This is a genomic window from Caenispirillum bisanense (assembly GCF_039523075.1).
Classification (GTDB): domain Bacteria; phylum Pseudomonadota; class Alphaproteobacteria; order Rhodospirillales; family Rhodospirillaceae; genus Caenispirillum; species Caenispirillum bisanense.
Map to the genome: position 1 here is coordinate 1 of NZ_BAAAEP010000028.1, position 55883 is coordinate 55883.

A 55883-nucleotide genomic window follows, 5' to 3' on the forward strand; every position below is an offset into this window, starting at 1 on the left:
CGCCTCCAGCGCCCGCAGCAGGCTCAGCAGCGCCCACCGGCCGGTGGCGGCGAAGCGGGCCGCCAGACCGTCCACCCGGTCGGCGATGGCGCCCAGGTCGCGCAGCGGCACCACCGGGCCATCCTTGGCCCAGCGTAGTTCGATGGCGGCGGCCTCGCCCGGATACCACGACACTTCCTGCCCGGCGAGGCTGGAGAACCGGCGCTCGCCCATGGTGAAGGTCCAGTCGATGATGTCGCGGCCGCCGATCTCGCGGTCGCGGGCGGCGCGCACCTGCGGCGTCACCACCAGACGGGTCTTCGGCTGCGGCTCGGCGACGTACATCAGCAGCGGCCGGGCGGCGGCCATGGCGGCCAGGAAGTCGGACGGCGTGCGCCACTCCGGCCGGGTGCGGGCGGCTTCCGGGATGGCGGCGGTGACGGCATCGCCGTGGCGGTCGAAGGCGGCGTAGAAGGCGCGCACGTCCTGCGTCGTCGCCGCCTGCTCCGCCCCCGGCGCGAACGGCACCCGGCCGGCCAGGGTCTGCTCGAACAGGCCGCGCAGCTCGGCATAGGCGGCGATCAGGCGCTCGTCCTTCATCTCGATGCAGCGGGTGCGGATGTCCTGCTTCAGGCCGTTCAGGCGGTCGGTGAAGAAGTCGCCCGGCAGCCCCGCTTCGGTGAGCGGGCCGAGGCAGGTTTCCTCGGTCACCCCGGCCAGGTCTTCCAGCACGTACTTTTCCAGCTGCACCAGCGAGCTGTTGGGCCGCGAGCCGTCGTAGGCATCCAGCGCCGCGATGATGTGCAGCCACTTGCTGGCCAGGGCCATGGAGCGCGGCGTCTGCAGCAGCGGGCGCGACAGCACCTCCAGCATGGGGCTGGCGGTCTCGCGGGCGAGCGTCGCCACCTCCATGCGCCACTGGGTCAGGCGCAGGCGCAGGCCGGGCATGTCGCGCTGGTCGAACAGGGCCGCCGGCTGGATGGCGCCGCCGGTCCAGCTGGCGAGGTAGAGGCCGCTGGCGCGATAGACGTCGTCCTCGTCCACCATGCGGTCGATGCGCTCGACGATGGCGGCGGCCAGGTCGGCGACCCGCAGGCGCAGGTCGTCGGCGGCGCTCTGCATGCCGATCTGCATGTAGGTCTGCACGGCGCGCTCGATCACCGGCACCGCCATGCGCAACGACCGCGCCCAGTCCCGCAGCTGCGCCAGCGAAGTGCTGGCCGCCGCCGCGCGGGCGTCGATGCCGGTGGAGGCGCGGTCGAACACCCGCGTCACCGTGGTGGTCAGCGAGGCCTGGGCGGCGGAGCGGGCGGCCCCGCGCAGGGCCGGCGGCAGCAGCGCCTGGTCCTTGGCCTCGAACAGCAGGTAGTCCTCGAACAGCGGCGGCACACTTTCCAGCACCGCCGCATCCCAGCCGTAGCCGGTGGCCGGGGCGGCGGCGAGGAACTGGTCGGCCGGCGCCATGAAGCGGCGGCGCAGCCACTGGTCCAGCACCTGGCGCAGCTGTTCGGCGGGGGCGGTCAGGGCAGCGGTGCCGTCGTCGTGGCGCATCACCAACGGCCCGATGACCGAGTCGATGGCGGCCAGCCGGTCGCGCACCTGCTCATAGCGCTGGCGCGCCAGGGCGGCGGCATCGCGGGCCGCGCGCTCGCCCAGGATCTGCGACGCCACCGAGGCATCCATCAGCAGCTGGACGTTGGGCGGCACCACCGGACCGTCGGCGCCCAGCCACGACGGCTGGCCGGAGGCCAGCAGGCCGACCGCTTCCTCCAGCCCGGCGGAGACTTCCAGGAAGCCGGCGGTGGCATCGGTGCCGGCCCGCGCCCCGACCGCCAGCAGCGACAGTTCCTCGGCCACCAGCTGCAGCCGCAGCCCGGCCTGACCGCCTGCGGCCAGCATGCGGAAGTAGGCATCGGCCAGCTGCAGGTAGGTGCCGCGGGCGGCATCCTGGTAGGCGCTCAGGTCGATGCGCAGGCGCGGGTCGTCGATGGGCTCGGCGCCGCCGCCGATGGCGTTCCAGTCTTCCAGGGTGTCGATGGTGCGGCGGGGCACGTCGATGTCGAGGGCGTAGTTCAGCATCTCGCGCACCATGGGCGAGTTGCCGGTGCGGCCGATCTGGTTGAACGACAGGGCGAAGGCCTCGGCCTCGGCGACGCGGGTCATGAAGCGCACGAAGGCGACGTCGGGCGGCAGGTCGGTATCGCCGGACTGGCTGAGGTCGGACAGCCGCCGCTCGATCTGCGCCTTGACGCCGGCCAGCGCCACATGGCGCCAGCCCGCCCGCATAGCCCCGGCGACGCCGTAGGGGTCGTCCTGGAACCAGGTGGAGGGCATGAACACCAGCGGTTCGGATTCCGACAGCATGGTGGCGTTGCGCAGGTAGCGCACGGCGGCATCGGCGGCCGCCCCGGCATCGCCCTCGCCCGGACGCACGCCGGCCGAGGCGGTGACGTCGGCGGCGGTGGAGCGCAGCACCGGCACCACCAGCCGCTCGTAATCGGCCACCCGCGCCACCGACGCCCACACCGACAGTCCGGCCGCCAGCACCACGGCGGCGGCCTCCGCCGGCCACGCGAAGCGGCGCATGATGCGGGAGCGGGCAACGCCCTTCAGCGGCGTCGACAGGCCGTTCTCGGCGAAGATCTTGCGGTCGAGCAGGTCGCGGGCAAAGGACGCCGGCGCCTCGGGGTCCGGCCGGGTGATGAAGAACAGGCCGCGGAAGTAGTTGGATTCCTGGAAGGCGGTGCGGCGGAAGGCGGTCGCCAGCAGGGCCCGCAGCGGCTCCTCCAGGTCGGCGAGGTCGCTGCGCACCCGCAGCATCTCCGCCCCCGTCTCGCCGTCGAGCACGCTGCCGTAGGCTTCCAGCGCCACCGCCAGCAGGCTGGTCTCGACGCTCTGCAGCGCCTCGGTCACGTAATCGGGCGTGAAGGCGGTTTCCATCGGGTAGGGGAAGGCCCAGCCGACCATGCCGTCGTGGTAGACGGTCGGCAGCAGTTCCTCCAGCGCCTGGAAACCGGGCAGTTCCTCGGTGCCCGAGACCACCACATAGACCGGGATGGAGAAGCCGAGCATCCGCTGCGCCCGCCACAGAAGGCCATAGGCTTCCGCCCCCAGCGCCGTCGCCCGCTTGGGGTCGCGCAGGGCCTGCACCGGCACCGTCAGCACCAGCCCGTCCACCGGCAGCGCCGGCCGCACCCGCGAGGCAAAGCCGAGCACCGCCGGCCAGGCATCGGCATCGCCGACGTCGATGACCACGCCGCGCTCGTAATAGTGCCACGACAGCGCATCGCGGCCGGGCTCGCCCACCGGCGGGCGGATCTGGTCCACCGCCTCCAGCAGGCCGCCGGCACTACTGCCGCCGACGCCGATGCGCAGCACCCAGGGCATCAGGTAGGGGTTGCGGGCGAAGGCCTCGCGGCAGGCCGCCAGACCGTCGCGCAGCAGCCGGCGCAGGCCCTTGGCCGCTTCCTGCTTCTGCGCCGCCACGTCGGCGGCGGTGACGGCCACCACCTGCACCTCGGTCGCCGGTTCCGGCGGCGGTTCCTCGGCGGCCATGCGGGCGGCGCGGTTGGCGCGCAGCAGGATGAACACCATGCCGACGATCAGCAGCACGATGAGCACGGCGATGACCGTCAGGGCCAGCGCCTGATTGCGCGCGGCGTAAAGGAAAAGCCCGTCCATCATGGCCGCTCTCCCGCCGCCCGCAGCACCGTCTGCGCCGCATCGGCGGTCGGCGCGGCGGTCAGCATCCAGATCCCCTGCCCGACCAGCAGCCAGCCCGCCACCACGGCGGCGATGATCACCGGCCAGCGCGGGTGGACGCGGCGGCGGCGCGACACATCGCCGGTCACCGTGTGGGCATAGGCCGCCGGCACCAGCGGCCGGGTGGTGGTGACGAAATCGCCCAGCAGTTCGGGCTCGCGCCCGGCCAGCATCTCGAACAGCCGCTGGGCATAGCCGCGCACCGCCGCCTCGCCGCCGGGACCGCGATGGCGGCCGCGGAAGCCCAGCGACAGCAGGCACAGGTACACCGCCGCCAGCTGCAGCAGCCGGCGGTCGCCGGAGGCCAGCAGGCGCTCGATGCGTTCGAAGATGCGGTCGCCGGCCAGCCGCGACTGGAAGATGCGCTGCTCCAGCAGGGAGTCGCGCCAGATCTCGCGGCCGGGCCAGTCGATCTCGTGCAGGAAGACGTCGTCGGCGAGCGCCACCATGGCGTATTGCGCCTCGCGGTACTGGGCCAGCATGAAGTCGGTGGCCTTGCGGGCGAAGGCGCGCGCATCGGCCTCAAGGAACTGCTGCAGGCGATCGAGGATGAGGTCGGGGTCGACCGGCTGCATCGGCGCCAGCCCGCCGCCGCCGGTATCGCGCGCCGCCACGTCGGTGATGCCGACCGGGGCGTCGAGCAGGAAGTCGGGCAGCGCCTCCAGCGCCGCCCCCCCGTCCGCCGCCCCGTCGCCGCGCCCGGCGGCAGCGGCCCGCGCCGCCCGATGGTGGCCGGCGACGGCGACGCGGTGGACCGTCAGCTCCGCCGCGAAGGCGAGGAAGCTGTCGAGGATGTCACGACGGGCGAGCAGGGCGGCGTCTGTCATGAGATCACGTAGAGGACGATGTCGGCCGGCCGCGTGCGGCTGCCGAGGTTGTCGGGATTCCAGATCTCCAGCCGCTCGCCGGCGATGACCAGCTCTTCGGTCGGATGGATGCGGAACAGCACGGTGCCGCGCGGCACCACGAGGCCCAGCTCGCTGTCGGCTTCCACCGGCTCGCGGTCCAGCCCCTTCACGCGCAGGGCCGCCAGATGGTCCAGCTTGCTGCGCGAGGCGATGACGGCGTTTTCAATCCACGCCACGATTTCCGAAGTGGCCATGGCGGCCGGGCCGCGCACGCCGATGAGCAGGCGGGCGGCGCGCCAGTCTTCCTGCATGTCGACGCCGAACATGCCGCTGTCGAAGGTGAAGCGGATGGGCTCCGCCACCGACCGCACGCGGTCGACCATGCGCACCACGTAGTCGCGGATTTCCTCGAAGCTGCGCAGCGGGTCGGTGTGGTCGTAGCGCGACAGCTTGGGCGGCACCCGGCCCGACGACAGCTGCGCCACGTGGCCGAGCACGGCGCACATGGACAGATAGACCGAGAACGGATGCACCACTTCCACCGCCAGCTGCGCTTCCAGCGGCGGCAGGCCGGCGACCAGGCTGCTCACCTCGTCGGCAAGGCGGCCGCTGTCGGGGGCACCGTCGGCCGCCTGTTCGGCGATCATCATGGCCTTTTCGCGCAGCCGGCGGGCGACGTCGGCGCACAGCCGGCCGATGGCCGAGTTGGCCGGCACGGTCAGCGACGGCGGCGCGAAATCCACCAGCGCGAAGGCATCGTTGGCGAAGGCGACGCGGGCCAGCGGCATGGAGACGAAGCGTTGCGGCGGCCGTTCGCCGCTCACCGTCGTCGCCACCAGCGACAGGCGCGGGCGCAGGCGCGGGATGGACAGTTCCTCGCCGCTGTTCTCGTCGGCCACCGGGCGGCCTTCGACCGAGCGCCAGCGCTGCATGCCGCCCCAGCTGCCGGCCCGCGCCGCTGGCACCGTCAGGTGGATGACGATGGGCGCCTGGGCCAGCGGGTCGCCCAGTTGCGAGATGTCCAGCTCCAGCGGGTCGGGGCAGGTGCTGTCGTGCCAGACCGTCAGCCCGTCGGGCATCACCGCTTCCAGCTCCAGCACCCGCACGATGCCGGAGACCAGCGCCACGCGATCCAGCAGCAGGTGGGTGACGCCCCAGGGGAACGGCACCGACTGCGTCATCCGCACCGCCAGCGCCGCCTGGGCGCGCAGCGATTCCTGCTGGAAGTGCTGCGGCGCCAGCAGCATTCCTTCGTGCCAGTGGATCGGATCAGGTATGTCCCGGACTGTGCTCACGGGGGTCTCCGGTGGTCGGTCGTGCGGCGGGCGCGGCGGGCGGTCGGGCGGGTGACGGGGTCGGGTCGGGCGGCGGGATCAGGGCAGCAGGACGGCGGACGTCTCCTCCAGCCGCAGGCGGACCGGGTCGGTGATGGCGCCGGGCGCCAGCCGCAGGCGATGGGCGCCGGGGGTGTGGTAGCTGGTGAAGATGATGGCCGCCCAGGCGGCGCGTTCGCCGGTGATCTCGTCCACCAGCAGCTGATCGGGCACCACTTCCCAGCTGTAGAGGGTCAGGCCTTCCGGGTGGTCGCGGCGCAACTGCTCGCGCTTGCCGAACCAGTCGGCGGCGGTGAGGGCCAGCACCTGATCGACCAGCGCCTGTTCGTGCACCAGCACCAGATCGACGGCGACCGGCGAATCATCGTTGGCGCGCGGCGCCGCCGACACCTGCAGGCGGTCGATCAGCAGGCTCGGCTTCTCGGCGCAGGCGGCGGTCGCCAGCACGGCGGCGGCGATGACAAGGGAGCCGCCGAAGCGGCCGACGGCACGGCGGAACCGGGTCACGATGCCCCTCCCCAGGTCGAGTCACTGATGACGGAGCCGCCGTAGCCGCGCTCGGTCAGCTTGCGCAGGGCGCCTTCGGCGGTGCCGCGGCTGGCGAAGCGGCCATGCTGGACCACCGACCACAGGCGGCCGCCTTCCTCCACCATCTCCACCCGCACGGCGATGCCGCGGCGGGCGAGATCGCCGGCGAACTGCTCGGCCTTGCCGACGGTGGCGAAGCGGCCCATGCGGATGGACCAGGCGGCGGGCGGCGGCACCATGGCATAGCCGCCCGGCGATCCGCCCATGACGGCGGCGGAGCCCATGGCGGCCGGGGTCACACCGGCGGCGGCAGGCGATCCGCCAGCCCCGGCCACGGCCACCGCAGCGGCAGGCTGACCGCCGGCACCAGCGCCCGCACCAGCTCCGGCGGGCGCGGCATCGGCGGCGGCGCCGCCCGCTGCGGGGGCATCCTCGCCGGCCGGGCGGGCGCCGCCCAGGAAGCCGGGCTTGGCGCCCATGGCGGCCTCGCCGATCTCGTCCTCGACCACGTTGCCGAGGGATTCCTTGCTGTTGTTGACCGCCACGTACTTGGCGTAATTGCTCAGCCACGGCACATGGCCCTGCAGGAACGGCGGCAGGGCATTGTCGATGGCGGCGACGGAGGATTCAAAACCGGGCGTCAGCGCGTTGTCGAGCGGGTCCAGCGCCTCGTCGGCGAAGTCGTCGCCGATCTTGGTCTTGTAGATGTAGACCTTGCTGTCGAATTCGTGGCCGACCTTGTTGCGGACGCTGCCGATGACGCTGTCGTCAGGCTCCGCCGCGGCGGCGGGGGCGCCTGCCGTCTGGGACGGGCGAGCACCCGGTGCCGCGGCCTGTCCCGCGGCCACGGCCTGTCCCCCTTCCCCGTCCGTCTCCGACGGCGCCGTCATGATGGCGATGGCGGCATACCCGAGAACCCCGATAAGGATCCCGCTTGCAACCAAACCTATCGCCTGCCCGGCGCCCAAGGAAAATCGCCCCAACGCTTCCCCCTGGCTCAAGTGATCAGATCACTCGGCAGACACCGGCCTGACTTCCGTAACCACTACTCCGTACAGGCCGGCTTTGATTTCGACGTCCCGCAGGCGAGCTGCCGCCTGCCGGGGATCATCGAACCTCCCCATTCTTACGTGGTACCACGAGTTGCCCGACACATCTACTATTTCCACCACCTCTGTCGCCAAGTCCCGACTTTGCATCGCTTCCTGATACTCGCGTGCGTTGTCCAGACTGCGGAAGGTTCCCAACTCGATGGAAAAGGTCGGCCAATTGGCCGGCTTGAGGGCATCCTCCACCCGCCGCGGCGGCGCCGGCTCGGTCACCGCCTCCACCCCGGCGGCGGCGGCAGCGGCGGCCGGGGTCTGTTCGCCGGCGGTGGCGGGGGCGGAGGCTTCGGCCGGCGCCGCCTCGCCGCCACCGCCGCCGGCGGTGCGGCCGAGGAACCACGCCCCCGCCGCCACGCCGCCCAGCACCGCCAGACCGCCGAACACGATCAGCACCCACTTCATCGCCGCCCGCCCTCAGCCACAGCACAACCCGATGCAGGGGATCGACAGGCTCGGCAGGTTGGCCGACAGCGCCAGGCTGGGCGCGTTGAGCGACAGCGCCGGGGCCGCCAGCGACAGCGACGGCAGCGACAGGCTGGGCGACGGCAACGCGAGGCTCGGCGCCGCCAGGCTCACCTGCGGCAGGTTCATGGACATGCTCAGCGCCGCGTTGACCGACAGGCTGGGCAGCGAGGCGTTCAGCCCCGGCAGCGCCAGACTGGCCGACGGCAGGCTGAGCGCCGGGGCGCTGAAAGCGAAGCTGAGGCCCGGGCACATGGCGGCGGCCGGCGCTGCCCCGGCGGCGGCCAGCACGGCGGCCAGGGCCAGCAGCAGCCCGCCCTTGCGGGCGCCGGTCCTGAACGTGGTGGCGGTCATCATCCTTCGCCCTCCTCTGCTGCCGCCGTCCGCGCCAGGGCGGCGTGGGCGGCGCACTGCCGGCGCATGGCCGGCGTCACCGGCTGATAGCCGAGCGCCGCCCGCTGGCTCAGCACCCGGCACAAATAGTCTGCCTGCGCCGCCCGGTTGGAGGCGTGATAATGGCGCACGGCAGCCTCCCACGAGTCATGGTCACGGCGCAGCGCCACCAGATAGGCGGCGGCGTAGCGGACGTTGTTGGCCGGCTCCAGCATGGCGCGCAGGTCCATGAAGTTGTCGCCGTGCCAGCGCAGGTAGACCTGCATGCAGCCGACCGCCACGGCGTTGCCGAAATGGCGCATGGCGGCCTCGGCCACCACCACCGCGTCGTCGTGGGTGCGCAGGTAGAAGGGGCGGCCGTTGGCGTTGATGGTCCACGCCCAGGCCCGCCCGGCCATGCCCGATTCCACCAGCGCTATGGCCTGCAGGATGCCGGGCGGCACGCCGAACTCGGCCTCCGCCTGCGCCGCCAGCGGCCGGCAGTCGGCCGCCTGCGCCGCCCGCGGCGCCCGCCGCCGGAGGGCGGGCGGCCCCCCGCCCTCCCCCCCCCCCCCCCCCCCCGGCGCCCGCCTGCCGCCGCCGCCAGCAGCGGCAGGCCGGTCGCCAGCAGGAGCGCCGCCAGCAGCGGCCTCAGGCGAGGAAGCGCGCGACCACGCATGCCCTGTCCCTCAGGTTGGCCCCGGCCGCCGTTTCCAGCAGCCCTTCCGCCCGCAGCGCCGCCAGCAGCCCGGCCGGCGACGGATCATCCGCCGCCCGCAGCGCCGCATCGACGCGGGCATGGGCGGCCGTGCCCTGCACCGGCACCATGCCGGACGACAGGAACACCACCGCCGCGCCGCGGCTCAGATCGAAGTTCGCCTCGCCGTCATCGCTCTCCGCCGCCTCGTCGCCGCCCGACCGCCGCAGGTCCACCGCATCGCCCAGCCGGCGCACCGCCATGGGGGCGGCGAAGCCGTGGCCGGCCCAGGTGATGGACGCCGCCGCCGGATCGAGCACCGCCGCCAGCACGGCATAGGCGTCGCCGTCCTGTTCGCCGCGCAGCAGCAGGCGGGTGCGGTCCAGACACTGGCCGGGCGCCATGCCGGCGCTCAGCAGCGCCCGCAGCGAGGCGCGCGCCGTCGCCGACAGGAAGCCGCCGGCCAGACCGCCGGCCGCCTGCTGGCCGAGCGTCACCGCCAGCCGGCCGTCGGGCAGCCAGAAGTAGTCGTAGAAGGCGCCGTCGAACTCCGCCGCCGGCACCAGCGTGCCGCCCACGTCCATGGTCGGGCGCGGCAGCAGGCCGCGCGGCAGCATGGATTGCTGCATCCGGCGGGCGACCTCCACCTGCTGCTGCAGCTGGAACAGCTCGGTCTTGGTTTCCAGCGCCGCCCGCAGCTCGGTCACCAGGCCTTCCAGCCGCCGGTGCTGGTCGCCGACGCGCTCCGCCATCACCTCCACCGCCGCCGCCAGGGCGCGGTCGCCGCCGTGGCCGGGACGGCCGCCGTCGCCGCCGGCCATGCGCTCGATGCGGGCGAGGTCGGCGAGCAGCGACTCCCGCCCCTCCGGCGACAGGGTATTGGCCATCTGCTGCAGCTGGGCGCGGATGAAGTCCTGCTGCCGGGTCCATTGCCGCAGGCGCTGTTCCTCGCCGTCGCGCAGGCGCCGCACGCGGTCGCGGAAGACCTTGATGGAGCGGGCCATCTCGCCCATCTCGTCGGCCCGTTCGTCGCCCGGCACCTCGACGCTGGTGCTGCCGCGCGACAGCTGCGACAGCGCCGCCACCGCCGGCGCCAGCGGGCCGAGCGTCCTCACCACGAACCAGCGGATCACCACCACCAGGGTGACGCAGACCGCCAGGATGAGGGTCAGCGACAGGCCGTCCATGACGTCCAGCCAGCGCACCATCAGGGTGCGGTCGCGCAGCACCACCACATGGGCCAGCGGCTGCCCGCCCGGCTGGCGCAGCGGCACGGTGACGCCCTGCACCGCCTGCTGGGCGTGGACGACCTCGAAGATGGCGCCGGCGCGGGCATCGTAGCCGGCCGCCACCTCGGCCCAGTCGACGCCGCCCTCGCTCAGCAGCGGCCGGCCGGCGGGGTCGACGATGAAGCCGGCGACGCCCCAGCTGCGCACCACCTGAGCCAGCACCGAGGTGAGCGGCAGCACGGCGACGAAGCCGGGGGCCGCCGAATCCTCCGCCCCCGCCCCTGCCACCATCAGGCCGAGCCCGGCCGGCGTGGCGGCGATGGCGTGGAAGCCGTGGCGGCCGGAAATCAGCTGGCTGACGCGGCGCTGGTCGATGCGGGTGGGCGGCGCGCCGGGCGGCCACACCAGCGCCAGCTCGCCGAAGGTGTCGTAGACCGTCACCTCGCGCAGGCCGAGGTCGGCAAGACCGTCGAGCGCCGCCATGGCGTCGACCATCTCGCTGCCGGCCAGGGCGGCGCGGATGCGGTTGCGGGTGACGTCGGCGGTTTCGGTCACCGCCGCTTCCCACACCCGCTGCAGGGCGAGGCGCTCCCCGTCCTCCTGCAGCGAGGATTCGACGCCGCGCCGCACCGCCGTGACGGCGGCGGCAACGCAGGCCAGCAGGGTGATGGCGATGGCGCACAGCAGGACGACGCGGCGGGCGATGGTCATGGCGCCGTCCTCCCGCCCAGCCGGCCGGCGGCGGTCAGCTCCACCACGGCGGCGCCGGCGGTGCCCGCCAGCCCGCCGAGCACGGCGCCCAGGGTGACGGCGGTGGCGGTCCACGGCATGCCGCGCAGGCCGCCGTGCAGGGCCTGCAGGCCGGCGGCGGCCGGCGCCCCGATGCCGACGGCGAAGCCGCCCAGCATGAGGGCGGCGACGCTCTCGCCCAGGGGCAGCGCCACCACGGCGCCGAACAGCGCCACCGGCAGCGCCACATCGGCCACCAGCCGCGCCCGCCAGCGGTAGAGCACCGTCAGCATGAGGCTGCTGCCGACGGCGACGGCGATGGTGGCGGCCCAGGCCTCGTAGGTGCCGACGGCGCCCGATCCGGCGGCCAGCCACAGGGCGGCGCCGGCCCAGAACAGGATCGGCAGCAGCGGCAGCGACAGCCGGCCGGCGGCGGCATCGGGCCGCGGCGGCGGTCCGGCGGTGGCGGCATGGCGGGTGCCGAGCACCGCCAGCGCGAACAGCGCCAGCACGGCGGTGCCGGTGGTCACCCAGGTGCTGCCGGAGACATGTTCCAGATGAATGAGCCCGGCCCCGGCGGCGAGGCCGAAGGCGGCATGCAGCGCCGCCCCGGCGCGGACGGCGGGATGGCTGCAGACGATGGTGGCGACGGTGGCGAAGGCGTGCGCCGAGGCCAGCGCCAGCAAGGGCAGGCCGAGCCACGGCTCCGGGAAGGCCGGCAGCACCACCAGGGCCGCCGCCGCCAGTCCGGCCAGGAACAGCGGCCGCGGCATGCGCGGCACCAGCCGGGCGAGGCCACCCACCGCCGCCACCAGCAGCGCCGCCGCCACCGACAGCGCCACCGGCAGGCCGCCGCGGGCCGCCAGCCAGATGCCGAGCGCGATCACCAGCGCGGCGCGGAACAGGGCCGGCCCCAGCACCAGGGCGGCGTGATCCAGGCGCAGCACCACCATGCCGTCGGGCGCGAAGGTGCCGCTGCGGCCCAGGCGCTCGTCCAGGGTGCCGGCCGCCGCCGCCGCGTCGCGGTTGAAGCTGAAGTCGCGCAGTTCCTGCACATAGGCACGGGCCCGCGCCACCCGGTCGTTGACGGCCACCAGCACCCGCGTCACCGCCTCCGCCACCGGAGCCACCGGACCATCGGCGACCGCCCCGGCGGAGGCATCGAACTGCCGCAGCGCCACCCGCTGCTGCACCGCCAGCACCGCCTGCTGCGGCCGTTCCACCAGCTCGCGGAAGGCGGTGAGGATGAGGTGGCTGCCGAACAGCAGCGCCGTCACCAGCGCCACGAAGAAGTGCGGCATGGCGCCGTCCAGCCCGGCCGGCAGGGCCGCTTCCTCCATGGCGAGGACGACACGGCCGACGGTCATGCCCTCCACCAGCACCGGAAAGGCCGCCGCCGTCAGGCCGCTGCGCTCCAGCCGGGCGAGGTCGAGGGTGGTGGCGGTCAGGTCGTCGCGGTCGGGACGGATGAAGCGGCCGATGGGGCGGCCGTCGGGGGTTTCCACCAGCGCGGCGGCGACGGCCGGATCGCCGGACAGTTCCTCGCGCAGGTATTCCGATACGCCCACCGCCTCGCTCAGGCCGATGCCGGCGCCGGCGTATTCGGCGATGTCGCGGGTGATGCCGCCGGCCACCAGTTCCAGGCGCACGCTGACCGCATCGCGGCCGAGGCCGGCGGTGGAGACCACCACCGCCATGGCGGTGGCAACCCAGGTGATCAGCGTCGCCACGGCGGCGACCATCAGCAGCAGGGCGAACAGGCGGCTGTTGCTGCTCATGCCGCCCTCCCCGCCGGGCGGGACGAGCGGGCGGCGGAAGCCGAAGCGGAAGCGGCAGATGCAGCGGAGGCAGAGGCGGCGGCATCGCGCAGCGGCCGGTCGAGGCGGCGGGCTTCCTCCTCCACCGCCGCCACCCGGGCCAGCACGTCGCCGACGCCCGGCAGGGCGGCCAGATCCTCGGCATCGGGGGCCTTGCCGGCGGAGACGGCGGCGGCCAGCCGGTCGAGCGCCTCCGCCCCGGCCTCGTAGCGGCGGGCGGCGGCGCGGGCGGCAAGGGCGGTGCCGGCCACCGCCAGCACGCCGGCCAGACCCAGCGACAGGCCGGCGACGATGGCCGGCGTGCGCATGGCGGAGATCACGTCGACGATGACGTCGCGGCGCAGGGCGCGGGCCACGATGGTGCCGCTGCGCTCGCCGAAGGCATTGACCACGCGGGCGCCGAACACGTTTTCCATGGCCGTCGCCGCCACCCAGCCGTCGCTGCTGTCGGTGCCCTGCAGCCAGGCCCCCGGCACCGGCTCGCCGATGCGCTCATGCTCGCTGGCGAAGACCACCACGCCCTGGGCATCGGTGATGTAGATGTCGGCGGAGCGCTTGACCGCCAGGCTGAGGGACTCCACCAGCGCCTGCAGGTCGGCCTGGTATTCCAGCGGATAGCCGAGGGCGGCACGGGCGGCGGCAGGGCCTTCCACCCGATTGACCAGCGTGCGCAGCTGCTCGACCGCCAACCTCGTCTTGACGTTCTCCAGCGTAGCGAAGAACGTGGCGAGGGCCAGCACCTGCACGATGGCGGCGCACAGCCACACGGTCAACGCAAGGCGCCCCAGACCTCGCATGAATTCCCCCAAAGGTGATGACATCCCCCCTTCAGGATGGCGCACTCTCCCTTGGTTTACAACTCTGCTCGGCCATGTTCCACCTGAGGGCGATCCGCCGTCCGCCGCCCCGCACACCAGAGACTGACGCCACCGCATGTCGCTCGACCGAAGATTGCACGCCATCCTGGCCCGGCTGAACACTCCGGGCGGTGAAGCCGTCGCCGCCCTGCACGCCCTTGAGCGCCTGCTGCCGCCCCATGCGTCGCTGGCGGACGTGTTGTTCGTCGGCCTGCACCACCTGCGGCAGGACATCGACGACCCCTCGCTGGTGGCCGAAACCCGCCGCCTGACCGCCCAGGCAGAAGCCGCCGAGCGCCGCGCCGAGACGGCGGAGCGGCGGGCGGCGGCCATGGCGGCGGCCCTGCGGGAGGCCCTGGACGAGATCCAGTCGCTGCGCGACGCCCTCGCCCGCGGCGATCACTCCGGCGCCAGGTCGGGGTAGGCGGTCAGCAGCAGCAGCGACACGCCGAGGGAGCCGAGTCGCACCGTGGCATCGGCGCCGGTCACCACATCGTCGATCCAGGCGCCGCCGAATCGGCGATGGACGGCGCAGACGGCGCGGTCGGCGGAAAACAGCAGCACTTCCTTCACCGTCCGGTGGCGGCGGTAGATGGCGAGCCGCGCCGCATCCTCCGCCGCCAGGGCGGCGGCATCCTCCACCACCAGCGCCACCAGCACCGGATCGAACCGCTTGGCCATCTTGCCGGGCAGCTGGATGATGACGTCGGCGATGCGGAAGTGATCGCCCTCCGGCGCCTCGACACCGATGCCGGAGCCGCTGTCGATGCGCTGCTTGCCGTCGGCCCGGCGGGCGCAGCCGGCCAGCGCCCCGAACACCGACAGGCTGCGCATCTGCAGGCCTTCCGGCCGCGCCGGCAGGGTCACCACCGTCCCGCCGACCAGTTCCTGGCGCCAGCCGGTGCTGTCCATGTGCGGGTTGGCACTGACGAATTCCTTCAGGCGCATGAGTCCTCCGTGGGCCAGACTGGTGCTGCACTATGGCAAGTTCCGCCCATGATTGCAGCGACCGGAATTTTAGAGCATCCTTCGCGGTAATCCATTGGAAGATGCAGGCCCTGCAATGAAGACCCTTCCGCCCAAGCCGCAGCGCACCCTGAACCCCAAGTTCTGGCAGGGCTTCGCCGAGTATCGCGAGTTCTACGACCAGGAAGACCTGGTGGATACGGTCGACGACCTCTACACCCTGTGGCGCGGCATCAAGTGGAAGATCTTCACCGCCGAGACCTACGCCGACGAGACCGACCCGGCCAAGGTGGAAAAGCACCTCGCCAATGCCGAGCGCACCTGGAAGAAGCGCATCCAGGGCCTGCACAAACAGGCCGACCTGCTGGAACGGCGGGCCAACGCCATGCTGAAGGTGCTGCCGGCGGAAGCCAAGCAGGTGCGGGCGCCGGTGACCATGCTGCTGAAGGATCTGGCGCAGTTCCGCAAGGATCACCCGGCCGCCTTCGATGACGACGACTTCCTGGAACTGATCGCCGAGATCCGCGGCGGCTCGAAGAAAAAGAAGAAGAAGGGCGGCGAGGACGACGACGACGATGCCGGCGGCGGGCGCAAGGCCAAGGGCGGCAAGAAGGGCGCCGCCGCGCTCGACGACGACGATGACGACGACGACAAGAAGAAGAAGCCCGCCGATCCCGGCGGGTTCCGCAAGGCGGCAGCGGCGCTCGCCAACACCTGCAAGCAGTCCGCCGCCCACGCCAAGGACATCGCCCGCACCGCGCCGCAGGCGCCGGAGATCATCGCCGCCCAGAACCAGAAGCAGCGCGGCCAGGGCCGCACCATCAAGGGGCTGCTGCCGGTGGGCGGCGATACGCTCGCCAAGCGGCTGGCCAAGGGCATGACCGACGACGAGGTGGACAAGTTCACCAGCAAGCTGCCCGGCGGCAGCAGCGGCAAGCTCGCCAAGTCGCTGCTGAAGGCCGGCTTCGGCAAGGGCGCCAACGACGACGCCAAGCGCAAGCTGAAGTCCATCGCCGACACCCTGGTGCCGGCCGCCAACAAGATGTCGCGCGCCGTTTCGGTCATGTACGGCCACGTCGGCACCGCCAAGAAGACGGCCAAGGGCAACGACGACCTGAAGAAGGGGCTGGAGGACGCCGACAAGCTGCTCGACATCCTGTCGCGCATCGCCGACGACAGCGTCACCTACGCCGCCGCCGTGCAGGATGCCGTCGACCTGATGGAGGACGGCAAGCCGCTGTCATCGGTGCGCCTCAACAAGCTGGACGGCGACCGGCTGGTGAAGGGCGTGGTGCTGCTGGAACGCTGGGCGACGGGCTGGCAGCGCATGGTGTGACGCCGCCAGCCCCTGGTCCCCGCGACCGTCAGTGGTGGCCGGAGCCGCCGTTGCCGGTGCCGTTGCCGTTGCCCGGAGCGGCCGGCGCTTCGTGGGCGCCGTGCGACCACTTGTCCATCAGCGCCAGCACCATGCCCGACACGGCGATGGTCAGGTGAATGCCGATCAGCCACGGCACCTTGTTCGGGTCCGGGCCGTTCTCGTCCATGAACACCTTCAGCAGCTGGATCGCCGAAATGGCGGCGATGGAGCCGAGCAGCTTCAGCTTCAGGCTGCTGAAGTCCATGGTGTCCATCCAGCCCGGACGGTCGGCGTGGTCGCACATGAAGCGCGACACGAAGTTCTCGTAGCTGACGAAGATGACCATCAGCATCAGGTTGGCCAGCAGCGTGATGTCGACCAGCGTCAGCACCAGCAGGATGACCTGGGCCTCGGTCATGCTGAAGATGTGCGGCAGCAGGTGCCACAGTTCCTGCAGGAACTTGGCGAGCAGGGCGACGATGCCCAGCGCCAGCCCGACATAGAACGGAAACAGCAGCCAGCGGCTGCGGAACAGATTGTTCTCGATGAAGTGTTCCACCCCAACATCCCCCGGAAGTGGTATGTGTCAGTCCGTGCGGACTGTGGCACGCCGGCCTCGGGGTTGCAATGCAGCACAGCGGACGCAGCGTCAGGTTGACCCTGCCGCCGCATCCGCCGGCCGACCTGCGACAAGATGACCGCTCAGGGCGCCGCCGCCTCGCACGGCTGGCCCAGCCGCCGGCCGCTGGAGGTGACGGTCACCGGCACCCCCTCCATCTCCATCTTCATCACCGTGCGATAGGCGTCGGGGCCTTCGACGGTGCTTTCGATGGTGCCCGTCATGGGCTCCGGCCCGCTGCAGACGATGGTCATGGTGGTGGTGGCGCCGACCGTGCGGGAGTCCGACAGGCGGCAGTCCTGATCCGCCGGCACGCCCTTGGGGGCCGCCTCGGCCCCCGCACCCTTGGGCAGGCAGACCTGCGACACCTGCGGCGGCATGGCCATGCCTTCCATGGTCATGGCGGTGGACACCTGCCACGTCTCGCCGGGCACGGCGGTTGGCCCGCGCCGGCGCGCCCCCCCCGCCTCCCCCCGCCCACCGTCGCCGGCGCCAGCGGCGCCAGCCCGGCGGCCAGCGCCGCCAGGGCGGCTGCGGCGGCGGCGGGCGGAGTGATACGCATGCGCATGATGATGGTGCTCCCTCCCCTGTCTCCCCTGTCAGCGGCCCTTGCGGAGGACGCCGTTTTCGACCACCACGGCATCGCCCGGCTGCAGGTCGGCGGCCATCGGGCTGCTGAGGGTGCTCTCGCGGCCGGTGGCGTCGCGCAGGGTGACGGCATCGCCCTCCACCTTGACCACCCGGCCGGAGATGATGATGACGCCCCGCTCCGCCCCCGGCGCCACCAGCCGGGTGGGGCCCTGCAGGCCGGGGGCCTGCACCTGGGCGGCGGCGGGCACGGCCGAGGCGGCGACGGCCAGCGCCACGGTCACGGCGGCAACGGCGGCGGCGGTCAGGGTCGCCGGCGCGGCGCGGCGGGTCTGATGATGATGATGATGCGGCATGATGAAGCTCCCTCCCCTGGCGGTCACAGTCGCGCCGCGACCACTTCGGCGATGCGCACCAGCGCCGCCAGATCCAGCGGCAGCGCCGTGCCGGAGGGGTCGGGGAAGACGGTCAGGGTGACGCAGGTGACGCCCTTGCGGAAGGCCACGAAGTTGGGCGTCGAAGCCGGCTGGATGGTGCCGCTGAAGGCGGCATCGGCCAGCGTCAGGTCGCCGCCGTGATAGGCCTTGTGGAACTGGTCGTAATAGCTGGCGTCGGCCACCTGCACCATCAGCAGCGGCGCGCCCTCGGCGGTGGCGAAGTTGAGCGTGCCGCCGGCCCACGGCTGCGACAGCCGCTCCAGCCCGGCAACGCCGGTCAGGCCCGCCGCGGCCTCGATGTCGGACGCCTTCAGCAGATCGTCGTGCGGGCCGGCGGCCACGGCCGGCACGCCGGCCAGCAGCAGCACCGCGACGGCCAGCGCGGACAGCAAGGTTCTGATCATGACTCCCCCCTTGTGCGGGCGGCGGACCAGGCGACCCGCCGCCGGTTGCGATCACGGGCGGCGGCTTCTCCCGCGCCGCCCGCCGATCCATTTCAACCATAGCGAAATAATGGCTTTTCCCCAATTGGACGATGGTCGGAACACCCTGACCGGGCAGGAGCGGCAATACCGGCCTTTGGTCGCTCCGGCGGGCACCGACCGCAGGCGGCACGCGGCCCGCCCTCCCCTAACGGGTGGGTGGATGCTCTTCCCTTTTCGTGGAGGCATGCTATCTTCCCGCCGGGAAAGCCACCGCAGCGGACGCACCTCAGGTTCCGGCAGCCGTACCGACCTCGTCCTCGGGGGCACCGTGCGCCGCGGCAGCAAACTGGAGTCTCACTCTCCCGTAACCCTTTTCGAGAGGATCAGGTCGTGCTTGAAGCTTATCGCCAGCATGTCGCCGAGCGCGCGGCGCTCGGCATTCCGCCCCTGCCGCTCTCCGCCCAGCAGACGGAAGAGCTGGTCGCCCTGCTGAAGTCCCCGCCCGCCGGCGAGGAGCAGGCCCTTGTCGACCTGATCACCCACCGCGTGCCCGCCGGTGTGGACGACGCCGCCAAGGTGAAGGCCGCCTTCCTGGCCGCCGTCGCCGCCGGCGAGGAAAAGTGCGCCCTCATCTCCCGCGTCAAGGCGACCGAACTGCTGGGCACCATGCTCGGCGGCTTCAACATCGTGCCGCTGATCCAGCTGCTGAAGGATGCCGAGTGCGGCGCCACCGCCGCCGAGGGCCTGAAGAAGACCCTGCTGGTGTTCGACTACTTCCACGACGTCAAGGAACTGGCCGAAGCCGGCAACGCCAACGCCAAGGCGGTGCTACAGTCGTGGGCCGAGGCGGAATGGTTCACCTCCCGCCCCGCCGTGCCGGAAAGCCTGACCGTCACCGTCTTCAAGGTGACCGGCGAGACCAACACCGACGACCTGTCGCCGGCCCCCGACGCCTGGAGCCGCCCGGACATCCCGCTGCATGCGCTGGCCATGCTGAAGAACCCGCGCCCCGGCATCGAGCCGGAAGAAGCCGGCGTGCGCGGCCCGGTGAAGTTCCTGGAAGAGCTGAAGGCCAAGGGCAACCTGGTCGCTTACGTGGGTGACGTGGTCGGCACTGGCTCGTCCCGCAAGTCGGCCACCAACTCGGTGCTGTGGTTCACCGGCGAAGACATTCCCTTCGTGCCGAACAAGCGCTTCGGCGGCGTGTGCCTCGGCAGCAAGATCGCCCCGATCTTCTACAACACCATGGAAGACGCCGGCGCCCTGCCGATCGAGCTGGACGTCAGCCAGATGGACATGGGCGACGTGATCGAGCTGCGCCCCTATGACGGCAAGGCCCTGAAGAACGGCGCCGTCATCGCCGAGTTCACCGTGAAGTCCGACGTGATCTTCGACGAAGTGCGCGCCGGCGGCCGCATTCCGCTGATCATCGGCCGCGGCCTCACCGCCCGCGCCCGCGAGGCGCTGGGCCTTGCGCCCTCCACCCTGTTCCGCCTGCCCAAGGCGCCGGCCGATTCGGGCAAGGGCTACACCCTGGCCCAGAAGATGGTCGGCCGCGCCTGCGGCATGCCGGAAGGCAAGGGCATCCGCCCCGGCACCTACTGCGAACCGAAGATGACCACCGTCGGCTCGCAGGACACCACCGGCCCGATGACCCGCGACGAGCTGAAGGATCTGGCCTGCCTCGGCTTCTCGGCCGATCTGGTGATGCAGTCGTTCTGTCACACCGCCGCCTATCCGAAGCTGGTGGACGTCAAGACCCACCGCGAGCTGCCGGCCTTCATCTCCACCCGTGGCGGCGTGTCGCTGCGGCCGGGTGACGGCGTCATCCACTCGTGGCTGAACCGCCTGCTGCTGCCCGACACCGTCGGCACCGGCGGCGATTCGCACACCCGCTTCCCCATCGGCATTTCCTTCCCGGCCGGCTCGGGCCTCGTCGCCTTCGCCGCCGCCACCGGCGTCATGCCGCTGGACATGCCGGAAAGCGTGCTGGTGCGCTTCAAGGGCGAGATGCAGCCGGGCGTCACCCTGCGCGACCTCGTCAACGCCATCCCGCTCTACGCCATCCGCCAGGGCCTGCTGACGGTGGAGAAGAAGGGCAAGAAGAACGTCTTCTCCGGCCGCATCCTGGAGATCGAGGGCCTGCCCGACCTGAAGGTCGAACAGGCGTTCGAACTGTCCGACGCCTCGGCCGAGCGCTCCGCCGCCGCCTGCACGGTGCGCCTGAACGAAGCGCCGATCATCGAGTACATGCGGTCGAACATCACGCTGATGAAGTGGATGATCGCCAACGGCTATGAAGACCGGCGCACCCTGGAACGCCGCATCAAGGCGATGGAAGACTGGATCGCCAAGCCGAGCCTGCTCGCCCCCGATGCCGACGCCGAATACGCCGCCGTCATCGAGATCGACCTGGCCGACATCAAGGAACCGATCGTCGCCTGCCCGAACGACCCGGACGACGTGAAGGTGCTGTCGGATGTGTCCGGCGACACCATCGACGAAGTCTTCATCGGCTCGTGCATGACCAACATCGGCCACTTCCGCGCCGCCGCCAAGGTGCTGGAAGGCAAGTCGGACATCCCGACCCGCCTGTGGATCGCCCCGCCGACCAAGATGGACGCCACCGTGCTGACCGAAGAGGGCTATTACAGCGTCCTCGGCCGCACCGGCGCCCGTATGGAAACGCCGGGCTGCTCGCTGTGCATGGGCAACCAGGCGCAGATCCGCAAGGGCTCGACCGCCATGTCGACCTCCACCCGCAACTTCCCGAACCGCCTCGGCATCGACACCCGCGTCTACCTGGGTTCGGCCGAGCTGGCCGCCGTCTGCGCCCTGCTGGGTCGCATCCCGACGGTCGCCGAGTACATGGAGCAGGTGACCGTCGTCAACCAGAAGGCCGGCGACATCTACCGCTACATGAACTTCGACCAGATCGCGGAATTCCGCGAGGTGGCCGATACCGTCACCGTCTGATCCGCCTGCCGGACCAGTCGCACCGACCGCAGAACCCCCGCCGCACCGCCGGCGGGGGTTTTGTCTTGCCGGGCGGCGGGTTCGGGTTCGGGTTCGCATGAACGGCGCTGGCCGGCGGGTGAGGAAAGCCCGTTTGCCGCCGCCCCCGCTGCGCCGCCACCGTGGACGCCTCACCCCTATCGGAGGCAGTTCATGTCCGACATCCTGCTGTGCGACCGCCGCGACGATGGCATCGCCGTGCTCACCCTCAACCGGCCGCACAAGCTCAACGCCATCAGCTATGCCCTGGCCGACGCCGTGCTGGCCGCCCTCGACCGGCTGGAGACCGACGCCGGCATCGGCGCCGTGATCCTCACCGGCGCCGGCGACCGCGCCTTTTCCGCCGGCGGCGACATCCCCGAGTTCTCCGCCAGCGTGGCGGCGGGGGCGGAGGCGGCGCTACGCGATTTCGTCCGCCGCGGCCAGGCCATGACCGCGCGCATCGAGTCCTTCGGCAAGCCGGTCATCGTCGCCGTCAACGGCCTCGCCTACGGCGGCGGCTGCGAGATCACCGAGGCGGCGCCGCTGGCCGTCGCCAGCGACCGGGCAGTGTTCGCCAAGCCGGAAATCGCCCTCGGCATGCCGCCCACCTTCGGCGGCACCCAGCGCCTGCCGCGTCTGGCCGGGCGCAAGCGGGCGCTGGAACTGCTGCTGACCGGCGATCCCTTCCCCGCCGCCCGGGCGCTGGAGCTGGGGCTGGTCAACGCGGTGGTGCCCCATGCGGCGCTGATGGACACCGCCGTCGGCCTCGCCCGGCGCATCCTGCGCCATTCGCCGCTGGCGGTGCGCAGCATCCTCACCGCCACCACCCGCGGCATCAACGCCAGCATCGGCGAAGGGCTGGCGATGGAGGCGGAACAGTTCGGCCGCATGGTGCCGACCGCCGACCTGCGCGAAGGGCTGGACGCCTGGATGGCGCGGCGGACGCCCCGCTACAGCGGCCGCTGACGCGCCTCGCCCACCCCGCCGTTGCCGCCGTCGCCGTCGTCCCCCGCCGCCGTGCCGGCCAGTTCCTCGCCGATCCAGCGGCGGAAGGCGGCGATGGCGGGGCGGCGGCCGGCGTCGGGGGCGCTCAGCAGCCAGTAGCCGGCGGCGCAGGCACGCGGCGGGCCGAGCACCGGCACCAGACGGCCGGCATCAATGTCGGGCTGCACGATGGGCAGGCGCCCCATGGCGACGCCCAGGCCCTGCACCGCCGCCTCCAGCGCCATGTGGATGGTGTCGAAGCGCAGGCCGCGGCGGGTGTCGAGCCCCGCCGCCCCGCTGAGGGCCGCCCAGGCGTCCCAGTCCTCCGGCACGCTGACCACATGCAGCAGGATGGCGCGCTCCAGATCGGCGGCGCTGGCGAGCGTGGCCGCCAGGGCCGGGGCGCACACCGGCACCAGATCCTCCCCCACCAGCCGCACCGCCTCCACCCCCGGCCAGCCGCCACGGCCGCGCCGGATGGCGACGTCGACGTCGTCGCGCGGGAACTCCACCTGCCGGTGGGCGGTGTCGAGGGTGACGTCGAGGTCCGGGTGGCGGGCCTGGAAGCGCGACAGCCGCGGGATCAGCCAGCGCAGCCCGAAGCTCGGCGCCACGCTCACCGCCAGCCGGCCGGAGGGGCGGCGACCGGGCACCGCCTCGGTGGCGCCGGCGATCAGTTCCAGGGCGTCGCGCACCCGCGGCAGATAGGCATGGCCGGCGGCGGTCAGGGTGATGGCGCGGTGGCCGCGGGCGAACAGCGGCACCCCCAGCCAGTCCTCCAGGGTCTGGATGCCGTGGCTGACGGCACTGGGGGTCAGGTTCAGTTCCTCCGCCGCCAGCTTGAAGCTGAGGTGACGGCCGGCGGCCTCGAACAGGCGCAGGGTGTTGAGCGGCGGCAGGCGGTAGGCCATGGCGGGCGGCGGGTCCGGGAAGCAGTCGGCGACACGGCCCAGGGTCGCGGCAAAGGGCCTCGGCGGCAACCGCTTTTCCACCGCCCTCGGATGAACGACGCTCACCTGAAGCTGAGAACTTCCCGGTCTACGGCGGCCACCGGCGGCGGCTAGGCTGATGCCGTTCACCGCCGTTTCAGCCGGAGCCCGCCCCCGCCATGCCGCCGCCCCTTGTCCTGGTCGAGCACCGCGACCGCATCGCCTGCCTCACCCTCAACCGCCCGCAGGCGCGCAATGCCCTGTCGCGCGACCTGGCTGCCGCCCTTACCGCAGCGGTGACGGAGGCCGAGGCCGATCCCGCCGTGGCGGTGATCCTGCTGGCGGCGGCGGGTCCGCATTTCTGCGCCGGGGCCGACATCGCCGAGATGGCGGCGCTGGAGCCTGCCGACCTGCTCGCCGACGACTTCAGCGGCGCCTGCCCCGCCCTGGCGGTGGCGCGCAAGCCGGTGGTGGCGGCGGTGCAGGGAGCGGCGCTCGGCGGCGGCTGCGAGCTGGTGGAGATGTGCGACGTGGTGATCGCCGCCGATACCGCCCGCTTCGGCCACCCGGAAATCACCCTCGCCACCATGCCCGGCTGCGGCGGCACGCAGCGGCTGATGCGGGCCGTCGGCAAGGCGGTGGCGCTCGACCTGCTGCTCACCGGCCGGCCGCTGACCGCCGCCGAGGCGCTGGCCGCCGGGCTGGTGTCGCGGGTGGTAGCGGCCGACCGGGTGGCCGACGAGGCCCTGGCCGCCGCCGCCATCATCGCCGCTCATGCCCCGGCGGCGGTACAGCGCCTCAAGCAGGCGGCGCTGGCGGCGCACGAGCTGCCGCTGGCCGCCGGCCTGACCCTGGAGCGCCACCTGTTCCACCAGGGCTTCCCCTCCCCCGCCCGCCGTGCCGCCATGGCCGCCTTCGCCGGCCGTTCCTCTCCCACCGTCACAAGGACCACCGCATCATGACCCTGACCCCGCCCGACATCGTCAGCCCGCCGCCCGCCGTCACTGAGGCGGAAGCCCTGCGCGCCCGCGTGCTCGACAGCTTTTCCCGCCAGGGCCTGATGGAGCACCTGGGCGCCCGCCTCGTCGACGTGGAGCGCGGCATGGTGCGCATCCGTCTGCCGTTCAGCCGCACGCTGACCCAGCAGCACGGCTTCTTCCATGCCGGCGCCACCACCTCCATCGCCGATTCCGCCGCCGGCTATGCCGCCTTCACCACCTTCCCGGAAGGCAGCACGGTGCTGTCGGTGGAGTTCAAGATCAATCTGGTGGCCCCGGCGCGGGGCGAGTGGCTGGACGCGGTGGGCTCGGTGATCCGCGCCGGCCGCACCCTGACCATCTGCCAGTCCAACGTCTATGGCGTCAGCGAGGGGAAGGAAACCCTGGTCGCCACCGGCCTCGTCACCCTCATCCGCCTGCCCGACGCCGACGACCGCCCGGCGGGGTGAGGTCAGCCGTCGCCCCGGCGGCGGAAGTCCACCCGCCGCGCCTCCTGCCCCGGCAGCGTCAGCACGCTGTCGCGGCGGGAGGCGGCGGCGATCACCCGACCGGCCCGCACCACCGCCAGCCGCTCCGCCCGCAGGCGCAGGGCTTCCACCGGGTCGGCAGCCTGCAGCAGCACGAAGTCGGCCCGGCAGCCCGGCGCCAGGCCATAGCCCTCCAGCCCCAGCAGGCGGGCGGGGTTCACCGTCACGGCGTCGAAGCAGGCCCGCATGGCCTCCACCCCGGTCATCTGGGCGACGTGCAGGCCCATGCCGGCCACCTCCAGCATGTCGCCGGAGCCGAGGCCGTACCACGGGTCCATGACGCAGTCATGGCCGAAGGCGACCGTCAGCCCCGCCGCCATCAGCTCCGGCACCCGCGTCATGCCGCGACGCTTGGGATAGGTGTCGTGGCGGCCCTGCAAGGTGATGTTGATGAGCGGGTTGGCGACCACGCCCAACTCCGCCTCCACCATCAGCGGGATCAGCTTGCTGACGTAGTAATTGTCCATGCTGTGCATGGAGGTCAGGTGCGAGCCGGTCACCCGCCCCTGCAGCCCCAGGCGCACCGTCTCTGCCGCCAGGGTTTCCACGTGGCGGGACAGCGGATCGTCGCTTTCGTCGCAGTGCATGTCCACCGGCAGGCCCCGCTCGGCGGCGATCTCGCACAGCCGCCGCACGCTGGCGGCGCCGTCGGCCATGGTGCGCTCGAAGTGGGGGATGCCGCCCACCACCTCCACCCCCAGGTCCAGCGCCCGCAGCAGCTGCGCCTCGGCGCCGAGGCTGCGCAGCAGGCCGTCCTGCGGGAAGGCCACCAGTTGCAGGTCGAGCCAGGGCGCCACCTGCCGCTTCACCGCCAGCAGCGCCTCCACCGCCAGCAGGCGCGGGTCGCAGACGTCCACGTGGCTGCGGATGGCGAGCAGGCCGCGCGCCACAGCCCAGTCGCAATACTCCAGCGCGCGGGCGGCGATGGCCTCCGCCGTCAGGTCGGGCTTTAGCTCCCCCCACAGGGCGATGCCCTCCAGCAGCGTGCCGGAGCGGTTCACCCGCGGCAGGCCGTGGGAGAGGGTGGAGTCCATGTGGAAGTGGGCATCGACGAAGGGCGGCGTCACCAGCTGGCCGGCGGCGTCGATCTCCTGCGCCGCCTCGGCCGCCACCGCCGGCCGTACCTCGGCGATGCGGCCGGCGGTGACGACGATGTCCTGGCCGCGGCGGCCATCGGGCAGGGTGGCGTTGCGGACGATCAGGTCGGGCGCGGGCATGGCGGTCTCCGTGGCGGGCGGCGGGCGCGGTCTCGGCCCTGCCAGCCTACACCAGGTCAGGGCGCCGCGACGCGGTTCTCCCGCCCCTGGAAGCGGGCGGCGGCGCGCAGCCAGTCGTGCGGGCCGGCCCCGCGCGCCAGGTCGCCGGAGGCCAGGGCGGCGGCCAGCACGCCGGCCAGGCGGGCGGCGGCGAAGCTGGCGCCGCCGGTGGGCTGGCGGCCGGGCTCCACGGTGACGCCGGGGCAGGCGCCGTATTCCGGGCAGCCGGCGCCGAACCACGACAGGTCGCCGTCGCCGCAGCGGGCATCGCCCGACACCCGCACCACGCCGGGATAGGCGGCGGGATAGACCGGTCCGCCGCGGGCGGGGGCGGAGGCGACCACGATCACCCCGGCGGCGACGGCGGCGGCGCAGGCTTCCGCCAGCACCGCCCGGTCGCTGCGCAGGCCGAGGCTGAGGACGCAGATCTCCGCCCCCTGCTCCACCGCCCAGGTCAGCCCCGCCGCCACCAGCGCCGCCGAGGTGGCGCTGTGGCGGCCGAACACCTGGGCGTCGAGCAGCCGCACCGCCGGGCAGGCCTCGCGCACCAGCCGCGCCACCGCCGTGCCGTGGCCGAGGCTGTCGGGCTCCGGCGGCACCGGTCGCACCTGGCCGTCGACGCCGAGGCGGAAGGCGCGGGCGAGGCGCACCGCCTCCGAATGGGGGGCGGCGATGCCGCTGTCGATCACGGCGACGGTGGGGATGAGGCTGTCGGCCGGCATCAGGCAATCTCCCGCATCGGCGGCGGCGGTGGCGCAGGCTGGTGGGGGGCGGCAGCGACCGGCAGGCGGTGGAAGCGGCCGCCGCGCAGCTCCCACACCGCATCGGCGCCGGCCAGCATGTCGGGCCGGTGGCTGACGACGATGCGGGTGCGATGGCCGAACAGGCGGTCGATCTCCGCCGCCAGGGCGGCGGCAGTGGCTGCATCCAGCGCCGAGGTCGGTTCGTCCAGCACCAGCACCGCCGGGTCCAGCAGCAGGCAGCGGGCCAGCGCCATGCGCTGCCGCTCGCCGCCGGAGAACAGGGCGCCCGCCTCCCCCACCGGCGTGGCGAGGCCGAGCGGCAGGCGATCCAGCAGCGGGCCGAGCTGGGCGGCACGGGCGGCGCGTTCCACCGCCGCATCGTCGGCATCCGGCGCGCCCAGGCGCAGCACGTCGGCGATGGTGCCGGGGAACAGCACCACCTCCTGCCCCATCACCGCCACCTGCCGGCGCAGGTCGGCCAGGGCGAGGTCGCGCACGTCCTCCCACCCGACGCGCACGGTGCCGGCCTCGGGGTCGAAGTGGCGGTGCAGCAGGTCCACCATCGTGCTCTTGCCGGCGCCGGAGGCACCGACGATGACCACCTTGCTGCCCGCCCGCACCTCCAGGCTGGCGCCGTCGAGCACCAGCGGCCCGTCGGCATGGTGGCGGAAGCTCACCCGATCCAGCACCACCGAAGCGGCGGCATGGTCGGCCAGCCGGCGCGGCTGCGGCGGGTCCTGCACGTCGGGGGCGGCGTCGAGGACTTCCATCACCCGGTCGAGGCTCACCCGCGCCCGCCGCACCGCCACCCACAGGCCGAGCAGCGATTGCAGCGGCCCGGTGGCGCGGCCGAGGTAGGCGGTGAAGGCGATCAGCCCGCCCAGGGTGAAGCTGCCGTTCAGCACCATCAGGCCGCCGGCGACGAACACCAGCGCATTGCCGACCGAGCCGAACAGCCCCGGCACCGCCCCGGCGGCGAAGTTGACCATCTGCAGCCGCAGCAGGTCGTCGAGGTAGCTGCCGCCCAGGCGGTCGAGCTGGCGGCGCTCCGCCGCCTCGGCGCGGAAGGCCTGCACCACCTTCACCGCCTGCAGGCTGCGGACGAGGAAGCTGGAAACCTCGCCGGCCCGCTCCCGCAACGCCCGCGTGCGGCGGTCGACGATGGGCCGCACCCAGCGCAGGAACAACAGCTGCGCCGGCAGCAGCGCCAGCGCCAGCGCCGTCAGCCACGGGTCGAGCAGCAGCATGAGCGTCAGGGCGCCCGCCAGCACCAGCACGGCGTTGAGGGCGGCCAGCGGCGCATCGACGGCGAAGCGCAGGATCTCGCCGATGTCGCCGTCCAGGCGGCTCATCAGGTCGCCGGTCTTCCAGCGGGCATAGAAGCGCGGCGACAGGGTCAGCAGGTGGGCATGCACCCGCCCGCGCATGGCAAACAGGATGCGCCCGGAGGCACGGACGTAGATCCAGCGGGTCCACGCCGACAGGGCGGTGGACACAATGCCGATCACCACCATGCCGATACTCAGGCCGACCAGCAGGCGCAGGTTGCCGCCGATCAGGGCATCGTCGATGAGCAGCTTGGTGATCCACGGCTGCGCCAGCCCGACGCCGACCCCGAGCAGCGAGGTCAGCGCAATGGCGGCCAGCGTCGCCCGGTGCGGGGCGACGAAGGACCAGGCCCACCGGACCTGATCCCGCGTCGACCGCGCCGGAGCCGCGCGGGGGCCTTGCGGGCTCGGCGCCTCCGTCATGCTCAGCGCTCGATGACGCGGAGCGACGACACGCCCATGTCCGGGCAGCCGGGGATTTCCACCCGGCCCCTGGGCGACAGGTCGGCGGTGGAATAGATGCCGATGTCGCACATGGTGCCGGCGACATAGACCTCCTCGCCGTCGCCGCTGATGTTGATGGAGTAATAGGTGTGCGGCAGGTCGATGCGGTTCACCAGCGTGTCGGTCGCCGTGTCGATCTTGGACAGCTGGGTGTAGGTGCTGAACACCTCGTTCCGCCGCGCCGGGCTGACGACCGAGGAGAAGATCACCGCCACCGTTTCCTCGAACTCGTTCATGACGAACTCGCCGGTCTTCAGGTCGAGCGTCAGCATGCCGGTCTTGTAGGCGGTGGGGTCTTCCAGCGACTTGGTGGTGTCCACCGTGTAGTAGGGGGTGGAGAACACGTCCGCCTGCTCGAACTGGGGCCAGAAGTCCAGGATGTCGGCCGGGGCGCGGTCGGGCGCCGGGCCGCTGGTGATCTTGTGGGTCTGCTTGATCTCGCCGGTCTTCGGGTCGAAGCCGTAGAGATCCCAGCCGAGGCCCCACAGGGTCTGGTCGTCGGCCGCCATGGCGAAGACGGCGATGCGCCGCGGCGCCGTGAACTCGCGCACCGGCTTGGCCCCGACCCCATCGGCGACGGCGAAGACCTTCACCTTGGTGTCGAGCACCTGGTATTCGCCCGGCAGCTCGCGCATGGGCGAGACGTAGACGAACAGCTCGGTGCCGTCGCGCGACAGTTCCACCGCCGGCATGATCTTGGACCGCACGTTCTCCGGCTCGTTCATGTCGGTGCGGAAGACCTCGGCGCCGGTGTCGAGGTCGACGCCCACCACCGCCTCGTTATGGGCGGTGACGACGTAGGCGATGCGGCCGTCGGGCGACGGGATCACGGTCCACGGCGCGACGCCGGGGCCGGGAATGTCGATCACCTTTTCCACCGCACGGGCGGCGGGGTCGATGAGCACCACCTTGTTGGGCTTGGCCGCCGTCAGCAGGTATTCCTTGGCGGCGGCCTCGGCGACGGCACCGCCGCCGGCCGCCAGCGCCAGTCCGGCCGCGGCGGCCAGAAGGGCGGAACGAATTGCCTTCATCTCTTCGATCTCCTTGCCTGACGCCGGCTCACTTCTTGGGGAAGACGGCGCCCAGCTCGCGCCAGTCGTTCTGGGCCGAGGGCGCGTTGGCGTTCCAGTCCGGGTAGGTGTTCATGGTGTCGGGCACCTGCGCCGGCCACCAGCAGGGGTCGGAACAGCCGTAGAGGTCGGCCTCCATGGGCGCGCACAGGGCGGCGACGCTGCCGAAGGGGTCGATTTCCCAACCCGGATCGACGGTGGCGGTGCAGCCGGTGACGATGGAGGACATGGCATAGACCTCGTCGACGGCGCCGCCCTCGGCGGCCTGCTCGACGGCCTTGGCCTTCCGGTTCAGCGGGGTGATGTGCTTCATCAGTGAGCCCTCCTCGGGGCGACGTGGCGATCGAAGAAGCCGGGGTTGGCGGCCATGATGGCGGCGTAGGATTCAAGCCCGAACGCCACCCAGTCGCGCATCAGGTCGCAGTAGTGGTGGTTGGGGTGCAGCGGGTCGGCATAGCGGCTGTAGGCCTCGTGGTAGCAGCCGCCGGCGCACAGCTTGCGGATCCAGCAGGTGGAGCAGGCCGGATCGCTGCGGTTGGCCGCCCCTTCCAGGAACTGCCGCACCGCCGCCTTGTCCCAGCCGGCGTCGACATTGCCGAAGGTGGGCATCTTCGATCCGGTGAAGCGGTGGCACAGGTTGACGTCGCCCTTGCGGTCCACCGCCAGCATGCCGGCGCCGGCGCCGCAGGGCAGCGACTTGGAGGTGCCTTCCGACAGGTCGGTCATCAACTGGTGCATGTTGCCGAAGCCGGTGTTGCCGCCGGCCACCGCCGCCGCCACATACTGCCGCCCCAGCTCCTTCAGCCCCTCGAACACCGCCGCCAGTTCGTCGGGCAGCAGGTTGAAGAAGCTGTTGTCGCCGGAGGTGACGGGCGAGAACCCGACCTCGAAGAAGCCCAGTTCCTCCTTCAGGTGCCGGTGGATGCGCACCACGTCGGTGACGCCGGTGGTCAGGGTCACGCGGGCGCCGATGGGGCGGGACTTGTAGCGGCCGAGCAGCATCTTCGCCTTGGCCGCCACCACGTCGTAGGTGCCCTTGCCGCCGACGGTGCGGCGGTTGCGGTCGTGCAGGTCGGGCGGGCCGTCCATGCTGATGGTGATGCCGAAGCGGTGGGCGTCGAAGTAGTCCACCAGGTCTTCGGTCAGCAGGGTGGCGTTGGTGGTCAGCGAGAAGTCGATGACCTTGCCCGCCTCCCGGCCGCGCCGCTCGGCATAATCGACCACGGAGCGGATGAGCGGCATGTTGCTCAGCGGCTCGCCGCCGAAGAACACCACGTTCACCCGGTCGCGCCCCACCGCTTCCTCCAGCAGCAGGTCGACGGCGCGGGCGGCGGTGTCGAACTCCATGCGCTGGCCGGCGGCCGGGGTGGTCAGGTCTTCCTTGTAGCAGTACGTGCAGCTGAGGTTGCAGCCGGTGTTGACGTTGAGCACGACGGTGGAAACCGGCAGCTCCTGCACCACGATGGGCTCCGCCGCCGCCGGAGTGGCGGCGCCGGGGCCGACGATGCGCAGGGTCATGAACTCGCGCAGGGTCTCCACCACCTCGGCGGCGGGATAGCGGCCGTCGAAGCGGACGCGGATGTCATCCTCGCCGACGCCGGTCGCCCCCCGCTCGCGGAACAGGTCCACCAGTTCGGCGCCGAGCGGGTCGAGCGCGAAGACGCTGGTGGAGGGCACATGGAACAGCATGCGCTGGTCGCCGAAGGTCAGCGTCCGCACGTCGTTCCCGGCCAGTTGCAATGTGGACATGGGATAGCCTCCGTGGGGATCGCTCAGTGGATGGGCGGATCGTTCCAGCGCTGCACCGTCACCACCAGCCGGCCTTCGCCGCTGACCGACCGGGTGCCGTCCTTCACCGTGCCGGTGACGGTCAGGTCGCCGACGTTGTTGGTGCCGAACCGGCGTTCCGGGTTGGGACCGGCCAGGGCCGGCTGGAACAGGCCGTTGCTGCTGTTCATGGTGCCGGCGAAGCGGGCGTCTTCCATGCCCTCGGCGGCCTCGTCGCGGTTGGCGACGCTCCAGGCGGCCGGCAGGGCGCCCAGGCGGACATCATCGTCGGTGCCGGGCTGGCCGTCGGGGCCGTTGAGGTAGCCCACCGCCTCCAGCTGGGCGGTGATGGCGCCCAGGGCACCGCCGCCGCCGCCGACGCGGGCGACCGCCGTTTCGGGCTCGATGCGGACACTGTCGACGCTGCGATAGACGGCGAAGCCCTGCTCCAGCGTGGCGTCGCCGACCTTGATCGTGCGCCAGCCGGGGGCGGCGTCGCGGGCGGCGGTCAGGCGCACCACGGCACGGCCGGCGGAGACGCCCTGCGGCTCGACGGTGATGCCGGGGCCGAAGTCGATGCGGCTGCCGAGGCCGTCGCCCCACAGGGTGACGGTGGCGCTCTCGCCCGCCTTCAGGCTGGGCTTGCTGAGGCCGACCAGCACCGGGCGGCCGTCCATCTTCACGGCGGTGACGGTGGCGCCCACTTCGTCGGCGGCGGCCTGGAAGGCGCGGCCGGACAGGGTGGTGCCGTCCTCGCTCAGGGCCATGATCTCGCGCAGGTCGGTGCCGCCGAGGCTGACCGAGCCGCGCCATTCATAGCCGGTGAAGACGCTGGCGAGCCCTTCGCCGGTCAGCGGCTGGCCGGCGGCGTCGGTGAGGTCGTAGGCGACGCGGTAGGTGCCTTCGCCGGCCGCCGTGACGGTCATGGTGCCGCCGTAGGCGCCCTTGCCGGGCTGATAGGCCGAAACCGCCCAGGTGCCGGCGGGGTCGGCCTTGCCGGCGTCCTTCCAGGCGGTCCAGGCGGCGGTCTCATAGGGGAACCGCTGGCCGAGGATCTGCGGCGTCTCGGTGGAGATGCGCTGCCAGTATTCGTGGTCGCGCGACATGAACTGGTATTCGATGGTGGGGAACTGGCCGACGTGGAAGTGCGCCAGCTTCAGCCATTCGTCGGCATCGCGCCGCTGCAGCGCCACGCGGGCGAAGCTGTGGCAGCGGGCGCAGGTGGTGACGAGGCCTTCGTCCGCCTCCGCCTCGGCGACGTTCGGCTGCCGTTCGAGGATATAGCGGTAGTCGGCGGTTTCCGACGGCGCCAGGCCCTGGGTGTCGGCAAGGTAGCGGATCAGGGTCGACGCTTCGGTTTCCGACAGGCGGGCGCCATGCAGGTGCCCCATGCGGAACAGCGTCATCTCCCAGCCTTCCGGGCTCTTGCGGATGTGGCTGATTCGTTTCCAGCCGTCGCCTTCCGGCGTGTGGCAGCTGGCGCAGCGTTCGGTGATGATCGCCCGCGCATCCGGCGCCTGCGCCTGCGTCTGGGTCTGGGTCTGCGCCGCCGCGCCGCCGGCCGCGAGGCCCGCGGAAACGGCGATCAGGGATGCCGGCAGCAGCCCTGTCCTCCATCGCGTCATGTGTCCTACTCCAACCCTGTTCCAGTCGTTTGTCTTGTATTCCCCCGACGGTGCGGGCGGCGGCGCCGCCGGCCGGGACCGCCAGCGCCCGCCCGCTCCGTCAGACCACCATGCAGACGGACTTTTCCTCGGTGTAGAGATCGAGGACCGACCGTCCCATCTCGCGCCCCCAGCCCGACTGCTTGAAGCCGCCGAACGGCAGCGCCGCATCCAGCACGTTGTGGGCGTTGACCCACACCGTGCCGGCCTTGATCTTCGGCACCAGACGATGGATCTGGCGCAGATCGGTGCCCCACACGCTGGCGGCGAGGCCGTAGGGCGTGTCGTTGGCGGCCTTGGCCACCTCGTCCAGGTCGTCGAAGGGCATGGCGCAGAGCACCGGGCCGAAAATTTCCTCGCGCACCACGGTGGCGTCGGGGCCGCAGCCCACCAGCACCGTCGGCTCGACGAAGAAGCCGTCGCGGTCGGCACGGCGGCCGCCGCACAGGGCCTCGGCGCCCTCGCTCAGGCCGGCGTCGATGTAGCCGGCGACGCGGCGCGCCTGCTCCTCCGACACCAGCGGCCCCATCTGGGTTTCCGGGTCGAGGCCGTGGCCGAGGCGGATGCCCTTGGCCGCCGCCGCCACGCCCTCGGCCACCCGGTCGAAGATCGAGCGGTGGACGTAAAGCCGCGAGCCGGCGGTGCAGACCTGGCCGTGGTTGAAGAAGATGGCGTTGGCGGCGCCGCCGATGGACTGCTCCAGGTCGGCATCGGGCAGCACGATGACCGGCGACTTGCCGCCCAGTTCCAGCGACACCCGCTTCAGGTTGGACATGGCGGCATGGCCGATCAGCTTGCCGACCTCGGTCGAGCCGGTGAAGGCCACCTTGTCCACGTCCGGGTGTTCCGCCAGCCGGGCACCGGCGATGTGGCCGAAGCCGGTGACCACGTTGACCACGCCGGCCGGATAGCCGGCTTCCAGGATCAGCTCGCCCAGGCGCAGGGCCGACAGCGGCGTCTGCTCCGCCGGTTTCAGCACGGAGGTGCAGCCCACCGCCAGCACCGGACCGAGCTTCCACGCCGCCATCAGCAGCGGGAAGTTCCACGGCACGATCTGCGCCACCACGCCTACCGGCTCGCGCTGGGTATAGGCGAACAGCTTGGCGCCAGGCATGTAGGGGACGGAGACGGGGACCGTCGAGCCCTCGATCTTGGTCGCCCAGCCGGCCATGTAGCGCAGGAAGTCCACCGCCAGCACGACATCGGCGTGGCGGGCGATCACCTTGGCCTTGCCGTTGTCCAGGCTTTCGATTTCCGCCAGTTCGTCGGCATTGGCCTCGATCAGGTCGGCCAGCTTCCACAGCAGCTGGCCGCGGGCGGTGGGGGTCATGTCCGCCCAGGCGGGGTTCTCGAAGGCCTCGCGGGCGGCGGCGACGGCGGCGTCGACATCGGCGGCGGTGGCCTGCGGGGCGCGGTGGAACACCCGCCCGGTGGCCGGGTCGACCACGTCGAAGGTGGCGCCGTCGGCGGCCGCCACCCAGCGGTCGCCGATCAGCATGCGCCCGTCGGACAGGCGCGACAGGAATTCGGTGACGGCGGCGGAGGGCGCGATCTGGCTGCCCTGGCTGCTGATATGCATGCGGTTTCACTCCCGAGTTTCTTCTTGCGGCGACGCGCAGGCGGGAGGGAAAGCCGGTCGAACGATGGCGGCACCGGGCGGAGGGTGGACGGCGTGCGTTGGCGCACGCGCGCGCTCTCCTGGCGCCGCTCAGCGGGGGTCGGGTGGTGGTGGTGGGTGTGTGGTGGTGTCGGTCGTGCCCCGGATCATCGTCTACCAGCGCTCCCTGTCAGAGCCCCCGGCCGCCGGTTTGTTTGGGTGGCGGTCCGGGCGGTCCTGCCTGCAGGACCAGCATCAGTGTTCCATCGCCGGGGCGGGATGGAAATTGGCCCGACGTATCGCATCGGCGGGCGCCGGTATTGTTCGGAGGTATCAGGAAGGATGCCTGGGGTTACCACCCGGCGGGCGGCGGGGAGGGACGTTTCCGCCCCCTCCCCGCGCCACGGGACGCGGCCGTCAGACGCGGTAGCCGAGCAGCCGCGGCAGCCACAGCACCAGCTCCGGCCACACGATCACCGCCACCATGGCCAGCGTCATGGACCCGACCAGCCACAGGATCCAGCGGAAGGTGCTTTCCATGGTGATGCCGGCGACGGTGGTGGTGACCATCAGGTTGACCGCCACCGGCGGCGTGAACTGGCCGATGGCGATGTTCATGGCCATGACGACGCCGAACCAGGTGACGTTCCAGTTGAAGGCGCTCACCACCGGCATCAGCAGCGGCAGCATGATCAGGTAGATGCTCACCCCGTCCAGCACCATGCCGGCCGCCAGCAGGAAGACCATCACCACCGCCAGGATGACCCACTGGTTGTCCGACAGCGCCAGCAGCGCCGCCGCCGTCGCATCGAAAGTGCCGAGCGTCGCCCCCGCCCAGGCGAAGATGCCGGCCAGCGAGATGATCAGCATGATGATGGCCGAGGTCACGGCGCTGTCGACGAACAGCTTGTAGACGCCGGCGAAGGTCAGGTTGCGGTAGACCACCGTGCCGACGAAAAGGCCGTAGGCCACCGCCACCACCGCCGCCTCGGTCGGGGTGAACAGGCCGGAGCGCAGGCCGCCGAGGATGATCACCGGCGCCATCAGGCCCGGCACGGCGCCTATGAAGCTCTTCAGCAGCGGCGGCCGCTCCGTCCCCTCGTGGGCGCCGAAGTCGTGGCGGCGCGACAGCCACAGCACCGGCAGGATGATGGCAAGGCCGGCCAGCAGGCCGGGGATGACGCCGCCGGCGAACAGCGCCCGCAGGTCCGCCCCCGGCACCATGATCGAATAGACGATCAGCGCGATGGACGGCGGGATGAGGATGGCGGTGGAGGCGCCGGCGGCGATGACGCTGGCCGTGAAGGGCTTGGGGTAGCCGGCCTTCATCATGCTCGGCACCATCACCATGGCGACGGCCGCCGCGTCGGCGGGGCCGGAGCCGGACATGCCGCCCATCATCAGGCACACCAGCACCGCCACCACGGCAAGCCCGCCGCGCCGCGGCCCGATGAGGGCGCTGGCGAAGGTGACGAGGCTTTTCGCCACGCCTGACCGCTCGAAAATCATGCCGGTGAGGATGAACAGCGGAATGGCGATCAGCGGATACTTGGCAAGGCCGTTGTACGTATTGGTGCCGACGCTGGCGAGGGCATAGGCATCCAGCCCGATCCAGATGCCGACCACCCCGGCGAAGCCCAGCGCCACGGCGATGGGGGTGCCGATGACCATCAGCACCACGAAGGCGGCCAGCAGGCCGAGGCTGGCAGTCATGACGGCCGATCCTCCCGCGCCTGCCGCAGGGTCAGCCAGGCCCGCTCCAGCACCCGGAACAGGATCACCGCCGACAGCAGCGGCAGCCACACGGTGTAGATCCAGTTGGGATAGCCGAGGCCGGCGGAGACGGTCTCGAACTCCCATTCATCCAGGGCGAACAGGGCGCCGTAGTACAGCACCATGGAAAACAGCGCCGTCGTCACCAGCAGCGTGGCGGCCTCGGCGGCAAGGCGGAACGGGCGCGGCAGGCGCTCCAGGAAGAAGGTGATGCGGATGTGCTCGTGCCGGGCGAAGGCGACCGAGGCGCCCAGCAGGGTCATCACCACCAGCAGGAAGACGGAGAATTCCTCGGTGAAGGCGAAGGAGGCATTGGTGAGGTAGCGCACCACCACGTTGGCCAGGCTGATGACGCAGATCAGCGCCATGGCGATGGCGGCGCCGGCCTCTTCCACCTTCAGCGGCACCTTGGGCGGCGGCGGCGGATCGGCCGCCGGACCCTGGGGGCCGAAATGCGCCTGGTCCGACAGGTCGCTCACGACAGGACCGTCTTCTGGTAGCTGCCGGCGTCCATGTCGCGGATCTCGACGCTGACGTGGGTCTCGGCCGCCGCACCGGCGCCGAGGGTGGCCACGGCGGCGGCCAGCACCGCCTCCGCCAGGGCCTTCTTGGCCTCGGTGGTGCGGCCGGCGAGCAGGCCGATCTCCACATGCAGCATGGCGCGGCCGGAGGCGCCGTCGCCGATCACCGGGCTGCCGATGTCCACCACCCGCGTCTTGCAGGCAGCGACCGAGGCGGCGACGTGCTCGACGGTCAGGTGGTGGATAGTCAGCGCCAGGGCGCGGGCATCCAGGGACGCCAGACCGGAGGAGCGTTCAATGCGGATCTGCGGCATGGGAGAGGACTTTCGGTAAGGAAGAATGGGAGGGAGGGGCTTCCGGCGCCGTATGGGTGACGGAAGCCCCGGCCCCTGTTACTGGCGGCTGCCGGCGACGGACTCTTCGGCCTGCTTCACCAGCTCCGGCCCGATCTTCTGCGCCCAGCTGTCGTAGACGCCGCGGGTGGCCTCGACGAAGGCCTTCTGTTCCTCAGGCGTCAGCTCGACGATCTCGGCGCCGGTGGCCTTGATCTCCTCGATCAGCGCCGGGTCTTTGGCGGTGATGCCCTTGCGGGCGGCGGCGATGCCCACCTTGCCGGCGTCGACGGCGGCCTGGCGCAGGATCTCCTGGTCCTCGGGCGAGAAGGTGTCCCACACCCGCTTGCTGACGGCGAAGATCAGCGGGTCGTTCATGTAGTGCCAGAGGGTGATGTGCTTCTGGCCCACCGTGTCCATCTTGGCGACGGCATAGACCGACAGCGGGTTTTCCTGGCCGTCGACGGCGCCGGTGGTGAGCGCCGGCTTGGCGTCGGCCCAGCTCATCTGGGTCGGGTTGGCGCCGAGGGCGGTGAAGGTGTCGTTGAACAGCGGCGAGCCGACGACGCGCATCTTCAGGCCCTTCAGGTCGGCCGGGGTGCGGATCGGGTGCTTGGAGTTGGTGACCTCGCGGAAGCCGTTCTCAGCCCAGGCCAGCGGCACCACGCCCTGCTTCTCGATGGCGGCGAACACAGCCTCGCCGGCCGGGCCGCCGGTGATGGCGTCGGTGGCGGCGAAGTCCGTCGCCAGGAACGGCAGCGAGAACAGGTTCAGTTCCTTCACCTGCGGCGACCAGTTGATGGTCGAGCCCACCGCCATGTCGATGATGCCCTGGCGCATGGCGGTGAATTCCTTGGTCTGGTCGCCCTGCACCAGCTGGCTGTTGGCATAGACCTTGAGGTTGATGCGGCCGTTGGAGCGCTCGCCGACCAGCTTCACCCATTCCTCGGCGGCGATGCCCCAGGGGAACGGCGTGCCGAGCACGGTGGAGACCTTGTACTCGTCCTTGTAGTCGGCGGCCTGCGCCGGCAGCGCGATCATGGCCGCCACGACGGCGCCCAGCACACCCTTCATCCACGACATGACGGTTTCCTCGTTGCGTATTTCTCGATCAGAGGGAAGGGAGATTATCTCCTTCCCCCGCCGCCACGCAACGGATGGAAACCTGCAGCCTCTGCAGGGCTGATCCCTTACCGCGAATTAATGGCTGTTCATTTGCCCGCCCCCAAGCCTGGCGCGACAGTATCGGCCCCAGCCCCATCCGCCCGACCGGAGCCGACCCGCCATGCCCACCCCCACCCCCACCCCCGCCACCGCCACTGCCGGGGCGCAGGCCATGCGGTCCCTGCTGAAGGGGCTGCGCGACCTGCTGCTGCGCTTCATCCTGCCCATCGCCGGCCTTGGCCTGGTGCTGTGGCTGGCGGAGGAAGCCCTTCTCGCCCTCGGTGTCCACGGCGACATGGCCAAGATGCTGCGCTTCGGCGTGCTGCCGCTCTACGTCCTGATGATGCTGCGCCTGGGGCGCCGGCCGAAGGCGGGGTGACTCTCAGCCGTCGAACACGATCCGCGCCCGCAGGCCGGGGGCGTTGTCGCTGAACTCCAGCCGGGCCCGGTGCATGCGGACGATGGCCGCCACCAGCGACAGGCCGAGGCCGTTGCCGGGGGTGGAGCGGCTGGCGTCCAGGCGGACGAAGCGGTCGGTGACGCGGGCGCGGTCGGCTTCCGGGATGCCGGGGCCGCTGTCGCTCACCTCCAGCGCCGGGGCGTCGGTCGCGGTGGCGGCGACGTGGATGGTGCCGCCCGCGGGCGTGTACTTGATCGCATTGTCGACCAGATTGCCCAGCGCCTGGAACAGCAGCTCGCGGCTGCCTTGAACCGCCACCCCGTCCGGCACCGCCGCCGTCATGGCGAGGCCCTTTTCCTCCGCCAGCGGGCCGTAGAGGTCCACCACGTCCTCCACCAGCGCCCCCAGGTCGACCGCCACCGCGCTCGGCACGCCGACGCCCGCCTCCGCTTCGGCGATGGACAGCAGGGCGTTGAAGGTCACCAGCAGCGCGTCGGCCTCCGCCATCGCCTGGGCCGCCGTCTCGCGCAGCTCTTCCGCCGATCCGCCCTGCGCCACCGCCTGCTCCAGCTGGGTGCGGATGCGGGTGAGCGGGCTGCGCAGGTCGTGCGCCACGTTGTTGGACACCGTGCGGATGCCGGTCATCAGCCGCTCGATCTGGTCGAGCATCTGGTTGAGGGTGGCGGCCAGGCGGTCGAACTCGTCGCCCGAGCCGTCGGTCTGCATGCGGTGGGAGACGTCGCCGCGCATGATGGTCTCGGCGCCGCGGTTGAGGGCGTCGATGCGCGCCAGCACCCGCCGGCTGACCACCAGCCCGCCGCCGAACCCCAGCACCAGCGTGCCGGCCAGCGCCCAGGTCATGGCCTCCGCCATCAGGTTCTGGAAGCGGTCAAGCGCGCGGGTGTCGCGGCCGACCAGCAGCATGAAGCCGCCCTGCAGGCGGAAGGCGCGGGCCCGGCCGTAGGCCGCTTCGGTACCGTCGCCCGCCAGCGGGAACACCACCCAGCTGCCCAACTCGTCGGCATTGGCGGGCCACGCCGTGACGTTGCCGGCGATGCGCCGCAGGTGCGGGTCGGTCAGCAGATACAGCGCCCCGGACACGTTCTGCGGCCCGGTGCGGGCCTCGATGGCGCGCACCAGCCCGGCCAGCCCGGCGGTGCGGTAGTGCTGCGCCAGGGCGTCGATTTCCGAGGCGATGGTGTCGTCGATGGCGCGGCCGATGTTCTGCGCCGTCGCCCAGTGAATGGCGCCGAGCAGGATCAGCACCGACACGCCGAACACCGCCGTATAGGCCAGCGTCAGGCGGAAGGCGCTGGTGCGCAGGAACCTACGAAACCGCACGGAGGGTATATCCGGCGCCGCGCACGGTATGCAGCAGCGGCTGGTCGAAGTCCTTGTCCACCTTCTGCCGCAGGCGGCTGATGTGGACGTCGATGACGTTGGTCTGCGGGTCGAAGTGGTAGTCCCACACCCCTTCCAGCAGCATGGTGCGGGTCACCACCTGCCCGGCGTGGCGCATGAGGAACTCCAGCAGCTTGAACTCGCGCGGCTGCAGGTCGATGGCCTTGCCGGACCGCCGCACCCGCCGCTCGATCAGGTCCATCTCCAGGTCGGCGACGGCAAGGCGGGTCTGCACCGTCGGCTCGGCGCGGCGGCGGGCCAGGGCCTCCACCCGCGCCTGCAGTTCCGAGAAGGCGAAGGGCTTGGTGAGGTAATCGTCGCCGCCGGCCTTCAGCCCCTTCACCCGGTCGTCCACCTGGCCGAGGGCGGACAGGAACAGCACCGGCGTATGCACCTCCGCCGCCCGCAGGGCCTGCACCATGGCCAGCCCGTCGAGCCCCGGCAGCATGCGGTCGACCACCAGCACGTCGTAGGTGCCGTCGGTGGCGTGGAACAGGCCGGCGCGGCCGTCGGTCACCCGGTCGACCACGCAGCCGGCCTCGGCGAGGCCCTTCTCGATGTAGGTTCCCGTCTTCTCGTCGTCTTCAACGACCAGCACGCGCATCTCAGGTCTCCTCAGGCGCGGGCCGGCGGGCGATGATGCGATCACCGCCCGCCGGCCGCCGACGCCACTTTAGGCGATATTTTCCGCCGCGTCAGGTCACGCCGTCGGCAGCGGCACCGGCACGAACAGGGTCTGGCCCTCGCGGCGGACCATGAACAGCACCGCCTTGCGGTCCTCCTTGCGGGCGGCGGCGATGGCGGCCGTCACCTCGCGCGGGGCGGCGACGTCGGTGGCGCCGACGCGGGTGATGAGGTCGCCGCGCCGCAGCCCGCGGTCCGCCGCCGCGCTGCGCGGATCGACCGCCGTCACCACCACGCCGCGCTCGCCGGCCTCCAGGCCCAGCTGCCGGCGCACGGCCTCGTCCAGCGGCGCCAGGGCGAGGCCGAGCGCCTCCTGCCCCGGAGTGGCCTCGGCCGGGGCGGCGGCGACGCGCTCGCTGCCCGGCATGGTGCCGAGGGTGACCGGGACGGTGCGGCGGGCGCCGTCGCGCAGCACGGACAGCTTCACCGTCTGCCCCGGCGCCCCGTTGGCGATCAGCCGCGGCAGGTCGCGCAGTTGGTCCACGGCGGTGCCGTCGACGGCGGTGATGACGTCGCCGCTGCGCAGCTTGGCCGCCCCCGCCGGGCTGTCGGCGGTGACGTCGGCCACCAGCGCCCCCTTGGCGGCGGGCAGGCGCAGGGCTTCGGCGATCTCGGCCGTCACCGGCTGGATGTTGACGCCGAGCCAGCCGCGGGTGACGTGGCCGCTCGCCTTCAGCTGGGCGATCACCGGCTTGGCGACGTTGGACGGCACCGCGAAGCCGATGCCGACCGAGCCGCCGTTGGGGGAGTAGATGGCGGTGTTCACCCCCATCACCTTGCCGTCCATGTCGAACATCGGGCCGCCGGAGTTGCCCTTGTTGATGGCGGCGTCGGTCTGGATGAAGTCGTCGAGCGGCCCGTTGCCGAGCGCCCGGCCGCGCGCCGAGACGATGCCGGCCGTCACCGTGCCACCCAGGCCGAAGGGATTGCCGACCGCCATCACCCAGTCGCCGACCTTCAGGGTGTCGCTGTCGCCGAACTGCACGAACGGCAGCGGCCGGTCGCTGTCCACCTTCAGCAGAGCGAGGTCGGTCTTGTCGTCGGCGCCGATGACGCGGGCCTTCAGGGTGGTGCCGTCGGTGAGGGCGATGCTGACGTTCTCCGCCCCCTCGATGACGTGGTTGTTGGTCACCACATGGCCGTCGCCGTCGATGACGAAGCCGGAGCCGAGGCCCACCGCCGGCCGGCCCTGGCCGCGCGGGGCGCCGGGCAGGCCGTCGGGCAGGCCGAAGCGGCGGAAGAACTCCTCGAACGGGCTGCCGGGCGGGAACGGCAGGCCGGGCACCACCTCGGTGCCGCGGCCGGCGGCGGGCGGCGCCTTCTCGGCGGTGATGGTGACCACCGCCGGCGACACCTGCTCCACCAGCCCGGACAGGCTTTCGGGCATGGGGGCGGCGGCGGCGGCCTGCATCCAGACGATCATGCCGGCCCCGGCGGCGGCGGCCGCGCGGAGGAAGGCGCGTCCCGCCCGCCGGGGCTCGGGCATGGGCATGGGAACGGAAGTCCGCTGCGCGAACATTGCGTCGTCTCCTGACTGGCAACAGTGGGGAGCCGTGGCCGGAGGGAGCGGCGCGAGCGGATCGCGGGAGGGAACACGACCCGGGAGGACAGGGAGGGAGGGGGCGACCTGCCGCCCCGCCGCATCACCTCCGTCCACGGCATGGGAAGAAGATGGGACAGTCCACCTCTCCCCGCCATGTCCGCGGCATTAAAGGTTGGTAAGGATCGCGCCCGTGCCGACCCTTGCCGCCCCCTGCCCCACCGGACGCCAGCCCTTACTGCCCCTGGCCGAGGGAAAAGCCCGGCTCGCCGTCGAAGGTGCGCAGGGTCTCCAGCTTCACCACGTCGAGGCCGGCGGCCCCGGCGCGGGCCAGCAGGGCGGCCATCATGTCGGCGGTCAGCGGCCGGTCGCCGGCCACCTCCAGGCGGCAGCGCCAGTGGTCGGTGCAGAAGGTTTCCGGCAGGCCGTCGGGCCACACCTTGACGCCGCGGTTGGTGATCATCACCAGCCCCATGCCCGCCGTTTCCGGCGCCAGCACCACCGCCGTCAGCCGCGCCGCCAGATCGGCCGCCTGGGCCCCCGGCGCATCGAGGAACAGGTCCACCCCCACCGTCCGCTTCAGGGCCGGGCGCCGCGGCGCCAGCGGCGCCACCGGGATGCCACCGGCGGGGGCGGCGTCGTAGCTCACCGCCGGCAGCACCTGCGGCATCCGGCCGAGGCGGCGGATCACCTCATGCGCGAAGGCCTGGGTGCCGACCAGCCGGGTGCTGCGGCCGGGGCTGAAGATGTCGCGGGTGTGGACGCCGGATTCGATGGTGGCGAGCCAGGCATTGTGGATCATCGCCGCCTCGCGCGGGCAGCCGACGTGCACCAGCATCTGCACCGCCGCCAGCATCAGGCCGGAGGGGTTGGCGATGTCCTTGCCGGCCAGCTGCGGGGCGGAGCCGTGGATGGCCTCGAACATCGCCGCCTGCGGGCCGATGTTGGCCGAGCCGGCCAGTCCGACCGACCCCGCCACCTGCGCCGCCACGTCCGACAGGATGTCGCCGTAGAGGTTGGGCAGCACCACCACGTCGAAGGCTTCCGGCGTGTCGGCCAGGCGGGCGGCGCCGATGTCGACGATCAGGTGTTCCTGCTCCAGGTCGGGATAGGCGGCGCCGACCTCCTGGAACACCCGGTGGAACAGGCCGTCGGTCAGCTTCATGATGTTGTCCTTGGTGAAGCACGAGACCTTGCGGCGGCCGTGGGCGCGGGCGTAGTCGAAGGCATAGCGGATCAGCCGCTCGCAGCCGGGGCGGGAGATCAGCTTCAGGCACTGCACCACCTCGTCGGTGTGGCGGTGCTCGATGCCGGCGTAGAGGTCTTCCTCGTTCTCGCGCACGATCACCACGTCCATGCCGGGGTGGCGGGTGGAGACGAAGGGCGAGTAGGCGGTGCAGGGCCGGATGTTGGCGAACAGCCCCAGGGTCTTGCGGATGGTGACGTTCAGGCTCTTGTAGCCGCCGCCCTGCGGGGTGGTGATGGGCGCCTTCAGGAACACCCGCGTCCGCCGCAGCGACTCCCACGCATCGGGACGGATGCCGGCGCTATAGCCGCTGCGGTACACCGCCTCCCCGATGTCGATCACCTCGGGCGCCAGCGGGGCGCCGGACGCTTCCAGCACCTGCAGGGTGGCAGCCATGATCTCGGGGCCGATGCCGTCGCCGTGGGCGACGGTGACGGGGATGGGGGCGGGGGTGGCAGGCATGGGCATGATCCTTTCCGGTGGAGACGGCGCGGCGGCCGGAGCGGCAACGGCGTCGTGGTCGGCCATCACGTGCGTTCCGGCGCCCGCCGCCTCCATCCCGCCGGCCCAATGACTGCCATTGACGCTGCCGATGGGTGGTCGCGGCGCCATTGACGCGGCCAATGAGGGGCATTGCAGCGGCACGTCTTGGGGCCGTCGCGGCGGCACCCACCTGCCGGAGGACGTCCCTGCGAGGAGGGTTTCCGTGTCCGCTCCGCCTGCCTGTCTGCCCGTTGTCCGCCCCTCGCCGCCGCCCCGGCCGACCGCTTCCGCCACGCCGGGGGCTGTGGCATGACGCCCGGCGGCTCGCTCGACATCGACCTGCTGCGCACCTTCGTGCTGGTGGCGGAAACCGGCAGCTTCACCCGCGCGGCGGAACGGCTGCGGCGCACCCAGTCCACCATCAGCCTGCAGATCAAGCGGCTGGAGGATACGGTCGGCCGGCCGCTGCTGGTGCGCGGCGTTCGCAACGTCCACCCCAGCAGCGAAGGCGAGCTGATGCTGGTCTACGCCCGCCGCATCCTGCGCCTGCATGACGAGGCGCTGGGGCTGGTGTCGCTGACCGACATGGCCGGAAGCGTGCGCCTGGGCACGCCGGAGGACTTCGCCACCACCCACCTGCCTGAGGTTCTGGCCTCCTTCGCCCGCGCCCATCCGCGGGTGGCGCTGGAGGTGGCCTGCGACCTGACCCTCAACCTGCTCGACCGCTTCGCCGCCGGCGAGTTCGACTTGGTGCTGGTGAAGCGGGAGCCGCAGGGCCCCGGCGGCGGCGTGCGGGTGTGGCGGGAGCCGCTGGTGTGGGTGGCCGGTGCCGCCTCGGCGGCGGTGCTGCACGATGCGTCGGAGCGCCTGCCGCTGGTGGTGGCGCCGCACCCTTGCGTCTATCGCAAGCGGGCGATGCAGGCGCTGGACCGCAGCGGCCGGCTGTGGCGCGTCGCCTATGCCTCGCCGTCGCTGGCCGGCTGTCTGGCGGCGGTGCGGGCGGGGCTTGGCGTCACCGTCCTGCCGCAGGAAATGGTGCCCGGCGACCTGAGCGAATGCAGCCCCGACGACGGCCTGCCGCCGCTGCCGGAAACCGAGATCGCGCTGCTGCGGGCGCCTGAGCTGCCGCCGGCGGCGGAGCGTCTGGCCGCCCACATCGTGCGCTCGCTGGAGGCGTCGCGGCGCCCGTCGGCGGCACCGCTTGAGGCGCTTCCGGCCGCCACCATGTGAGCATCAAAACCACCCGAGGGAGGGGTCCGTGATGAATACCGCCGTACCGCTGTGGACGCTCGCCATTCCCCGCGCCGACCGCACGCCGCGCCCGGTGCGCGCCGTCGAGGTGACGGTGCTGGCCCCGCAGACGCCCAACGCCTTGCGCGACCTGGGCGCCATCGCCCGCGGCACCGCGTTCCGCCTGGCCGGCGTCACCCCCATCGACCGCGGCTGGCGCTGCCGGTTCGAACTGGCGGCGGAGGTCGGCGTGGTCGGCGACGCCCAGCTGTTCGACCTGCTGCGGCGGGTGGGGGAGATCTACCGCTGGACCGGGGTGGACAAGGGCCACCCCGCCGCCGCCGCCGGCCACGGCCACGCGCCGCAGCCGGCCCCGCTGGCGGCCGAGTGACCGTCAGCCGGCACGCAGGCGGGCGAGGAAATCGCCCAGCTCGCGGCGCAGCACCGTCGCCTGCCCGGTCAGGGCGCCGGAGGCCTCCAGCACCTCCTCGGCGCCCTGTTCGGTGTGGTGGACCACCGTCGTCACCTCGGCGATGCCGTCCGACACCGCCTGCACGCCGCGGGCGGCCTGTTCGGTGTTGCGGCTGATCTCGCCGGTGGCGGCGTTCTGTTCCTCCACCGCGCCGGCAATGGCCGAGGCGATGCCGCTGACCTGATTGATGACCGCCGCGATGCCGTGGATGGCCGAGACGGTCTTCTGCGTCGACTCCTGGATGCCGGTGATGAGGGCGCCGATCTCGCCGGTGGCCCGCTCCGTCTGGGTGGCCAGCGCCTTGACCTCGTTGGCCACCACCGCGAAGCCCTTGCCGGCGTCGCCGGCCCGTGCCGCCTCGATGGTGGCGTTGAGCGCCAGCAGGTTGGTCTGGCTGGCGATGTCGGTGATCAGGTCGACCACTTCGCCAATGCGGCGGGCGCTTTCCACCAGATCGGTCACCATGCGCTCGCTTTCCCCGACGCGCGCCACCGCATCCTGGGTGACTTCCACCGAAGCCTGGGCCTGACGGCCGATCTCGGCGATGGAGGCGGCCAGTTCCTCGGTGGCGGCGGCGACGGTCTGGACGCTGGCGCTGGCCTCGGTGGCGCCGGCGCTGACGCTGGCGGACCGTTCCTCGGCCGTGCGGGCGCCGGCGGTCATGTCGGCGGCGGTGGCGCGCATCTGGGAGGAGGCCGCCGCCACCTGTTCGGCCACGCCGGAGAGGGCGTTTTCCAGCGCATCGGCCATGGCGAGCAGCGCCGCCCGCCGTTCCTGCGCGTTGCGGCGTTCGTCCTCTGCCCGCTGCGCCTCCAGGCGGTGACGGTCGATGGCGTTGTCGCGGAACACCGCCACCGCCTGCGCCATGGCGCCAAGCTCGTCGCGGCGGCCGGCGCCGGGGATGTCGATGGCGGTCTCGTCCGCCGCCAGCCGCACCATGGCATGGCGGAGATCCTCCACCAGCTTCATCTGCCGGCGCAGGAACCACCAAGTGCCGATGCCGATCACCACCGTCACGCCACCTCCCAGCAGGGCGATGGTGGTCAGCAGCTGGGTGACGCCGGCCAGGAACTGGCTGGCCTGCAGCCCGACATAGAGCACGCCGACGACGCGGCCGCTGCCGTCCTTGATGGGGTCGTAGGCGGTGAAGTAGCGCTCGCCCAGGATCTCGGCGTCGCCGCGATAGGGCTTGCCGTCGCGCAGCACCGCATCATGCACCGGACCGGCGGCGAGGCGGGTGCCGAGGGCGCGGCTGCCGTCCTCCTTGCGGACGTTGGTGGCGACGCGCAGGTCGCCGTTGAAGATGGTCGCCGTGCCGCCCACCAGGGCCTGGATGCGGTCGGTGAGGGCGTTGTTGCCGTCCAGCACCGTGTCGCCGGCCCGCAGCTGGCCGTCGGCGACGGTGATGTCGGCGCCGCCCTGGCGCAGCACCTCCCACGCCACCCGCATGTTGGCCTCCTGCTGGCGCTGGGCCTGGGCGATCATGTCGGCCCGCGTCAGGGTCCAGGTGACCGTCAGCACCGCCGTCAGCAGGACAACCATGGAGACGAGCGTAAACAAGACCACGCGGGTAGAAAGAGAAAGAGAATGATTCGCAGAAAGCATGACGGTCCTCCGCGACTATTTTATGTGTGTAACTTTAGACTCACCTCCATGGAGGACGACAACGAAAACCGTCAATCGCTTGTCTGACATATGCCGGATGCACGACTGTCTTATGAGGCGGATAAGACGACTGTGGCCATCCTTATGGACACAAGGTCGCAAGCCGGCAACCCAGGGCCGCCGGCGGTCGCGGCGGTTCCGTTCGGTTGCATGGACGGGGGCGGCCGGCGGTGCTATGTCTGCACGGCCCGCCGCTGCTGGAGGTTCGTGATGCCGAGGTTGCCCGCCGTCCTTGTCGCCGCCGCCACCGTCGGCCTTGCCATGGCCGCCGCCGTCGTGCTGGCGCCGCGCCCCGCCGCCGCCGAGGAGGTGGGATGCGTGTCGACCGTGTGGAAGATGGTCGGCCCCGACCACAAGATCTGCGTCGATGCCTTTGCCGATCCCAAGATCGACGGCGTCGTCTGCCACGTCAGCCGGGCCCGCACCGGCGGCGTCAAGGGGGCCTTCGGCCTGGCCGAGGATACCTCCGACGCCGCCATCGCCTGCCGCCAGGTCGGCCCCATCACCATCAAGACGCCGCTCAAGGACGGCGAGCAGGTGTTCAGCGAGCGCCGGTCCGTCCTGTTCAAGACCCTGCAGGTGGTGCGCTTCCACGACAAGCCGCACAACACCCTGGTCTACCTGATCTACAGCGACAAGCTGATCGAAGGCAGCCCCAAGAACAGCATTTCGACCGTGCCGATCATGCCGTGGCGGGAGTAACAGCGCCGCCGGCGTGATACCATGCCCCCTCGGAGGGAAAACCGGAGGAGAACCTGCCATGATGGAAGCGCCGATCCCAGTCGACGACGGGGCGCGGGTCGCGTCGCTGCGGTCCATGAACCTGATCGCCACGCCGGCCGAACCGGCGCTGGACGGCATCACCCGCCTCGCCCGCCGGCTGGCCAAGGCGCCCATGGCGCTGGTGTCGGTGGTGGATGCGGAACGGCAGTGGTTCCTGTCGCGGGTGGGCATGGAGGCATCGGAGGCGCCGCGCCGCACCTCCTTCTGCGGTCATGCCATCGTGCAGGAGGAACCCTTCGTCATCCCCGACGCCCGCCTGGACGTGCGCTTCGCCGACAACCCTGTGGTCACCGGGCCGCCCTTCGTGCGCAGCTATGCCGGCATTCCGCTGCGCAACGGCGACGGCCATGCCATCGGCACCCTCTGCGTCATCGACACCCGGCCGCGGCAGTTCATGGACTCGGTGCTCGACGCCCTCACCGACCTCGCCCGGCTGGCCGAGATCGGGCTGGAGAACCGCCGCCTGGGCGAAACCCAGCGGCAGCTGGTGGCGGAGCTGGACGAAGCCCGGCGCGAGGCGCTGCTGTGCCCGCTGACCCAGGCCTGGAACCGCCGCGGCTTCGACCTGCTCTACCAGCGCGAGGCGGCCAAGGCGGCGCGCGAGGGGGTGCCGCTCGGCCTGGCGGTGCTCGACATCGACCACTTCAAGCGCATCAACGACACCCACGGCCACGAGACCGGCGACCGGGCAATCCGCCTGTTCGCCGAGATCCTGCGCGGCAGCCTGCGCCCCTACGACACCCTCTGCCGCATCGGTGGCGAGGAGTTCGTGGCGCTGCTGCCGGGCGTGACGGAAACCGGCCTGGAGGCCATCGGCCACAAGCTGCTGACGGCGGTGCGCAGCCAGGGCCTGCTGCCGGTGGACGAGCACGCGCCGCCGCCGCACCGCTTCACCACCAGCATCGGCATGGTGACGGTGGCGCTCGCCGCCGCCGCCGGTGCGGCAGCGCAGGCACTGGCACTGCGGCGGGCGGACGAGGCGCTCTATCGCGCCAAGAGCGACGGCCGCGACCGGCTGGACCTGGCGCCGCCGGTGGAGGGCTGAGCGCAGGACGGCGCCGGCAGCGGCGGCCGTCGGCGACGCTGCTTACGATCCGCCGCCGGGTGGCGCGCGTAGTCTTCTGAGACGCCCCTGCCACAGCCGCCCGACACGGAGGATTGCATGCTCGCCCTGACCACGATGATGATGATTGCGGTCGCCGCCGGCGCCACCGCCCTGTGGACCGCCGAGCGCCAGAGCCGCCATCAGGCGCGGGCCCGCGTGCCGGTGCGGATCAGCCGCCAGCGCCGTCGGTAGGCCGCGCCAGCAGGGTCACCCGCTTGGCTCCGCCATAGGGCTCCAGCTCGCCGACGCTGGTGAAGCCGAGGGCGGTGTGGAAGGCGACCGACACCGGGTTGGCCGGCCGCAGGTTCACCTCGCAGGTCACCCGCGCCACGCCACGTTCCGCCGCCACGGCGAAGACGTGCTCGTACAGCGCCCGCGCGGCGCCGCTGCGGCGGCGGGTCTGGTCGACGACGATGCGGTCGACATAGAGAAAGTCGTCCATGTTGGCGCAGAACCAGCGGTAGTTCTCGCTGGCGTAGGACGCGCCCGGCCCGAACACGATGACGAACCCGGCCATCGCCCCGGCCTCGTCCACCGCCTTCACCGCCAGCGCCGCTTCGTCCAGCAGCGCCTGCATGGCCGCCGGGTCGAGGTCGTTGACATGCGGCACCGCCGCCGTGTTCAGCGGCACGATCACCGGCAGGTCGGCGGCGGACAGCGGCAGCAGCGAGAAACGGGGACGGACGGCGTCGGCATCGGCGGCGGCGGTCATCGGCGGGCTCCTTGCGCGGTCAAAGCCACCGGGTACCCCGCCCCCGCCGCCCGGACAAGAGCCATTGCCCTACCGCAGGCGGCCGGCGAGGCGCATCCAGATGCGGGCGGCATCCACCGCGTCCCCTTCGGCGGAATGGCGGCGGCCTTCCGGCTCCAGCCCCTCGCGCGCCAGGGCATCCTCCAGCGCCACCCGCTGGCCGCAGCCGCGCAGGGTGGTGTAGAGCTGCGCCAGGTCGACGAAGCCGGGGGAGAACGGATGCTCCTCCAGGTGCGCCGCCGCCACCGCCTCGTCCAGCAGCAGGCGGTCGGTGCCCCAGGCGTACCACGCCTTGCGGCCCGGCCCCCAGTCCTTGCGCAGGCTGCCCAGCACCTGGGCCAGCGGCCGGCCGTGGGCGCGCAGGTCGGCGGCGGTGATGCCGGTCAGCTCGGTGCAGTAGTCGGAGACGGTGGAGCGCGCCGGCCGCACCAGATAACGGCCGCTGCGGGTGATGCGCAGGTCGGCCGCGTCCACCTCCGCCAGCCCGATCTCGATGATCTCGCTCTGCTCGCCGTCTGGCGGCGGGCCGCGCCAGCAGGTGAGTTCCAGGTCGACGAACAGCAGACGGTCGAGACGGAGGGAGGTAGCCATGGCTCCGACCTTACCGCCGCCCGGCGCGCCGCGCCACAGTGGTCACGCCCCAGCGGCGGCGCCCCGGTGGCCGCTGCACCCTCACCGCCAGCGCCGGCTGCCCGTCCACAGCAGTTCCACCGCCGCCGCCACCAGCACGCCGAAGGCGAGATGGGTGACCAGGCCGCGGGCATGGGTCTCCCACGGGTAGGCCTGCGGCCCGCGGGCAAGGCCGAGGGCCGGCACCAGCCCCTCGTCCAGCAGCAGCGCCATGGCACCGCCGCACACCAGCGCCGCGCCGCCCGGGTGCAGCCGGCCGTAGCGCCGCAGCAGCACGTAGACCGGCGTCCAGCCGAGGCCGGTGGCGTAGTGGACCACCCAGCCGCCGTTCTCCAGCGCCTTGCCGCGCAGGTCGATGCCGAGCAGCCCGGCGGCCCGCCTGGCCGCCATCTGCGACGGGTCGAGCGGCAAGGCCGCCTCCTCCTCCCGCCGCTGGGCGTCGGCCGGCATCAGGCGCGCCAGCACCGCCTGCACCGTGTTGGTCAGGTGGGTGGCGATCAGCCCCGCCGCGGCGGTCACAAGGCTGTCGATGACAAAGGCGCGCAGGCGCATGGGCGGCGTCTCCTTCTTCCGGCCGAGGGGTCCGGAGGAAGCAACGGCCGGCCGCCGGGCCGGGTTGGATCAGCCCGTCGGCGCCAGCATCAGCCGCGCCCCGGCGGCGGAGACCTCGGCCCGGGCGGTCTCGGCGATGCGGTCGTCGCAGCACACCACGTCGAAGGCGTCCAGGCGGGCGAAGAACACCGGCTTCACCGTGTCGAACTTGCTGGAATCCAGCACCAGCGCCTTGGTCACCGCATTGGCGATGGCGGTCTGCTTGATGTCCACCTCGTGGAAGTTGGAGCAGCTGACGCCGAACGAGCCGTGCACCCCGCCGGCCGAGATGAAGGCGGTGTTGATGCCGATGCCGCGCAGCATGTCGAGCGACTCGGCGCTGGAGAACGATGCCGACGAACTGTGATAGAGCCCGCCCAGCATCACCACCCGGATGCCCGGCTTCTTGCACACGATCTCGGCCACGTTCATGGCGTAACAGACCACCGTGATGCCGCTGTTGGCGGGAATGCGGGTGGCGAGGTGGGGGATGGTGGTGCCGCAGTCGAGGAAGATGGTCTGGCCCGGCGACACCAGCGGCAGCGCCGCCTCGCACGCCGCCCGCTTGAGCGGCGTGTGCGACTCCCGCTCGCGGTCGAGGATGTAGCCCATGCCGCCCGGCGACTCGGCACTCGCCACGATATAGCCGCCGAGGTAGGTGAACCGCCCGTTGCACGCCGCAATGTCGCGGCGGACCGTCATCTCCGACACATCCAGCAGCCGCGCCGCATCCTTCAGCCGCAGGAATCCCCCGGCCTCCAGCGTTGCTTGCAGTTGATCCAGGCGATCCGCCCGACGTTTGGACATGGCAGCCTCTCGCCAAAAGGAAGAGTCAAGCAGGGCCCGGGCGGCTCCGGCGCGGCGACGGTGCCGCGATCGGGCCGCCGCCTGCGGCGGTTTAGCGGCAATCGTCATGCCACGCAACCCTGCCGCGCGCCGGGGGCGCCCTTCCACCGTGATGTTTTAACCTTGACGCCCCGCGATCTGAGTGGAACCATCGTATCACAAAATGTTAGAATAATCACATAGCGGACGGTAAAGTCCCTCCACTGCCGTCCGGGGAGCGTGACAAATGTCCAACCCAGCCGAATCCCTGGCGCCGGCTGACCTCGCCGGCTACATCGACCACACCCTGCTGCGGCCCGATGCCCAGCCCGCCGAGATCGAGCGGCTGTGCGACGAGGCCCGCACCCATGCCTTCAAGGCGGTGTGCGTCAACCCGCTGTACATCCCGCTGGTGGCCGAGCGGCTGGCCGGCACGGCGGTGGCGCCCTGCGCCGTCATCTGCTTCCCGTTCGGCGCCGACCCCACCGCCATCAAGGCGGCGGAGGCGGAATGGGTGGTGCGTCACGGCGCCCGCGAGGTCGACATGGTGGTGCCCCTCGGCCTGCTGAAGGCGGGCCGCGCCGACGCCGTGCGCGACGACATCGCCGCCGTCAAGCAGGCCTGCGGCGACGCGCTGCTGAAGGTGATCATCGAGACCTGCCTGCTCAGCGACGAGGAAAAGGTGCTGGCCTGCCGCCTGTCGCAGGAAGCCGGCGCCGACTTCGTGAAGACCTCCACCGGCTTTGCCGGCGGCGGCGCCACCGAAGCCGACGTCGCCCTCATGCGCCGCACCGTCGGCCCCGCCATGGGGGTGAAGGCCTCCGGCGGGGTGCGCACCACCGAAGACGCCCGCCGCATGATCGCGGCCGGCGCCTCACGCATCGGCGCCAGCGCCAGCGTCGCCATCATCGGCGGCGGCACGGCCTGAGCCCTTGCGGCGCGGCGGTTCCGTCCGCGCCACCGGCCCCGCCGGACCTCATCCCAACGGAACCGCGCCGACCGGACCGCACAAGATCCGGCCCCCGCGAGACTTCATGGGACCGCGCAGCGACGCGGGACGTCTTCCAAGGGAGTTCAATCATGAAGAAGCTTCTGTCCTCGCTGATGGTTGCCGGGGCCATGCTGGCGACGCCCGCCCTGGCCGCCGACGTGGTGCCGACGCCTGAAAAGATCGCGACCTTCAAGACCGACGCCGCCGGCAAGACCTTCAGCATCGCCACTGTGGTGAAGGTGGACGGCATCGCCTGGTTCGACCGCATGCGCGACGGCGTCAAGCAGTTCGGCGCCGACACCGGCCACGACACCTGGATGGTCGGGCCGAGCCAGGCCGACGCCGCCGCCCAGGTGCAGTTGATCGAAAACCTCATCGCCCAGGGCGTCGACGCCATCCTGGTCGTCCCGTTCTCGGTCGAGGCGGTGGAGCCGGTGCTGAAGAAGGCGCGCGACCGCGGCATCGTGGTCATCGCCCACGAAGCGTCCAACATCCAGAACGCCGACTACGTGCTGGAAGCCTTCGACAACCACGCCTACGGCGCCAAGCTGATGGAAGTGCTGGGCGGTTACATGGGCGGCGAAGGCAAGTACGTCGCCACCGTCGGCAGCCTGACGTCGAAGTCGCAGAACGAGTGGATCGACGGCGCCGTCGCCTATCAGAAGGAACACTTCCCGAAGATGGAGCAGGTCACCAACCGGCTGGAGACCTATGACGACGCCAACACCGACTACAACAAGCTGAAGGAAGTACTGACCACCTACCCCGACCTCAAGGGCATCGTCGGTGGTCCGATGCCGACCTCGGCCGGCGCCGGCCGCCTGGTCGCCGAGCGCGGCCTGAACGGCAAGCTGTTCTTCGCCGGCACCGGCCTTGTTTCGGTGGCGGGCGAATACCTCGCCAAGGACAACATCCAGTACATCCAGTTCTGGGATCCGGCGGTCGCCGGCTATGCCATGAACATGCTGGCGATCATGGCCCTCACCGGCCAGGGCGACCAGATCAAGGCCGGCCTTGACCTCGGCCTGCCGGGCTACACCGACCTGTCGACGCCGGAAGGCGCCAAGACCAACCTGGTCTACGGCCAGGGCTGGGTCGGCGTGACCAAGGACAACATGGACGAGTACGACTTCTGAGCGTGCCTGCCGGGCGCGGCGGGCGGCCCCTTCGGCCCTCCGCCGCGCCCCTTCCTTCCGCACACGCTCCGAACCCTGAAGATGGCGGGCTGATCATGTCGGACGCTTTCATCGAACTCCGCGACATCCGCAAGGAATTTGCCGGCGTTGTCGCCCTCGACGACATCTCCCTCACCATCCGCGCGGGCGAGATCCACTGTCTGGCCGGCGAGAACGGGTCGGGCAAGTCGACGGTCATCAAGGTCATGTCGGGCGTCTACCAGCCCGACGGCGGCAGCATCCTCATCGACGGCCAGCCGGTCAGCCGCCTGACGCCCATTTCCGCCATCGGCCACGGCGTGCAGGTGATCTATCAGGACTTCTCGCTGTTCGGGAACCTGACGGTCGCCGAAAACCTGGCCATGAACGTCCACCTGCGCGAAAAGCGCAGCCTGATGGACTGGCGCCGCACCCGTGCCATCGCCGCCGAGGCGGTGGAGCGGCTGAAGGTGGACCTCGACCTCGACGCCGAGGTGGGCCGCCTGCCCACCGCCGGCAAGCAGCTGGTGGCCATCGCCCGGGCGCTGATGTCCGACGCCCGCCTCATCATCATGGACGAGCCGACCACAGCGCTGACCCGCAAGGAAGTGGAGACGCTGTTCCGCATCGTCCACGACATCCAGTCGCGCGGCATCGCCATCCTGTTCGTCAGCCACAAGATGCGCGAGATGCTGGAGATCAGCGAGCGCATGACGGTCATCCGCAACGGCCGCAAGGTGGCCGAGGGGCCGACCGGCGACTTCGACGAAGCCTCCATCACCCGCCACATGACCGGCACCGACATCCTCAACGAGCCCTATGTCTGGAGCCCGCCCGCCGGCGCCGAGCCGCCGCCGCCGCGCCTGGAAATCCGCGACCTGGCGGTGCCCGGCCGGTTCGAGGGGCTGTCGCTCGCCATCCGTCCGGGCGAGATCGTCGGCCTGTCGGGCCTGCTCGGCTCCGGCCGCACCGAGGTGGCGCTGACCCTGTTCGGCATGCTGCCCGGCTACCGCGGCGAGGTCCGCGTCGACGGCGCGCCCGTCACCCTGCGCACCACCCACGACGCCATCGAGGCCGGCATCGCCTATGTGCCGGAAGACCGCCTGACCGAGGGCCTGTTCCTCGCCCAGAGCATCAACCGCAACATGCTGGCGACGTCTTACGAGCGTCTGGCGCCGCGGCTGGTGATCGACCGCCACCGCGCCGACGCCATGACCAGCGGCATGATCAAGTCCATGCAGATCGCCACGCCCACCGGCGAAAAGCCGGTGATCGAGCTGTCGGGCGGCAACCAGCAGCGCGTCGTGCTGGCCCGCTGGCTGCTGACCGATGCCCGCGTGCTGATCCTCAACGGCCCGACGGTCGGCGTCGATGTCGGCTCCAAGGCCGAGATCCACCGCAAGATCCGCGAGCTGGCCGTGCGGCACGGGCTGGCGGTGGTGATGATCTCCGACGACGTGCTGGAACTGGTGCAGAACTGCAACCGCATCGTCCTCATGCATCGCGGCCGCTTCGTCGACGAGGTGGAGACCGCCGCGACGACCGAAGAACAGGTCAGCGACATGCTGAAGACGTTTACGTAAAGGGGGGACGTCATGACCTGGCTCCGCCGTTCGGAAGTGGTCATCGCCGGCATTCTCGTGCTCGCCATGATCGTCATCGGGCT

Annotated in this window: 54 protein-coding genes (1 of these 54 running past the window's edge); 16 read left to right on the plus strand and 38 right to left on the minus strand. The window is 71.7% G+C overall.

All coding sequences use genetic code 11. The features are described from left to right. The 11 genes from ABD056_RS13350 to ABD056_RS13400 form a co-directional block, all read right to left on the minus strand. Positions 1–3663 (minus strand): type VI secretion system protein (locus ABD056_RS13350; protein ID WP_343867342.1); only part of this gene is annotated, 3663 nt, incomplete at its 3' end. Further along, positions 3660–4568, minus strand: a complete 909-nt coding sequence (locus ABD056_RS13355; protein ID WP_343867344.1) for a DotU family type IV/VI secretion system protein — start codon at positions 4566–4568, stop codon at positions 3660–3662. The genes ABD056_RS13350 and ABD056_RS13355, both read right to left, overlap by 4 nt. Beyond that, positions 4565–5884: a type VI secretion system baseplate subunit TssK gene (gene tssK, locus ABD056_RS13360; protein ID WP_343867346.1), complete on the minus strand. Its 1320-nt coding sequence runs from the start codon at positions 5882–5884 to the stop codon at positions 4565–4567. Before tssK ends, ABD056_RS13355 begins: the two co-directional genes overlap by 4 nt. A 78-nt stretch (positions 5885–5962) precedes the next feature. Next, positions 5963–6430 carry a hypothetical protein gene (locus ABD056_RS13365; RefSeq protein ID WP_343867348.1) on the minus strand — a complete coding sequence of 156 codons (468 nt, stop codon included), beginning with the start codon at positions 6428–6430 and terminating at the stop codon, positions 5963–5965. Next, the gene (locus ABD056_RS13370) at positions 6427–7299 is read right to left on the minus strand and encodes an SPOR domain-containing protein (RefSeq protein WP_343867350.1); all 873 of its coding nucleotides are present in this window, start codon (positions 7297–7299) and stop codon (positions 6427–6429) included. The genes ABD056_RS13365 and ABD056_RS13370 overlap by 4 nt, the downstream gene beginning before the upstream one ends. Before the next feature lie 162 nt (positions 7300–7461). After that, positions 7462–7959 (minus strand): SPOR domain-containing protein, encoded by a 498-nt coding sequence (locus ABD056_RS13375; protein WP_343867351.1) that lies wholly within the window; start codon positions 7957–7959, stop codon positions 7462–7464. A 12-nt stretch (positions 7960–7971) separates the two neighbouring features. Beyond that, a complete protein-coding gene (locus tag ABD056_RS13380) occupies positions 7972–8376 on the minus strand; it encodes a hypothetical protein (protein ID WP_343867352.1) in 405 nt (134 codons plus the stop codon). After that, positions 8373–8885 (minus strand): transglycosylase SLT domain-containing protein, encoded by a 513-nt coding sequence (locus tag ABD056_RS13385; protein ID WP_343867409.1) that lies wholly within the window; start codon positions 8883–8885, stop codon positions 8373–8375. Before ABD056_RS13385 ends, ABD056_RS13380 begins: the two co-directional genes overlap by 4 nt. A 157-nt stretch (positions 8886–9042) precedes the next feature. Further along, the gene (locus ABD056_RS13390) at positions 9043–11028 is read right to left on the minus strand and encodes a PP2C family protein-serine/threonine phosphatase (RefSeq protein ID WP_343867353.1); all 1986 of its coding nucleotides are present in this window, start codon (positions 11026–11028) and stop codon (positions 9043–9045) included. Next, positions 11025–12824, minus strand: a complete 1800-nt coding sequence (locus ABD056_RS13395; protein ID WP_343867355.1) for a hypothetical protein — start codon at positions 12822–12824, stop codon at positions 11025–11027. Before ABD056_RS13395 ends, ABD056_RS13390 begins: the two co-directional genes overlap by 4 nt. Then, a complete protein-coding gene (locus tag ABD056_RS13400; protein WP_343867357.1) occupies positions 12821–13660 on the minus strand; it encodes a hypothetical protein in 840 nt (279 codons plus the stop codon). The genes ABD056_RS13395 and ABD056_RS13400 overlap by 4 nt, the downstream gene beginning before the upstream one ends. Positions 13661–13796: 136 nt before the next feature. On the opposite strand from ABD056_RS13400, the gene ABD056_RS13405 reads away from it, so the two are divergent. Next, complete coding sequence (locus tag ABD056_RS13405; protein ID WP_343867359.1) at positions 13797–14144, plus strand: hypothetical protein; 348 nt, start codon at positions 13797–13799, stop codon at positions 14142–14144. Here the strand turns inward: ABD056_RS13405 and ABD056_RS13410 are convergent. Next, entirely contained in the window at positions 14120–14668 is a 549-nt protein-coding gene (locus ABD056_RS13410; protein ID WP_343867360.1) for a hypothetical protein, read from the minus strand. The genes ABD056_RS13405 and ABD056_RS13410 overlap by 25 nt on opposite strands. 115 nt (positions 14669–14783) lie before the next feature. On the opposite strand from ABD056_RS13410, the gene ABD056_RS13415 reads away from it, so the two are divergent. Beyond that, the gene (locus ABD056_RS13415; protein ID WP_343867361.1) at positions 14784–16022 is read left to right on the plus strand and encodes a hypothetical protein; all 1239 of its coding nucleotides are present in this window, start codon (positions 14784–14786) and stop codon (positions 16020–16022) included. A gap of 28 nt (positions 16023–16050) precedes the next feature. Here the strand turns inward: ABD056_RS13415 and ABD056_RS13420 are convergent, their stop codons facing one another. The 4 genes from ABD056_RS13420 to ABD056_RS13435 all read right to left on the minus strand — a co-directional run bounded on the left by ABD056_RS13420 (position 16051) and on the right by ABD056_RS13435 (position 18091). After that, a complete protein-coding gene (locus ABD056_RS13420) occupies positions 16051–16602 on the minus strand; it encodes a TIGR00645 family protein (protein WP_343867363.1) in 552 nt (183 codons plus the stop codon). Between the two features lie 143 nt (positions 16603–16745). Continuing rightward, a complete protein-coding gene (locus ABD056_RS13425) occupies positions 16746–17096 on the minus strand; it encodes a DUF3617 domain-containing protein (RefSeq protein WP_343867365.1) in 351 nt (116 codons plus the stop codon). A 165-nt stretch (positions 17097–17261) separates the two neighbouring features. After that, positions 17262–17606 (minus strand): hypothetical protein, encoded by a 345-nt coding sequence (locus ABD056_RS13430; RefSeq protein ID WP_343867366.1) that lies wholly within the window; start codon positions 17604–17606, stop codon positions 17262–17264. Between the two features lie 23 nt (positions 17607–17629). Beyond that, positions 17630–18091 carry a hypothetical protein gene (locus ABD056_RS13435; RefSeq protein WP_343867367.1) on the minus strand — a complete coding sequence of 154 codons (462 nt, stop codon included), beginning with the start codon at positions 18089–18091 and terminating at the stop codon, positions 17630–17632. Between the two features lie 411 nt (positions 18092–18502). On the opposite strand from ABD056_RS13435, the gene acnB reads away from it, so the two are divergent. Further along, positions 18503–21088: a bifunctional aconitate hydratase 2/2-methylisocitrate dehydratase gene (acnB, locus tag ABD056_RS13440; RefSeq protein ID WP_343867368.1), complete on the plus strand. Its 2586-nt coding sequence runs from the start codon at positions 18503–18505 to the stop codon at positions 21086–21088. Positions 21089–21280: 192 nt separating this feature from the next. Next, positions 21281–22075: a crotonase/enoyl-CoA hydratase family protein gene (locus ABD056_RS13445; protein ID WP_343867369.1), complete on the plus strand. Its 795-nt coding sequence runs from the start codon at positions 21281–21283 to the stop codon at positions 22073–22075. Here ABD056_RS13445 and gcvA read toward each other — a convergent pair. Next, entirely contained in the window at positions 22060–23109 is a 1050-nt protein-coding gene (gcvA, locus tag ABD056_RS13450; RefSeq protein WP_343867370.1) for a transcriptional regulator GcvA, read from the minus strand. The genes ABD056_RS13445 and gcvA overlap by 16 nt on opposite strands. Positions 23110–23201: 92 nt before the next feature. Here gcvA and ABD056_RS13455 point away from each other — a divergent pair, with 92 nt between their 5' ends. Together ABD056_RS13455 and ABD056_RS13460 are read left to right on the plus strand one after the other, a co-directional pair. Further along, on the plus strand, positions 23202–23984 hold the full coding sequence (locus ABD056_RS13455; RefSeq protein WP_343867371.1) for an enoyl-CoA hydratase-related protein: 783 nt from the start codon (positions 23202–23204) through the stop codon (positions 23982–23984). After that, positions 23981–24469, plus strand: coding sequence for a PaaI family thioesterase (locus tag ABD056_RS13460; protein WP_343867372.1), 489 nt, complete (start codon positions 23981–23983; stop codon positions 24467–24469). The genes ABD056_RS13455 and ABD056_RS13460 overlap by 4 nt, the downstream gene beginning before the upstream one ends. 2 nt (positions 24470–24471) lie before the next feature. On the opposite strand, the gene ABD056_RS13465 is transcribed toward ABD056_RS13460, so the two are convergent. The 12 genes from ABD056_RS13465 to ABD056_RS13520 all read right to left on the minus strand — a co-directional run bounded on the left by ABD056_RS13465 (position 24472) and on the right by ABD056_RS13520 (position 38185). Then, positions 24472–25764 carry an amidohydrolase family protein gene (locus ABD056_RS13465; RefSeq protein WP_343867373.1) on the minus strand — a complete coding sequence of 431 codons (1293 nt, stop codon included), beginning with the start codon at positions 25762–25764 and terminating at the stop codon, positions 24472–24474. A 56-nt stretch (positions 25765–25820) separates the two neighbouring features. Continuing rightward, positions 25821–26525 (minus strand): subtilisin-like serine protease QhpE, encoded by a 705-nt coding sequence (qhpE, locus tag ABD056_RS13470; RefSeq protein ID WP_343867374.1) that lies wholly within the window; start codon positions 26523–26525, stop codon positions 25821–25823. Continuing rightward, on the minus strand, positions 26525–28297 hold the full coding sequence (locus ABD056_RS13475) for an ABC transporter ATP-binding protein (protein ID WP_343867375.1): 1773 nt from the start codon (positions 28295–28297) through the stop codon (positions 26525–26527). Before ABD056_RS13475 ends, qhpE begins: the two co-directional genes overlap by 1 nt. 2 nt (positions 28298–28299) lie before the next feature. Beyond that, complete coding sequence (peaD, locus tag ABD056_RS13480) at positions 28300–29409, minus strand: quinohemoprotein amine dehydrogenase subunit beta (RefSeq protein WP_343867376.1); 1110 nt, start codon at positions 29407–29409, stop codon at positions 28300–28302. A 28-nt stretch (positions 29410–29437) separates the two neighbouring features. Continuing rightward, the gene (gene qhpC / locus ABD056_RS13485) at positions 29438–29761 is read right to left on the minus strand and encodes a quinohemoprotein amine dehydrogenase subunit gamma (RefSeq protein WP_343867377.1); all 324 of its coding nucleotides are present in this window, start codon (positions 29759–29761) and stop codon (positions 29438–29440) included. Continuing rightward, entirely contained in the window at positions 29761–31197 is a 1437-nt protein-coding gene (gene peaB / locus ABD056_RS13490) for a quinohemoprotein amine dehydrogenase maturation protein (RefSeq protein ID WP_343867378.1), read from the minus strand. The genes qhpC and peaB overlap by 1 nt, the downstream gene beginning before the upstream one ends. A 23-nt stretch (positions 31198–31220) precedes the next feature. Continuing rightward, positions 31221–32840 (minus strand): quinohemoprotein amine dehydrogenase subunit alpha, encoded by a 1620-nt coding sequence (gene peaA / locus ABD056_RS13495; protein ID WP_343867379.1) that lies wholly within the window; start codon positions 32838–32840, stop codon positions 31221–31223. A 100-nt stretch (positions 32841–32940) separates the two neighbouring features. Further along, complete coding sequence (locus tag ABD056_RS13500) at positions 32941–34458, minus strand: aldehyde dehydrogenase family protein (protein WP_343867380.1); 1518 nt, start codon at positions 34456–34458, stop codon at positions 32941–32943. Positions 34459–34893: 435 nt separating this feature from the next. Next, positions 34894–36189, minus strand: a complete 1296-nt coding sequence (locus ABD056_RS13505; RefSeq protein WP_343867381.1) for a TRAP transporter large permease — start codon at positions 36187–36189, stop codon at positions 34894–34896. Then, a complete protein-coding gene (locus tag ABD056_RS13510; RefSeq protein WP_343867382.1) occupies positions 36186–36728 on the minus strand; it encodes a TRAP transporter small permease in 543 nt (180 codons plus the stop codon). Before ABD056_RS13510 ends, ABD056_RS13505 begins: the two co-directional genes overlap by 4 nt. After that, positions 36725–37084, minus strand: coding sequence for a 5-carboxymethyl-2-hydroxymuconate Delta-isomerase (locus ABD056_RS13515; protein WP_343867383.1), 360 nt, complete (start codon positions 37082–37084; stop codon positions 36725–36727). Before ABD056_RS13515 ends, ABD056_RS13510 begins: the two co-directional genes overlap by 4 nt. Before the next feature lie 78 nt (positions 37085–37162). After that, on the minus strand, positions 37163–38185 hold the full coding sequence (locus ABD056_RS13520) for a DctP family TRAP transporter solute-binding subunit (RefSeq protein ID WP_343867384.1): 1023 nt from the start codon (positions 38183–38185) through the stop codon (positions 37163–37165). A 202-nt stretch (positions 38186–38387) separates the two neighbouring features. On the opposite strand from ABD056_RS13520, the gene ABD056_RS13525 reads away from it, so the two are divergent. Next, positions 38388–38645, plus strand: coding sequence for a hypothetical protein (locus ABD056_RS13525; protein WP_343867385.1), 258 nt, complete (start codon positions 38388–38390; stop codon positions 38643–38645). Between the two features lie 3 nt (positions 38646–38648). On the opposite strand, the gene ABD056_RS13530 is transcribed toward ABD056_RS13525, so the two are convergent. From ABD056_RS13530 to ABD056_RS13545, 4 genes are all read right to left on the minus strand, one after another. Next, on the minus strand, positions 38649–40007 hold the full coding sequence (locus ABD056_RS13530; protein WP_343867386.1) for a sensor histidine kinase: 1359 nt from the start codon (positions 40005–40007) through the stop codon (positions 38649–38651). After that, a complete protein-coding gene (locus ABD056_RS13535; RefSeq protein ID WP_343867387.1) occupies positions 39994–40671 on the minus strand; it encodes a winged helix-turn-helix domain-containing protein in 678 nt (225 codons plus the stop codon). Before ABD056_RS13535 ends, ABD056_RS13530 begins: the two co-directional genes overlap by 14 nt. A 96-nt stretch (positions 40672–40767) precedes the next feature. Beyond that, positions 40768–42243 (minus strand): DegQ family serine endoprotease, encoded by a 1476-nt coding sequence (locus tag ABD056_RS13540; protein ID WP_343867388.1) that lies wholly within the window; start codon positions 42241–42243, stop codon positions 40768–40770. Between the two features lie 283 nt (positions 42244–42526). Then, positions 42527–43999, minus strand: a complete 1473-nt coding sequence (locus ABD056_RS13545; RefSeq protein WP_343867389.1) for an NADP-dependent isocitrate dehydrogenase — start codon at positions 43997–43999, stop codon at positions 42527–42529. 330 nt (positions 44000–44329) lie between these two features. Here ABD056_RS13545 and ABD056_RS13550 point away from each other — a divergent pair, with 330 nt between their 5' ends. Together ABD056_RS13550 and ABD056_RS13555 are read left to right on the plus strand one after the other, a co-directional pair. After that, the gene (locus tag ABD056_RS13550; protein WP_343867390.1) at positions 44330–45250 is read left to right on the plus strand and encodes a LysR substrate-binding domain-containing protein; all 921 of its coding nucleotides are present in this window, start codon (positions 44330–44332) and stop codon (positions 45248–45250) included. A gap of 31 nt (positions 45251–45281) precedes the next feature. Next, positions 45282–45641, plus strand: coding sequence for a hypothetical protein (locus ABD056_RS13555; protein WP_343867391.1), 360 nt, complete (start codon positions 45282–45284; stop codon positions 45639–45641). 3 nt (positions 45642–45644) lie between these two features. Here ABD056_RS13555 and ABD056_RS13560 read toward each other — a convergent pair whose 3' ends face one another. Then, the gene (locus tag ABD056_RS13560; RefSeq protein WP_343867392.1) at positions 45645–47264 is read right to left on the minus strand and encodes a methyl-accepting chemotaxis protein; all 1620 of its coding nucleotides are present in this window, start codon (positions 47262–47264) and stop codon (positions 45645–45647) included. Positions 47265–47597: 333 nt separating this feature from the next. On the opposite strand from ABD056_RS13560, the gene ABD056_RS13565 reads away from it, so the two are divergent. The 3 genes from ABD056_RS13565 (at position 47598) to ABD056_RS13575 (ending at position 49467) form a co-directional block, all read left to right on the plus strand. Next, positions 47598–48089 carry a CreA family protein gene (locus ABD056_RS13565; RefSeq protein WP_425545038.1) on the plus strand — a complete coding sequence of 164 codons (492 nt, stop codon included), beginning with the start codon at positions 47598–47600 and terminating at the stop codon, positions 48087–48089. Positions 48090–48147: 58 nt separating this feature from the next. Further along, positions 48148–49215: a GGDEF domain-containing protein gene (locus ABD056_RS13570; protein ID WP_343867393.1), complete on the plus strand. Its 1068-nt coding sequence runs from the start codon at positions 48148–48150 to the stop codon at positions 49213–49215. A gap of 117 nt (positions 49216–49332) precedes the next feature. Then, a complete protein-coding gene (locus ABD056_RS13575) occupies positions 49333–49467 on the plus strand; it encodes a hypothetical protein (RefSeq protein WP_343867394.1) in 135 nt (44 codons plus the stop codon). Here ABD056_RS13575 and ABD056_RS13580 read toward each other — a convergent pair. From ABD056_RS13580 to ABD056_RS13595, 4 genes are all read right to left on the minus strand, one after another. Further along, complete coding sequence (locus tag ABD056_RS13580) at positions 49445–49987, minus strand: GNAT family N-acetyltransferase (protein ID WP_343867395.1); 543 nt, start codon at positions 49985–49987, stop codon at positions 49445–49447. The genes ABD056_RS13575 and ABD056_RS13580 overlap by 23 nt on opposite strands. A gap of 69 nt (positions 49988–50056) precedes the next feature. Then, entirely contained in the window at positions 50057–50617 is a 561-nt protein-coding gene (locus ABD056_RS13585) for a 3'-5' exonuclease (RefSeq protein ID WP_343867396.1), read from the minus strand. An 81-nt stretch (positions 50618–50698) separates the two neighbouring features. Next, positions 50699–51208 (minus strand): DUF1440 domain-containing protein, encoded by a 510-nt coding sequence (locus tag ABD056_RS13590; protein WP_343867397.1) that lies wholly within the window; start codon positions 51206–51208, stop codon positions 50699–50701. 69 nt (positions 51209–51277) lie between these two features. Continuing rightward, positions 51278–52054, minus strand: coding sequence for a DeoR/GlpR family DNA-binding transcription regulator (locus ABD056_RS13595; RefSeq protein ID WP_343867398.1), 777 nt, complete (start codon positions 52052–52054; stop codon positions 51278–51280). A gap of 265 nt (positions 52055–52319) precedes the next feature. Between ABD056_RS13595 and deoC the strand changes: the two genes are divergently transcribed. The 4 genes from deoC to ABD056_RS13615 form a co-directional block, all read left to right on the plus strand. Next, entirely contained in the window at positions 52320–53000 is a 681-nt protein-coding gene (gene deoC / locus ABD056_RS13600) for a deoxyribose-phosphate aldolase (RefSeq protein WP_343867399.1), read from the plus strand. A gap of 152 nt (positions 53001–53152) precedes the next feature. Continuing rightward, entirely contained in the window at positions 53153–54199 is a 1047-nt protein-coding gene (locus tag ABD056_RS13605) for an autoinducer 2 ABC transporter substrate-binding protein (protein ID WP_343867400.1), read from the plus strand. A 95-nt stretch (positions 54200–54294) separates the two neighbouring features. Continuing rightward, on the plus strand, positions 54295–55800 hold the full coding sequence (locus tag ABD056_RS13610; RefSeq protein WP_343867401.1) for a sugar ABC transporter ATP-binding protein: 1506 nt from the start codon (positions 54295–54297) through the stop codon (positions 55798–55800). 12 nt (positions 55801–55812) lie between these two features. Further along, positions 55813–55883: the 5' portion of an ABC transporter permease gene (locus ABD056_RS13615; RefSeq protein WP_343867402.1), read on the plus strand. The gene runs 907 nt beyond the window's last position; the window shows 71 of its 978 coding nt (coding positions 1–71); its start codon is at positions 55813–55815; the stop codon falls past the right edge of the window.

Coding starts and splice junctions, on each gene's coding strand:
- ABD056_RS13355 (WP_343867344.1), bottom strand. CDS start 4,568: ATGACAGACGCCGCCCTGCTCGCCCGTCGTGACATCCTCGACAGCTTC.
- ABD056_RS13375 (WP_343867351.1), bottom strand. CDS start 7,959: ATGAAGTGGGTGCTGATCGTGTTCGGCGGTCTGGCGGTGCTGGGCGGC.
- ABD056_RS13380 (WP_343867352.1), bottom strand. CDS start 8,376: ATGATGACCGCCACCACGTTCAGGACCGGCGCCCGCAAGGGCGGGCTG.
- ABD056_RS13390 (WP_343867353.1), bottom strand. CDS start 11,028: ATGACCATCGCCCGCCGCGTCGTCCTGCTGTGCGCCATCGCCATCACC.
- ABD056_RS13395 (WP_343867355.1), bottom strand. CDS start 12,824: ATGAGCAGCAACAGCCGCCTGTTCGCCCTGCTGCTGATGGTCGCCGCC.
- ABD056_RS13400 (WP_343867357.1), bottom strand. CDS start 13,660: ATGCGAGGTCTGGGGCGCCTTGCGTTGACCGTGTGGCTGTGCGCCGCC.
- ABD056_RS13405 (WP_343867359.1), top strand. CDS start 13,797: ATGTCGCTCGACCGAAGATTGCACGCCATCCTGGCCCGGCTGAACACT.
- ABD056_RS13410 (WP_343867360.1), bottom strand. CDS start 14,668: ATGCGCCTGAAGGAATTCGTCAGTGCCAACCCGCACATGGACAGCACC.
- ABD056_RS13415 (WP_343867361.1), top strand. CDS start 14,784: ATGAAGACCCTTCCGCCCAAGCCGCAGCGCACCCTGAACCCCAAGTTC.
- ABD056_RS13430 (WP_343867366.1), bottom strand. CDS start 17,606: ATGCCGCATCATCATCATCATCAGACCCGCCGCGCCGCGCCGGCGACC.
- ABD056_RS13435 (WP_343867367.1), bottom strand. CDS start 18,091: ATGATCAGAACCTTGCTGTCCGCGCTGGCCGTCGCGGTGCTGCTGCTG.
- ABD056_RS13445 (WP_343867369.1), top strand. CDS start 21,281: ATGTCCGACATCCTGCTGTGCGACCGCCGCGACGATGGCATCGCCGTG.
- ABD056_RS13455 (WP_343867371.1), top strand. CDS start 23,202: ATGCCGCCGCCCCTTGTCCTGGTCGAGCACCGCGACCGCATCGCCTGC.
- ABD056_RS13460 (WP_343867372.1), top strand. CDS start 23,981: ATGACCCTGACCCCGCCCGACATCGTCAGCCCGCCGCCCGCCGTCACT.
- ABD056_RS13465 (WP_343867373.1), bottom strand. CDS start 25,764: ATGCCCGCGCCCGACCTGATCGTCCGCAACGCCACCCTGCCCGATGGC.
- qhpE (WP_343867374.1), bottom strand. CDS start 26,525: ATGCCGGCCGACAGCCTCATCCCCACCGTCGCCGTGATCGACAGCGGC.
- ABD056_RS13475 (WP_343867375.1), bottom strand. CDS start 28,297: ATGACGGAGGCGCCGAGCCCGCAAGGCCCCCGCGCGGCTCCGGCGCGG.
- peaD (WP_343867376.1), bottom strand. CDS start 29,409: ATGAAGGCAATTCGTTCCGCCCTTCTGGCCGCCGCGGCCGGACTGGCG.
- qhpC (WP_343867377.1), bottom strand. CDS start 29,761: ATGAAGCACATCACCCCGCTGAACCGGAAGGCCAAGGCCGTCGAGCAG.
- peaB (WP_343867378.1), bottom strand. CDS start 31,197: ATGTCCACATTGCAACTGGCCGGGAACGACGTGCGGACGCTGACCTTC.
- peaA (WP_343867379.1), bottom strand. CDS start 32,840: ATGACGCGATGGAGGACAGGGCTGCTGCCGGCATCCCTGATCGCCGTT.
- ABD056_RS13500 (WP_343867380.1), bottom strand. CDS start 34,458: ATGCATATCAGCAGCCAGGGCAGCCAGATCGCGCCCTCCGCCGCCGTC.
- ABD056_RS13505 (WP_343867381.1), bottom strand. CDS start 36,189: ATGACTGCCAGCCTCGGCCTGCTGGCCGCCTTCGTGGTGCTGATGGTC.
- ABD056_RS13515 (WP_343867383.1), bottom strand. CDS start 37,084: ATGCCGCAGATCCGCATTGAACGCTCCTCCGGTCTGGCGTCCCTGGAT.
- ABD056_RS13520 (WP_343867384.1), bottom strand. CDS start 38,185: ATGTCGTGGATGAAGGGTGTGCTGGGCGCCGTCGTGGCGGCCATGATC.
- ABD056_RS13525 (WP_343867385.1), top strand. CDS start 38,388: ATGCCCACCCCCACCCCCACCCCCGCCACCGCCACTGCCGGGGCGCAG.
- ABD056_RS13535 (WP_343867387.1), bottom strand. CDS start 40,671: ATGCGCGTGCTGGTCGTTGAAGACGACGAGAAGACGGGAACCTACATC.
- ABD056_RS13540 (WP_343867388.1), bottom strand. CDS start 42,243: ATGCCCATGCCCGAGCCCCGGCGGGCGGGACGCGCCTTCCTCCGCGCG.
- ABD056_RS13545 (WP_343867389.1), bottom strand. CDS start 43,999: ATGCCTGCCACCCCCGCCCCCATCCCCGTCACCGTCGCCCACGGCGAC.
- ABD056_RS13550 (WP_343867390.1), top strand. CDS start 44,330: ATGACGCCCGGCGGCTCGCTCGACATCGACCTGCTGCGCACCTTCGTG.
- ABD056_RS13555 (WP_343867391.1), top strand. CDS start 45,282: ATGAATACCGCCGTACCGCTGTGGACGCTCGCCATTCCCCGCGCCGAC.
- ABD056_RS13560 (WP_343867392.1), bottom strand. CDS start 47,264: ATGGTTGTCCTGCTGACGGCGGTGCTGACGGTCACCTGGACCCTGACG.
- ABD056_RS13565 (WP_425545038.1), top strand. CDS start 47,598: ATGCCGAGGTTGCCCGCCGTCCTTGTCGCCGCCGCCACCGTCGGCCTT.
- ABD056_RS13570 (WP_343867393.1), top strand. CDS start 48,148: ATGATGGAAGCGCCGATCCCAGTCGACGACGGGGCGCGGGTCGCGTCG.
- ABD056_RS13575 (WP_343867394.1), top strand. CDS start 49,333: ATGCTCGCCCTGACCACGATGATGATGATTGCGGTCGCCGCCGGCGCC.
- ABD056_RS13580 (WP_343867395.1), bottom strand. CDS start 49,987: ATGACCGCCGCCGCCGATGCCGACGCCGTCCGTCCCCGTTTCTCGCTG.
- ABD056_RS13585 (WP_343867396.1), bottom strand. CDS start 50,617: ATGGCTACCTCCCTCCGTCTCGACCGTCTGCTGTTCGTCGACCTGGAA.
- ABD056_RS13590 (WP_343867397.1), bottom strand. CDS start 51,208: ATGCGCCTGCGCGCCTTTGTCATCGACAGCCTTGTGACCGCCGCGGCG.
- ABD056_RS13595 (WP_343867398.1), bottom strand. CDS start 52,054: ATGTCCAAACGTCGGGCGGATCGCCTGGATCAACTGCAAGCAACGCTG.
- deoC (WP_343867399.1), top strand. CDS start 52,320: ATGTCCAACCCAGCCGAATCCCTGGCGCCGGCTGACCTCGCCGGCTAC.
- ABD056_RS13605 (WP_343867400.1), top strand. CDS start 53,153: ATGAAGAAGCTTCTGTCCTCGCTGATGGTTGCCGGGGCCATGCTGGCG.
- ABD056_RS13610 (WP_343867401.1), top strand. CDS start 54,295: ATGTCGGACGCTTTCATCGAACTCCGCGACATCCGCAAGGAATTTGCC.